Here is a 57,671-nt window from a genome sequence, read left to right on the forward strand (position 1 = left end):
TGCTGGTCATCCCGTGCCTCAAGGCCAAGTCGTTGCCCGCCGGCAATCAGTCCGGCCTGTGGGGCTCGATCCTCCCGTCGGCCTGGAGCTACATGCTCGCCGCGCGCGCCCGCGGCCTCGGTACGGCGTGGACGACGCTGCACCTGACCTACGAGCAGGAGGTGTCGGAGCTGCTCGGGCTGCCGGAGGACATCCGTCAGACGGTGCTGATCCCGACGGCGTACTCGATCGGGACCGACTTCAAGCCCGCGAAGCGGCAGCCGCTGGACGACGTCCTGCACATCGACGGCTGGTGATCCAGCACCGCCGGGATCAGGCCGCACAGTTCAGGAAGCGGCCATCTCCTCGATGGTGAGCCCGCTGAGCACCGAGCGGGGCTCGGCGACGGTCAGGTCGAGACCTGGGTCGGCGTCGTCGTCCTTCACCTTGACCAGCAGCCAGTCGCCGCCGGTGCGGGTGAAGGCCCAGGCGCCGTTGAGTTTCACGCCGTGCAATTGCACCTTCAGGTGCCCGCGCTCGATCGCCTCGGCCGGGTCGACCGGCTGCTGCCGGTCGTCGCGGGTGAGATTCGTGTAGACGCCGGCGTCCCAGACGATCACCGCACCGCTGCCGTACTGCGCGTCGCGGTGCACGCCCTCGTACGACGCGTACTCCAGATCGTGGTCGGAGGTGAACACCGCCAGCCGCTTCACGATCGGGTCCAGCGACGGGCCGCGCGGCACTGCCCAGGACTTCAAGACCCCGTCCACCTCGAGCCGTACGTCGTAATGCCGCCGCCGAGCGTCATGCAGCTGCACCACGAAGATCGGCCTGCTCACGGGGCTCCCTGAGGAATTCGAGTTACCGTTAACGATCTGTCATCTTGCGGTTGTAGGCTTTCCCCTGGTTGAGAAATCAGCCCCCACTACTTTCCCATCACATCCGCCCCTGTCCAGAAGCAGGTGCCATGCCCGTAGCCACTTCTCCGGCGCGGCCGATCGCGGTTCAGATCCTGATCGGCGGCCGCTGGATCGCCGGCCAGGAGCTGGGTCGCCGGACCGGGACGGCCGGGACCGACGAGGTTCTCGTCAGTCACCACGGCCATCTCGTCTGGGTCGACCAGAGTGCCGTCCGTGAAAGCTGAAATCCCTTACAGGTAAGGGATTTCAGCAAAGAGCTTTCGCAACCAGGTTGCCGATCTCGATCGCCGACGCCGAGCCGGACGGATCGAACAGCGTCCTGGTCAGCGCGAACGTGACGCCTGCGCGGGTGTCCGCCCAGGCGACGCTGCCGCCCATGCCCGGCCATCCGAACGACGCCGGGCTCTCCTCCGCCGTCGATCCGAGCCGACCGATCGCGTAGCCGAGCGCCAACGTTGCCTCGTTGCCGAGCAGTTCGTCCGGTGCGACCAGCGCCGGACCGGTGATTACCGGAACCGACTCCGGCCGGACCAGTCGAACCCCGTCCACCTCGCCGATCAGACCGGCGTACAGCTTGGCGATGCCGCGGGCGGTCAGGATGCCGCTGGACGGGTCCTCGATCGCCAGCCGTTCCGGGTGGTTCAGCGCGGCGGCCCGGGGCTGCATCGCCGGCGGGACGACCTTCGCGAACATGTCGGCCAGCATCGCGAACGTCTCCTCGGAGCCCTCCGGCTCCACCAGTTTCGCAAGCCGGTGACGCTGGTTCTCGGGCAGCGCGAAAAACACGTCGTCTGCGATCCCGAGCGGTTCCACAATCTCCCGCAGTACGGCGGAAATCGTCCGGCCGGTGGCCCGCTGGACGATCTCACCGAGCAGCAGGCCGACCGTCTCCGCGTGGTACGTCATCTTGGTCCCGGGCTCCCACCACGGCTCGGCCGCCGCGAGGTACGTCGTGATGCGCGGCTTGTCGGCGAGCAGCTCCGGCGTGGTGTCGGCCGGGAGCGCGGGCAGGCCGACCGAATGGGTCAGCACGTGCCGCAGGGTCGCCTTACTCTTCCCCTGAGTGCCGAACTCCGGCCAGAGCTCCACGATCGGCTGGTCGTAGTCGAGCACGCCGCGATCCACCAGGACGTTCGCGACCGTTGCGGACGCACCCTTTCCGGTGGACGCGGCCCAGTACAACGTCTCCGATGTCACCCCGTCGCACGCGACCGCGTCCACGACCAGCTCACCGTGGCGGTACACGGCCACCTGCAGACCGAGCTCGGTCTCCGCCAGTTCGTCGATCTGCCGCTGCACTACGTCCTGAAGCTCCATACCGGTACGTCGGAGCGACTCCGGGCCCTTTGACATGCCCTATGCATAGTCGAGCGCGAACCGGATCGTCCGCTCCCGCTCCGCCTCCGGCCCGACCGGGCAGAACAGGAACTCTGTCGTACCGGCGTCCGCGAATCGCTGGATCTCCTTCGCCACCGTCGCCTCGTCACCCAGGACCGCGGTCTCCTCAGGACCGGCTTTGCCGCCACGGTCCAGCACGGCCCGGTACGCCGGCATGCTCCCGGCGGCTCCGAAGTTGGACCGGATCCACTCGCGCGTCCCGTCCGGGTCGTCGGTGACCGCGACGCAGACGCCGGCCACGACCTGCGGCTCCGGCCGTCCCGCGGCGGTCGCTGCCCGGTCCATCGTGGGACGGATGAAGCTCTCGATGACCTCGGGCCCGGCCCAGCTGGTCGTCGTACCGGCGGTCAGCTCGCCGGCCGTCGTGAGCATCCGCGGGCCGAGCGCGGCCAGGATGAGTTCGGGTGCCTCGGCGCCGGTGATCTCCAGCTGGCCGCGGGCGGTGAGGCGTTCGCCCTGGTAGTCGGTGGGCTCGCCGGCGAGCAGCGGGCCGAGCGCCTCGACGTACTCGCGGATGTACGCCGCGGGGCGGTCCATCGACAGGCCGAGCATGCCTTCGACCATGTGCGGGTGACTCGCGCCGACGCCGAGCGTCAGGCGGTTGCCGGTCAGGGCCTGCACGCTCAGCGCCTGCGCTGCGAGGGCCATCGGGTGCCGCCCGTACGCCGGCACGACGCCGACGCCGTACTCGATGGTCGAGGTGTACGGCGCCACTCCGGCGATCAGCGTCAGCGCGTCCCAGCCGAGGCGCTGGCTGAACCAGACCCGGTTGACGCCGTTGTCCTCGGCGGCCTTCGCCAGCGCGCCGACCTCGTCGACGGCCAGGCCCTCTTCGTTGATCCACAGTCCGATCCTCATGTCCACCAGTCAACGGGGACGGCGGCCGCTGACCCAGACGCAGTTACGCTGTGCAGCGATAAGGAATCGTGATCGCCGGAGGTGGCCAATGGAGCTGCGGCAACTGCGGTACTTCGTCACCGTCGCCGAGGAACTGCATTTCGGCCGGGCCGCCGAGCGACTGAACATCGTCCAGCCGGCCGTCTCCCAGCAGGTCGCCCGCCTCGAACGGGAACTCGGTCTGAAACTGCTCGACCGCTCGTCCCGCCACGTCCGGCTGACCGGGGACGGCGAACGCATGCTGCGGGAGGCGCGCAGGGTGCTCGCCGCCGCGGACCGGGCCGCCGAGGTCGCCGCGGAGCTCGCGTCCGGGCGCTCCGGCGTACTGCGGATCGGGACCGCGCCCGGGTTGCGGGACCGGCTGGAGCGCGGGCTGGCGCGGCTGGTGGAGGAGACGCCGGATCTCGACATCCAGCTGACGTCCGGACCTGCCGGCGGTTACCTCGCGGCGCTGCGGGCCGGTGAGTTGGACGTGGCCTTCGTCCGGGGCGAGGTGGCGGCCGCCGACCTGCGGGTGATCGAACTCTGGCGGGACCCGCTGTCGGTCCTCGTCCCGTCGTCGTACCGGGCCGACGACGGCGTCAAGCTGATCGACCTGGCGGCTTTGCCGTTGCGGCTGCCGCCCGATCCGTGGCTGCGGGACCACCTGACGGCCGCGTGCCGGGCCGCCGGGTTCGAGCCGGTGATCGGCCGGCCGGTGGACGATCTGGAGGCCGCGGTCGTCGAGATGTCGACCGGGTCGCCGGCCTGGACCGTGGTCTACGGGACATCCTGCGAGCCCGCGGAGGGTGCGCTCTGGATGGGCCCGTTCGCGCCGCCGCTGAGCGCCCCGGGGCAGTTGGTGGTCGGTACGGCGCCGACAGTCGAGTGTGTCGACGTCCTGACCGCCGCGTTCGCCTGAGAGACCCCCGGCGGGCCCTGACAGCTCCGCCGGGGGCGATGTGTTGAGTACTCAACAAGCACCGGATCGTAGTGCGGAAATCGCGTTCCGAGGAGGGCTCGTCTCATAATTCGCAGTACGAACGTTTGACGCCGCCCGGTGAGCGGTCGCTGACGCTGCGGCATTATTGTTGGTAGTTGCAACCAAATATCGGGCTGAGTGAGGCACCAGTCGGCCGTTTCCGTCCCCAGACGCAGTGCACCCACCGCGTCTGGTTGGAGCGATCCCGCCGTACGAAACGGAAGCTGATGTCTGCCACCCAGACCTCGCCGGCCATGCCCCCTGCCGGCAATGCCACGCCGCACCGCTACCGCTCGCGGTACGCCGACGGCGAACCGGAAACCGCACCGGCCGGACCGCCGCCGTCCGGACCACCGCAGTCCACGCCGTCGCAGTCCGGGCCGACGGCCGGCGGACCGGAGCTCTCGCACCGGGAGATCCTGGAGATCCTCGCCGGCCTGCTCGCCGCGCTGTTCACCGCAGTGCTGAGCTCGACGATCGTCAGCAACGCGCTCCCGACGATCATCGCCGACCTCGAGGGCTCGCAGACGCAGTACACCTGGGTGGTCACCGCCAGCCTGCTCGCGATGACCGTGGCCACCCCGGTCTGGGGCAAGCTGTCCGACCTGCTCAGCAAGAAACTGCTCGTGCAGCTCGCGATCATCATGTTCGTGGTCGGCTCGATGCTCGCCGGCGCCTCCCAGAACGTGCCGTTCCTGATCGGCGCCCGGGTCCTGCAGGGGCTCGGGATGGGCGGGTTGATGGCGCTCGCCCAGGCGATCATCGGCGCGGCGATCCCGCCCCGCAGCCGCGGCCGGTACTCCGGCTACATGGGTGCCGTGATGGCGCTCGCTACCGTGTCCGGTCCGCTCGTCGGTGGCGTGATCGTCGACACCGACTGGCTCGGCTGGCGCTGGTGCTTCTACGTGTGCGTGCCGCTCGCCGTACTGTCGCTGATCGTCCTGCAGAAGTTCCTGCACCTGCCGGTGGTCAAGCGCAAGGTCAAGATGGACTACCTCGGCGCGGTGCTGATCGCCGGCGCCGCGAGCCTGCCGCTGATCTGGGTGTCGTTCGCCGGCGACCACTTCGCGTGGTGGTCGTGGCAGACCGGCGCCTACCTCGGCGGTACGGCGCTGCTCGCGATCCTGGCCGTGGTGGTCGAGGTACACGCCACCGAGCCGCTCGTACCGGTACGCGTCGTACGCGAGCGGACGACCGCGCTGGCGATCCTCGCGAGCCTCTCGGTGGGGATCGCGATGTTCGGCAGCGCGGTGTTCCTCGGGCAGTACTTCCAGGTCGCCCGCGGGTACAGCGCGACCGAGGCCGGGTTGCTGACCATCCCGATGATGTTCGGCTCGTTCCTCGGGTCGGTGGGGTCGGGTCAGCTGATCACGCGGTTCGGGAAGTGGAAGCGGTACCTGGTGATCGGTGGGCTGTTCCTCACCGCGGGGCTCGGCGTCCTCGGGACGATCGACCACGAGTCGCCGTACTGGTACGTCGGCCTCGGGATGCTCGGGATGGGCATCGGGATGGGCATGACGATGCAGAACCTGGTGCTCGCGGTACAGAACACCGTCGACGTCAGCGAGGTCGGGGCGGCGAGCGCGACCGTCACGTTCTTCCGCAGCCTCGGTGGCGCGGTTGGTGTGTCGGTTCTCGGTGCGGTGCTGGCGACGCGGGTGAAGGACCTGATCACCGAGCACCTGCGCGACCTCGGCCCGGGCGCGGCTGCCGCTGCGCAGGATGGGTCGGGGAGCGTCCTGGACGTGAACTCGCTGCCGGCGCCGGTCGCGGAGATCGTGCGGCACGCGTACGGCGACGCCACCGGACGGATCTTCGTGATCGCGGCCGGGGCGGCCGTGGTCAGTCTGCTGGCGGTGCTGTTGATTCGTGAGGTGCCGCTGCGCCAGACCGTCGCGATGGGCGCGGGGGGCGCTGCCGACGGTTCAGCTGGCGGTGTTGATGGTGCTGTGGCGGGGGCGCGGGAGACGGTGTCCGATGATCCGGCTGAGCGTGCGGCTGTGGTGGCGCTGGATGTGATCACGTCGGCCGAGCGGACCGCGCGCGAGCGGGAACGTGAGGCGAGCGAGCGGGTCCAGGCGGCGGCGACCACGATCCGCCAGATGCGTACCGATGTCGCGGACCTGTTCACACGCGTGGACCAGCAGATCGCGGAGCTGGAGAACACGCTCCCGGACAGCGAGATCCCGCAGCCCGCCGCGGCGATCCTCGACGCTCAGCGCCCCGCGGGTGAACTGGTCGACGAACTACGCAGGTACGAACTGAGCGTCCTCAGCGCGAGCCAGCGAACAGCCGACCACCTCCGCGAGACCGCGCGGTCCGACGCCGAGGAACTGCGAGGTACTGCCCGCACCGAGGCCGAGCAACTTCGCGACAGTGCTCGTGGTGAGGCCGACCGTCTGCGCAGCGCCGCGCAGACCGAGGCGGACAAGCTCCTCGCCGAGGCCCGCGCCGAGGAGGAGGAACTCCGCGCCCGCATCACCGAACTCCAGGCGGTGGAACGCCGCCTCCTCGGCACCGTCCGCGACGGCCTCTCCGAAACCCCGCGCCCTCCAGCCGCCCCGACGACCGCACCGACGACCGCGCAGACGCCCACCGCGGGCAACGGCTACCCCGAGGACGCCACCACCCGCCAACCCTTCGGCTGACCCACCACCCGCCGAGTCGTGCCGAAAGGTCCGCGACACGATCGCCGAGTCGTGACGGCCGGTTCGGTTCTCGCAGCCGTTTCCCACGACTCGGCGGGTGAGGCGCCCGCGGACCCGTCATTTGTCGGCTCTTCGGCTGACCCACCACACGCCGAGTCGTGCGGAAAGGTTCCCGGCATGATCGCCGAGTCGTGACGGGCGGTTCGGTTCTTCCGACCGCGTCCCACGACTCGGCGGGGGCGGGTTAGCGGGGGATGTGTCGGGGGTGGGTGGCATGCTTCGGGGTAGGGCGTGTGGTGAGGAGTGGTGTGGGGTTGTGGGACGTGGAGCAGGTGGTGGGGCTCGCGCCTGATCCTGCGTCCGCGAAGGCTGGGCAGGGGTTGGCGCGGCGTGAGAAGTGGAGCGGGACCGGCGCGACGGAGCGGGCGGTCTGGGGGCTGTGTCAGGGGAGCGGGAAGCAGCCGTACCAGACTGCGGTGGATCTGAGCGGTCCGGCGTACGAGTGTTCCTGTCCGTCGCGGAAGTTTCCGTGCAAGCACGTGCTCGGGTTGATGCTGCTGTCGGCCAAGGGTGAGGTGCTGCCGGGCGAGGAGCCCGATTGGGTGAAGACGTGGGCCGATCAGCGCGCCGAGCGGGCTGAGCGTCCCGAGCGGAAGCCGGGCGAGGTGGCCGATCCGATCGCGGCGCAGGAGCGGGCCGCGCGGAGGGCCGATCGGGTTTCGTCCGGGCTCGCGGAGCTGGCCGGCTGGCTGGACGATCAGGTCCGGCAGGGGTTCGGTGGGTTCGACCAGCGGGCGTACTCCGAGTTGAGCCGGCTCGCCGCGCGCATGGTCGACGCGCAGGCGCCCGGCGTGGCAGGAGCGGTACGACGAGCTGCGGGCGTCGTCGGCCGCGGGCACGACTGGCCCGGAGAACTGCTCGAGGAGCTCTCGCTCATTCATCTGATCGTCGCGGCGCACGCCCGGCTCGTCGACCTGCCGCCGTCCCTCGCCGACACCGTGCAGGCCCGGATCGGCTGGACCACCGACACGGCCCGCGTTCTCGCGGACGGTGAGAAGGTCGAGGACGACTGGCTGATGCTCGGCCGTGTCGTCGAGCCGGACGAGCGGCTCACGGTCCGCCGCGTGTGGTTGCGCGGGGCAACCACCGGCCGGCTCGGGCTGATCCTCACCTTCGCCGCCGCCGGCCGTCCGCTGGACCCACTCCCGGCCCGCCCGGGCGAGTACGTCCCCGGCGCGCTTTCGTTCTATCCCGGCGCCCTCCCGATGCGCGCCCTCCTCACCCAGTCCGCCCCGCGCCTGCCCGCCCCGCGCCCGTCCGGCCTCACAGTCCGCCAAGCGCTCGCGTCGTACGTCGAATCCCTCGCGGCCGACCCGTGGAACGAGCGCTGGCCGCTGGTACTGCGGGACGTCCGCCCGGCCCGTCGCGGCGAAGGGTGGGCGCTGGCGGACGCCGACGGCGACGGGCTCGAACTCCTGCCCGGATGGGATCCGATGAAGCTTCTGGCGGTGTCAGCAGGCGACCCAATCACGGTCGCCGGCGAGTGGAACCGTGCCGGCTTCCGCCCGATGACCTGCTGGCACGACGATCGTCCGGTGATCCTGTGAAGGGCTGGGACGGTCTGGTCAGCTCGGCCCTGCTCGGGACCGATCGACGACCGCCGCACTTCGACGAGCTCCCGGAGTCTGTTCAGGAGCGGCTCGGCGAAGGCGGGCTGCTCGATGCGGCCGCGCTGGCGACCGTCTTCAAACGGGCCGGCCGCAAACCGCTCCGCGAGCTCGAGCCACTGCCCGCCGCTCCAGGTGAGGATCGCCCCCTGCCGCGCCCGGTGGCGATCCGCCGGTTGGCCGCGATGCTCGGCGGGTTCCAGACGTCCGCGCTCGGCGAGTGGCTGCGCGCCGCCGATGCGCGCGGTTGGGGCGTGCCGCCCGAACACCTGCCCGCGCTCGCCGACTACGCGCGCAACCGCGCGGAGTACCGTCCGCTCGTGATCGCCGCCGCCGGTCGCCGCGCGCGCTGGCTCGCCGATCTGAATCCCGAGTGGCGGTTCCTGCACGCTGCGGTTGCCGAGAGCAACGACCCGGAACTGTGGACGCACGGCAACGCGATCCAGCGCCGTACCTGGTTGCGGGCCTGCCGTGGTCAGGATCCGGCCGCCGCTCGGGAGGCGCTCGCCGAGGTCTGGCCGGCGGAGGCCGCCGCGACCCGCGCCGACTTCCTCGGCCTGCTCGCCGACGGACTCTCCCTGGCCGACGAGGAGTTCCTCGAGGCGGCCCTCGACGACCGTTCCCGCGAGGTACGCCGGGGCGCCGCGCGGCTGCTCGCCCGGCTCCCAGGATCCCGGTACGGCGACCGCATGACCGAGCGCCTGCACGCACATCTCACGCCCACCCAAGGCGTGCTCGCGGTCGACCTGCCGCGCAGCCTCACGCAAGCGATGGAACGCGACGGCCTCGACTCACAGAACCCCGAAGGCCTCGGCAAACGGGCCTGGTGGTTCGTGCAGATCGTCGCCAACACACCCTTGCAGGCGATGGATATCGAGTGGTTGCAGACGCCCGTCGAGGGCTGCGCACCCGATATCCTCCAGGCGGCCTGGGCCGAAGCCGCCATCCGCGAGGGCTCCTCGGAGTGGGCCCGCGCGCTTCTCGACAGCGAGTCCTCGACCGGCAGCCGGAGTCCCGCGGAGTTGTTGCGGCTCTTGCCACCTGAGGAATGGGCCCGCGCGGTCGACGGGCTGCGCGCGACTGTGGACGTCGCCGAGCTGGTCGGTGGGCTCCCGGTCCCGTGGCCGGCGGAGCTGGGCGGCATGATCCTCGACCAGCTCGGCAAGGTCGGTACCAACCGCGCCTGGGCCCGGCTCGCCAGTATCGCGGCCCGCGCGGTGCCGTCCGACGTACTCGACCATCCGATCACCCGTGAACCCACCGGCGAGGAAGACACCTGGCGTCGGCGCCTGGTGGAGACCCTGACCTTCCGCCGCGAAATGTACGAGGAGCTGTCATGACGACCGAGGTACTGCGCCCGCACGCGGAAGTCGAGTACGCCGACGAACTGCGAGCCCTCGCGGCCGCCGACGACAAACCACGCCCGCCCGCGTGGCAGCTGTCACCGAGCGCCGTGGTCACGTACCTGCTCGGCGGGCAGGCCAACGGCACCGAGATCTCACCCAAGTACGTCGGTCCGCGGCGGCTGATCGAGGTCGCGGTCGCCACCCTCGCGACGGACCGGGCGCTGCTGCTGCTCGGCGTACCGGGGACGGCGAAGACCTGGGTCAGCGAGCACCTCGCGGCCGCGATCAGCGGTGACTCGACCCTGCTGGTGCAGGGGACGGCGGGCACCGCGGAGGAAGCGATCCGGTACGGGTGGAACTACGCCCAACTGATTGCCCAGGGCCCCAGTGAGGCGGCGCTGGTGCCGAGTCCGGTACAGCGCGCGATGACCGACGCGAAGATCGCCCGGATCGAGGAGCTGACCCGGATGCCGTCCGACGTCCAGGACGCGCTGATCACGATCCTGTCCGAGAAGACGCTGCCGATCGCCGAACTGGCCACGGAAGTCCAGGCCCGTAAGGGATTCAACGTCATTGCCACCGCCAACGATCGGGACAAGGGCATCAACGAGCTGTCGAGCGCGCTGCGCCGGCGGTTCAACACCGTCGTCCTGCCGTTGCCGGACTCGGCCGAGGACGAGGTGGAGATCGTGTCCCGCCGGGTCGCGCAGCTTGGTTCGGCGCTCGAGCTGCCGCAGCCGGACGACGCGCTCGACGAGATCCGCCGGGTGGTGACGATCTTCCGCGAGCTGCGGTCCGGCCGCACCGAGGACGGCCGGACGGCGGTCAAGTCCCCGTCCGGAACGCTGTCCACCGCCGAGGCGATCAGCGTCGTCACCGGTGGTCTGGCGCTCGCCGCCCACTTCGGCGACGGGGTGTTGCGGCCGACCGACGTGGCGGGCGGCATCCTCGGTGCAGTCGTCAAGGATCCGTCGGCCGATCGGGTGGTGTGGTCGGAGTACCTCGAGACCGTCGTCCGCGAGCGCGACGACTGGGCGCCGTTCTACCGGGCCTGCCGAGAGATCTCCGGATGACCGTTCACCTGTTCGGGATCCGGCACCACGGGCCGGGGTCGGCGCGCGCGGTGGCGACCGCGCTGGCCGAGCTCCAGCCCGACATCGTCCTGATAGAGGGACCGCCGGAGGCCGACAAGATCGTCGAGCTGGCAGCGTCGGAGGAGATGGAGCCGCCGGTCGCATTGCTCGCGTACGCGGTGGACGACTCGACGCGGGCCGCGTTCTGGCCGTTCGCGGTCTTCAGCCCGGAGTGGCAGGCGATCAGGTACGGACTGTCCGCCGGGGTGCCAGTGCGGTTCTGCGATCTGCCCGCGGCGCAGCAGTTCGCGTCGTCGGGCGGCGCGGGCCGGCGGGCGGCGGCGATCGACCCGCTGGCGACGCTCGCCGAGGCGGGCGGGTACGACGATCCCGAGCGCTGGTGGGACGACGTGATCGAGTCGCGGCGTGGTGGCGCCGAGCCGTTCACGGTGATCGCCGACGCGATGCGCGAGCTGCGGCACGGCGAGGAAGCCACGGGTCGCGAGGCGCAGCGCGAGGCCTACATGCGGACGGTGCTTCGGAAGGCGCAGCGTGAGGGTTTCGACCGCATCGCGGTGATCTGCGGCGCCTGGCACGTCCCGGCGCTCGAGCTTCCGTTGCCCACGGCAACACACGACCAACGGATCCTGAAAGGCCTGCCGAAGCGGAAGGTCGCATGCACCTGGGTGCCGTGGACCCACGGCCGGCTGGCCGCGACCAGCGGGTACGGCGCCGGCATCACCTCCCCGGGCTGGTACCACCACCTGTTCACCGCGCCGGACCAGATCACCACCCGCTGGCTCTCCAAGGTCGCCCAGGTGCTGCGGGACGAGGATCTCCCGGTCTCCAGCGCGCACGTCATCGAGGCGGTCCGGCTCGCGGACACCCTCGCCGCGCTGCGTGAACGACCGCTCGCCGGGTTGAGCGAGGTGACCGAGGCGACGCGGGCGGTCCTCTGCGGCGGGAACGACGTACTGCTGGATCTGGTGACGCGGGAGGCGGTGGTCGGGGAGCTGCTCGGGTCGGTCCCCGGCGAGACGCCGCAGGCGCCGGTCGCGGCGGACCTGGCGGCGCAGGCGCGGCGGTTGCGGATGCGGCGGGACGTGACCGAGCGGGTGGTCGAGCTCGACCTGCGGAAGCCGAACGACCTGGAGAAGTCCAGACTCCTGCACCGGCTGCGGATCCTCGGCGTGCATTGGGGGATTCCGGCTACCGACGAGCGGCGCGCGCAAGGAACGTTCCGGGAGATGTGGCAGCTCGCGTGGGACCCGGGCCTCGAGGTCGAGCTGGTCGCCGCCGGCGCGCACGGTACGACGGTGCTCGGGGCCGCGACGACCGTGATGCTGAAGGCGGCCGACTCGACGACGCTGGCCGATGTCACGGCCGCGCTGGAGAAGTCGCTGCTCGCCGATCTCGCGGACGCGCTGCCGCCGTTGCTGCAGGGCATCGACACTCGGGCGGCTGCCGATGCCGACGTCGGGCACCTGATGGCGGCCCTCCCGGCCCTCGCCCGAGCCTCGCGGTACGGCGATGTGCGCGGCACCGACACCGCGGGCCTCGCGGCCGTGGCGGGGCGGATGGTTTCGCGAGTGTGTGCCGGTCTCGGTCGGACCGTGCACGGGTTGGATCCGGACGCGGCGGCCGCCGTACAGGAGTTGATCGACGGGGTGCAGGACGCGACTGTGCTGTTGGCGGAGGACGTTCGATCGCAGTGGTTGGACACGCTGGAAGGGCTGAGCGATCGGTCCTCGGTGCCGCCGTTGATCCGCGGGCGGCTGACGCGGCTGATGCTCGACACGTCGCGGTTGCCGGACCACGAGGTCACGCTGCGATTGGGGCGCTCGCTGTCGCCCGGTACGCCGACCGCGGACGCGGCCGGGTACGTCGAGGGGTTCCTCGCCGGCGGCGGACTGTTGCTGGTGCACGACGAGCGGCTGCTGGCGATGGTCGACAGGTGGCTGGCAGCGATCCCGGACGACGCGTTCACCGAGGTGCTGCCGTTGTTGCGCCGGACCTTCGGGACCTTCGCGGCGCCGGAGCGGCGGTCGATCGGAGCACGGGCGCGGTTCCTCGCGGATCCCGGTTCCCTGGTTGTTGCCGAAGACAACGACCTCGACGCCGAGCTCGCGGCCACCGCGCTTCCCGTGGTCGCTCAGTTGTTGGGGGTCTCATGAGTGACGAACGCATGCGCCGCTGGCGGCTGGTGCTGGGTGGCGAGGCGGAGGAGGAGACGGGTACGACGTTGTCGGCCGAGGACCGGTCCGTCGACGCGGCACTGGCCGCGTTGTACGACGCCGCCGAGGGTGAGTCGGGTACGCAGCGGTCGGCCGGGCTCGGGTCGTCGGCGCCGCGGGTGGCGCGCTGGCTGGGGGACATCCGGCAGTACTTCCCGAGCACCGTCGTACAGGTGATGCAGCGGGACGCGGTCGAGCGGCTCGGGATCACCCGGATGCTGATGGAGCCGGAGCTGCTCGGGGCGGTCGAGCCGGACGTGCACCTGGTGTCGACGTTGCTCGCGCTCAACGAGGTGATGCCGGAAGAGACCAAGCAGACCGCGCGCGACGTGGTCGGGCGGGTCGTGGCCGAGCTCGAGGCGCGGCTGGCGGAGCGGACCCGGGCCGCCGTCACGGGCGCGCTCGACCGGGCCGGGCGGACGTCGCGGCCGCGGCACTCGGACATTGACTGGGACCGGACGATCCGGGCGAACCTGAAGCACTTCTCGCCGACGCTGGGGACGATCGTTCCGGACCGGCTGGTCGGGTACGCGCGGCGGAACCACAGCGTGCAAAGGGATATCGTGCTGGCGATCGATCAATCCGGATCGATGGCGGAGTCGGTCGTATACGCGTCGCTGTTCGGCGCGGTGCTCGGATCGATCCGGACGTTGCGGACCTCGCTCGTGGTCTTCGACACCGCGGTGGTCGACCTCACCGATCAGTTGGAGGACCCGGTCGACGTCCTCTTCGGCACGCAGCTTGGTGGCGGGACAGACATTAACCGAGCGCTCGCGTACTGCGAGGAGCTGGTGACCAAACCCGCCGAAACCGTGCTGGTGCTGATCTCGGATCTCTACGAGGGCGGCGTCCGGGAGGAGATGCTGCGCCGAGCGCGTTCCTTGGTGGAGTCCGGCGTCCAGGTGATCGCGCTGCTCGCCCTGGCGGACTCGGGGTCCCCGTCGTACGACGCCGAGAACGCGGCCGCGTTGGCAGAGCTCGGCGTACCGACGTTCGCGTGTACTCCTGATCTGTTCCCTGACCTGATGGCCGCAGCCATCCGCCGCGAGGACATCGCCGGCTGGGCCGCAACCAACATCACCTGAGGAGGTTGGCCGAATGCGGATCAGTGCGATCGAAGCGTCCGAGTTCGACCGGGCGGCCGAGCTGTGGGAGGCATCGGTCCGGGCGACCCACACCTTCGTCACCGAGGCGGACCTCGACGTCTTCCGTCCGCTCGTACGGGCGTCGTTCGGGGAGATCGCGCAGCTCGCCGGCTTACGGACCGACGACGGGCTGCTGATCGGGTTCATCGGCGTCGAGGACGGGAACATCGAGATGCTGTTCCTCGACCCGGTCTACCGGGGGCGCGGCGGCGGCAAGCTGCTGCTGGAGCACGCGTTCACGCAGTACGCCGCCACGTCGGTCGACGTCAACGAACAGAACCCGCAGGCCGTCGGTTTCTACGAGCACCACGGCTTCCGCACCGTCTCGCGCACCACCCACGACTCGACGGGCAAGCCCTACCCGATCCTGCACATGGTCCGTTAGCCGGCGACCTCCAGGATGTCGATCGGGGTGTACGGGTCGGCTTCGGCGAAGCGGAGGGCCCACTGGATGGCTTCCTCCTTGGAGTCGACGCGGATGATCGAGACGCCCGCGACCAGTTCCTTGGTCTCGGCGAACGGCCCGTCCAGCACCCGCGGCTGGCCCGGCGCGGGGAACGTCACGCGGGCCCCGCGGGAGCTCGGCATCAGCCCCTCGCCGAGCACCAGCACCCCGGCCTGACGCATCTCTTCGAGGACGGCGTCCGCCCGCTCGAGGATCTCCGGGTCCGGCGGGTTGCCGGCCTCCAGTTTGGCGTTGGTCTTGTGCAGCAGCATGTACCTCATAGCCGTGACCTTAATGCCGTCCAGAACTCCGGCGGGATCTCCAGCTCGTGCCACGCCGCGACTTCGGCGATCTCCCGCGACGTCCGCGCCCCCACCACGACAACCGGTACGGCGGGGTGCCGCAACGGGAACTGCACCGCGGCAGCCAGCAGCGGTACGTCGTACTCCCGGCAGAGCGCTCGTAGCCGGTCGATGCGCTCCAGCACCTCCCGCGGGGCCCGCGCGTATCCACGAGGTACCCCGTCTGCGGTGTCGGCGAGGACGCCGCCCTGGAACACCCCGGCGGCGAGGACCGCCACCCCGAGTTGCTCGCACAGCGGCAGGAGTTCCTCGGCGCCGGTCTGGTCGAGCAAGGTGTACCGCCCAGCGAGCAGGATGCAGTCGGGCCCATCGACTCCGGTCTCGCGCAGGAACCGGGCTGCGACGTCCGCGTGGTTCACGCCGAGCGAGATCGCCCGGATCGTGCCCCGTCCGCGCAACTCGGACAGCGCCCGGAGCGCTTCGGTCGAGGCAGTCGCGAAGTCCAGGTCCGGGTCGTGGATGTGCAGGACGTCGATGCGGTCGATCCCCATTCGCTCCAGGCTCGCCTCGAACGAGCGGATCGTGGCGGCGTACGAGTAGTCCAGGCGCGGGCCGATCCCGGTCGGCGGCTCGGCCCAGATCGGCTGCAGGTCCGGCCCGCCCGGCTCGATCAGCCGCCCCACTTTGCTGCACAGTACGAAGTCGCCGCGGGGTCGCCCGCGGAGCGCCAGCCCGGCCCGCTGCTCGGACAATCCGTACCCGTAGACCGGCGCGGTGTCGAAGAGCCGCACGCCGAGCTCCCAGGCCCGGTCGATCGTCGCCACCGCCTGCTGCTGCGGCACGGCCGCGAACATCCCGCCGATGGACGCCAGCCCCAACCCCAGTTCGCTGACCCGCAATCCTGTCCGCCCGAGCTCCACCGTCCGCATTTCCCCCACGCTAGAAGGCAGCACCGACACTCCAGGCCATCACAATCGCTGGCGCGCCGGATCGCCCCGCGTGGCGGCGTACCGGCTCGCCGATTGTGATGGCCTGGAGATCCGCTGCGGTTGGGGGCACCATGCGTTCATGGGTGAGATCGCGGAGCGGTACCGGCGGCGCGCGGATGCCTTCGAGCGGAAGGTCGCGGCGGTCCGGCCGGACCAGTGGGAGAACCCGTCACCGTGCGCGAAATGGACCGCGCGGGACGTGGTCGCGCATGTCGTCACGATGCATGCCGCGATGCTGACTCCGGTCGCGCGGAAACTGGAGCCGGCCGACGACCCGCTGCACGCGTTCCAGGAGGCGAAGGCCGCGATCGAGGACGTTCTCGACGATCCGATCGCCGCGTTGACCGAGACCGACACCCCGGGCGGGCGGATGACGACCGAGGAACACATCGACCAGGTGGTGTCCGACGACCTCGTGCTGCACGGCTGGGACCTCGCGCGGGCGACCGGGCAGGACGAGACGATGGACGCCGTCGACATCGAACGCCTGTGGGCCACCGCGGTCGCGATCCCGCCGGACCTGATGGCGAAGTACCGGACGCCGGGGGCCTTCGGCGAGGGCATCGAGGTGTACGGCGCCGAGATACCTGTACCGCCCGATGCCCCGCTGCAGGACCGGCTACTCGGTCTGCTCGGGCGTGAACCCTAAGAGCTCGGGGAGCGTGCTGGGGGCGTAGTACGTCGTCGGGTCCGGGCAGGTGGGCGCGGCGGTGAGCTGGGCCGGCTCGGTCATCAGGATCGCGTGACCCTTCGCGATCGCCGGCGCCAGGTACTCGTGGCCGGGAAGGTTTGCGACCGCGGTCCGGCAGCCGAGCGCCATCCCCTCGAAGAGCGCGGTGGTCGAGACACCGACCTGGTACGTCGCCGACGCGAGCAACTCCAGCGTGTTGCCTCCGGTGGAGAGCTGCACGCCGGCGGGAATCGTGTAGTCCTCCGGGCGTTCGCTCGGGTGCAGGCGATACAGAACCTCGAGGTCCGGATGCGCCTTCGCGACGGTCGCGGCGACCTGCACGAGCTCGGTCCCGATCGTGCCCTGCGAGAGGAAGACGACCCGGTTCGGTTCCTTCGCGCCGACGGGTGGCAGGAACGGGGCGCCCATCACCTCGGTCCGCTGGCCGGCCGGGAGGTCCGCGACGTCGATCCAGTACGAGCCGAAGCACCACAGCTCGTCCGGCTGGTCGGCGACGGCCGGGCGGCCCGGGTAGCTGTAGCCGAGGTGGAACGGGCTGATCGCGCCGTGCTGCAGCTCGACGACGCGGATCCCGAGATCGCGCGCGGCGCCGACGATGTGCTGGTGGAAGTACGCCACCACGAGGTACACGGTCGTGATCCGGTGCTTCTTCAGCAAGGCGCGGTACAGGGCACGCAGGCGCAGGTGCTTCGGTACTTCGCGGGCCAGCAGCGCACCCACCGGGACGCGGACACCTGTGAGTTTCTCCAGCGCGTCCGCGACGCCGCGGTCGTCGACCGTGCCGCGGTGCACGGCGCCGGCGGCGGAGGTGAAGAAGTCCAGGTTCTTGCTGCCGGCCAGCGGGGTGCCGTTGATCCCGGAGTCCAGGATCAGGGCGCGGTCGCCGAGGGTACGGCGGAGCTCGTCGGTGTAGATCTCGACACCGTTCGGTTTCCGGGGATGCGGTACGACGAGAGCGTCGTACCGGCCCGGGAAGGGCGTGCGGGTGACGACGCCGCTGACGTGCCGCGCGACCAGCGCTGCCTTGTCGTACGGCGTCCGCCGGACCGGATGTGGCGCGCCGTGGATACCGCTGCGGCGGGTCAGCTCATGGAAGACGCGCATCCGGATGATCGGCCAGGGATGAGTCCCCTTGATCTGCCACTGGAGCAGATCCAGATCGCTCTCCACCGTCCAGATCGCCCGGCACAGGTCCGCCACCGTCGGCGGTGTGCTCGGAGGTGTGGTCGGCGCCGTGCCGTTCCCGGTACTCGTCATGGTTGATCCCTACTATCCCGGCGAGACTCCCGACGCCCGAGAAGAACCGGCGGACTGCCTTCAGCAGGTGCGTCTTCCGGCCGAGCAGCAGCCCGGCGAGGGCGAACCCGATCGCGGAGATCACCCGGGCCGAAGCATAGGCCAGCACCAGCACGTAGCTGATCGCGCCCGGGCGGATCAGCAGGCGGCTGATCGTGTCGCCGCTGCCGGAGCGGAACGCGCGCCGGACCAGCCAGCGCAGCGTGGTACGGCCGACCGGGACCTCCTCGGCGATCCAGGCCTTCTCGCACCACACGATCCGGAACCCGGCGCGGTGCACGCGCAGGAAGAAGTGCAGGTCGCTGGAGCCCGTGTAGCGGAACGCGGGATGGAAGCCCGGGGTGACCGAGTGGTAGACCCGCCGGCTCACCAGGGTGTTGTTCGTGTACGCCTTGCGCAGTTCCTCGCCGGTCGGGTGCTTGCCGGTCGAGTCGTGGACGTCGCTGTAGAGGTTCCACGGCGGGGCGCCGTCCGGAAGGTTGCCCTTCACCGGGCCGGTGACAACGTCGGCGCCGGTCGCCTCCCAGGCGGTCAGCAGCGCCTTCAGCCAGCCCGGCGGGGCGACCTCGTCGTCGTCCACGAAGATCAGCGCGTCGTCGTTCCAGCACAACTCGACCGATCGCTCCCGGGCGAACGGGATCCCTGGCTCCGGTTCCACCACGGACTCGATCGGGTACGGCGTACCGTCCCCGAACTCTTTCAGAACCCGCGCGGCCGACCCTTCCGCATCGTTGTCCACCACCACGATCCGGATCGCATAATCCCCGTCGGAGGGCAGTTCCTGAGCCTGCAAACTCGTCAACAACCCTCGCAACAGAGCAGGTCGCCTGAAGGTAATCACCGCGATGGCGACACTCGTGCTCATGGCGCCCGAGACTATCGGTCCACGCCAACAACCGCCCATCCACCGGGTGTGACATCAATCCACCCCCACTCATGTATCACTGGGGCCGCACTCCCATCCGGTGCGCTGGGCCCACTCGTCCGCGCGGCGAATGGTCTGCCAGAACCAGGGGAGTTTCGCCTCGGTGTAGGCGGCGCCGTCGTGCGGGTGCTCGGCGGCGAGCCGGCGCTTCAACGACGCGTACGGCGCGAGCTCCGCGGAGTGGGCGCGGAGGTAGTGCGTTGTGAAGCAAGGTTGAGGTCGTTTCGGGAGCGTGCCGGTGGTGGTGTGGGGAGTTGTGTTGGTCGTTCTGGGTGGGTAGTGCTCCCCGGTCGTGCCGGGTCTGCCTCGTCGGGGCGGGGTTGGGGAGGATTGTGGCCCGATTCGGGAGGAAGATCCTCCCACGCCGCGTCGTGGGCCTGCGGGGGCAAGCCCGCGGGGTGGTTCACCACTGACGTTGTCCCTGAACAGCGCGCAGGCAGGCGGCCAAGGGGCCGTTTCAGGGGTGAGCCGCTTGACGATGACAACCTCAACGTTGCTTGACGACGCAGTAGTCCGAAACCGGCCGGTGCCGAAAGCAGGGTCAGCCGGTGACCGGGTGTCAGCGTCCTTTCCAGACGTTCCGCCAACCACGGTCGCGCGACCAGCCCGGACCGCCGAGCCGGCGGAAACAATTTGGTGGCGAGCACCGTCGTCGGCCCGGAAAGCATAAATCGCGGTCCGTTGTAACGCTTGGGATCAATCGAACGATTTAAGGCCGTGGCCGAATCTCATCGGCCCGTCCCGTCATGCCCCTGGGAGTTGTGGTGTTTCCGTCCCGTTTACCGCATCTGGTCGTGTCCGCGGCTGTGATCGCGGCCGGTCTGGTGGTCGTCACCAGCTCGTCCGGTAGTGCCGATGTGTCCGCTGCTCCCAACGTGCGCCGGGTGAAGTTCCAGCCCGGCACCGCGAGCGGACCGGCGTACGACCCCAAGTCGGTGATCGTGCAGTTCAAGCCGAAGGCCACCAGTTCGGCGCGCAAGGCCGCGCTGGCGAAGGTCAAGGGCACGCCCAAGGCGTCGGTGACCGCCGACGTCGTGACCGTGACCGGTGACGTGCCGGCGCCCGAGCTGCTGAAGAAGGTCAAGGCCGATCCGACCGTCGAGCTCGCCTCGCTGAACTACATCCGGCGGAAGTCCGCGACCCCGAACGACTGGCTGTACGCGAACTACCAGAAGTACCTGCCGACCGTGCGCGTCGACAAGGCGTGGGATCTCTCGAAGACCGCGGGCAGCCAGACGATCGGTGTCCTGGACACCGGTGTCGACGCCGGCCACCCGGATCTGGCCGGCCACCTGCTGCCGGGCTACAACACCTTCAACACGGCGCTCGCGCCGACCGACGGCGACGGGCACGGTACGGCGGTGACCGGCATCATCGCGGCCGGGACCGGCAACAGCACCGGCATCGCCGGCGTGGCCTGGAACGCGAAGGTCCGGCCGATCAAGGTGCTCGACGACACCGGCTCGGGTGACGACACGAACTTGATCAATGGCCTCAACTGGGCGGTCAAGAACAAAGTCCGGGTGATCAACATGTCGCTCGGTGGTGAAGGCGACGACCCGGTCCTGCACACCGCGATCAAGAACGCGGTCAACGCCGGTGTCGTCCTGGTCGCCGCGGCCGGCAACACCGGCGGCGACTCGTCGAACCACTTCCCGGGTGCCTACCCGGAGGTCCTGTCCGTCAGTGCCACGACCCCGGCCGGCGTGCTGACCAGCTTCAGCAGCTACGGCGACGCGGTCGACATCGCCGCCCCGGGCTACGACATCACCAGCACGGCACCGCGTGACCAGACCCCGGCCGGCTACGAGCCGTACTGGCTCGGCCTCGCGGGTACGTCGTTCTCGTCCCCGATCGTCGCCGGTGTGGCCGCACTGGTCCGTGACAAGTGGCCGTCGTACACCCCCGCCCAGGTGATGGCGCGTCTGAAGGCGACCGCTCGCGACGCCGGTCCGCGCGGCACCGACCCGTACTACGGCGCGGGCATCCTGGACGCCTACCAGGCCCTCGGCGGCAAGTGGACCACAGACTTCCCGCAAGGCGCCGCGGACAAGAACGACCAGCCGGCCCGCGCGGGCGAGCTGATCGCCGGCGTCGCGGTCTCCGGGACGATCAGTGTCGAAGGCGATGTCGACTGGTACAAGCTCCCGTCGAGCGCCGCGCACTCGGCGCGTATCGACCTCACCGGACCGGTGTTCGACTCGGGCACCTACGCGCAGAACTTCGGGCCGGTCATCTCGGCGTACGACAGCAATCTCAAGCCGTTGGCGTTCGTCCAGAAGCCGGAGCCGCCGGTGGACAGCCAGGGGTACGAGATCCCGCAGGCGCTGACCGCTTCGACGTACGTCAACGTCCCGGCCGAGACGATGTACATCGCCGTCCGGAACGCCAACGGTTCGCGGGACAGCCGCGCGTACTCGCTGAAGCTGATCAATGCGGTCGGCACCGGCGGCACCGCGCCGATCCCCGCCTACCCGGTCGTGGACGCGCAGCCCGGGGATCTGTCCTCCGGCGTCTCGATCCTTGCCAAACCCACGATCACCTTCCCCCGGAACGTCGACGAGAACAGTGTCGTCAACGGTGGCGTGAAACTGCTCAACGGCAAGACCGGTGCGGTGATCCCGACGACCGTCACGTACGACCACACCGTCCGCCGGGCGGAGATCGCGCCGGCGTCCCCGCTCGCTGAGGCAACGCCGTTCCGGATCGTCGCCGACGGTGTCGTCTCGCTCGATCCCACGGTGCCGATGGTGCCGTTCACCTCGGTGTTCAGTACGGAGGACCGCCTTCCGGGGCCGGTGCAACTCGTCGGGGTCGGCGCCTATCTGGCCGCCAACCTGACGTGGACGATCCCGCCGACCACGGACCTCGACCAGGTGATCATTCGCCGCAATGTCGGGAGCAAGGCGCCGACGACGGCCACCGGGACGCTCGTGTACGCGGGCACAGGGTACTCGGTGAAGGACACCGGGCTCGCGCAAGGTACGACGTACACGTATGCCGCCTGGATCAAGGACCGTGCCGGGCACTACAGCGCCCAGCCCGCGGTGAAGCAGTTGCTGGGGATGAAGTCGGGGATCAGCGTGACGTCGACGCTGATCAACTACGGCGGCGCGATCACGATCAAGGGCAGCACGCTGCGGATCGACAACCTGGCGTACGCCGGGTTGCCGGTGAACGTCTACGTCCGGCCGAAGAACTCGTCGAAGTTCACCTTGCTGGCGGCGCTCAAGACGTCGTCGACCGGGACGCTGTCGCTGACGCACAAGCCGCTCGTGTCGTCGGTCTACATGCTGACGTTCCCAGGGAACGGGATCCTGATGGGCACCCGCACCGCCGACGTCACCGTCCAGATCAAGCCGACGATCTCGGCCACCCTGTCGCCGGCGTCCATCCGCCTCGGCGCGACCACCGCCTTCAGTGGGTACGTCGCGCCCGCGCACGCCGGCCAGACGGTCTACCTGCAGCAGTACGGCAGCAAGGTGTGGAAGTCGATCGCTTCGGTCAAGCTGAGCACGTCGGGTAAGTACGCGTTCGGCATCAAGCCGGCCGTGCGTGGCCAGATCGCCTACCGGGTCTTCTTCCCGGGCGACGCCGACCACGCCCCGGCGTACACGGTGAACAAGATCGTCACCATCAGCTGAACACCAGCACGGGAGGGCCGCCTGGCCCTCCCGTGCTGGTCAGGCTGTGGTCAGCGTGTGACCGGGGATCGCGGCGATCAGTTGCTTGGTGTACTCCTCGCGCGGGGACCGGAAGATCGTGTCCGGGTCCCCGGACTCGACGACCTGGCCCGCGCTCATCACGTAGACATGGTGGGACACCAGCCGGACGACGGCCAGGTCGTGGCTGATGAACAGGTACGAGAGCCCGAGCTCCTGCTGCAGCGAGACCATCAGGTCGAGGATCTGTTCCTGGACCAGCACGTCCAACGCGCTGACGGCCTCGTCCATGACCACCAGTTCGGGGTTCAACGCGAGAGCACGGGCGATCGCGACTCGCTGCCGCTGACCGCCCGAGAGCTCGTGCGGGTAGCGGTCGGCGAACGAGGCCGGCAGGGCGACCTGGTCCAGCAGCTCGGTCACCGCCTTCTGGCGGGCTGCGGCGTCGCCGATCTTGTGCACCCGCAACGGCTCCGCGATGACCTGCGCGATCGTGTACCGCGGGTCCAGCGAGCCGTAGGGGTTCTGGAACACCGGCTGGACCGAGCGCCGGAACGCCATCAGCTCCTTGCCTCGCAACCCGGAGATGTCGGTCCCGCGGTACCGAACGGTGCCGCCGTCCGCATCCTCGAGCCGCAGGGCGAGACGGGCAGTCGTGGATTTGCCGGAGCCGGATTCGCCGACGATCGCGACGGTCTGTCCGCGCGGGATGACCAGGTCGACGTTGTCCACGGCCAGGAACGGTTCGGCGCGGCCACGGAGGCGGTACTTCTTGACGGCGCCGGTCATCTCCAGCAGGTTCTCCGGCTCCTTCGCACGAGCGGGCGCCACCTTCGCACTGGCCATGCCGGGCGCCGCGGCCAGCAGCCGGCGGGTGTACTCGTGCTGCGGTTCCGCGATGAGTTCGGCGGCCCGACCGGTCTCGACGATCTCGCCGCGATACATCACCGCGACCCGATCCGCCCGCTCCGCGGCGAGCGCGAGGTCATGGGTGATCAGCAGTACGGCGGCGCCGAGCTCGGACGCGAGCTGCCCCATCTGGTCCAGGACGAGACGCTGCACGGTCACGTCGAGCGCGGACGTCGGCTCGTCGGCCAGCAGTACCTCGGGCCGGCACGCGAGCGCCATCGCGATCAGCACCCGCTGCCGCATGCCGCCGGAGAACTCGTGCGGATACTGGTTGAAGCGCGCCTCGGCATCGCTGATACCCGCCTCGCCGAGCAGCCGGACCGCCTCAGTACGAGCGGCCTCCCCTTTGGCCAGACCGTGGACCTCGAGTGCCTCGACGATCTGGGCCCCGATCCTCATCACCGGGTTCAGGTTCGTCATCGGGTCCTGCGGAACCAGGCCGATGCGGTTGCCGCGGATGCCCGTCATGCGCTTCTCGCTCGCCGCGGTGACGTCCAGATCGCCGAGCATGATCGTCCCGCCGGAGATCCGGCCGTTGTCGGCCAGCAACCGGTTCACGCACGCGACCAGGGTCGACTTCCCGGAGCCGGACTCGCCGACGATCGCGAGCGTCTCACCCGCGGCGACGTCGAGGCTGACGTTGCGGACGGCTTCCACCTCGCCGCGCGAGGTGGTGAAGGCCACCGACAGGTCGCGCACCTTCAGGATGGTGGTCATCGTTCCTCGTTCGCGGTCTGATCGAGCAGGTGTACGGCGCCGTCCAGCAGCGTCGCCTGAATCTGTGCGCCGGTGACCAAGCCGTCCATCCGAGCGCCTATCTCCGACTGGGTCCGGCCGAGCGTGCCGTAGAGACGCATGGCCCCGCCGGCGATCACGATCGGCCGCTCGAGTCCGAGGGCGAAGTACGTGCCGGTGAAACCACCGTGCTGGAGCAACGTCAGCGGACCTTCACCGGTCATGATCTGCGTACGCCGGAACCCGACCGCCTGCTCCGGCTGGATCGCCGCCGGTCGGGCGAATCGCGTCAGTACCTCGCGCAGCTCGTCACTCTGGAGTGCGGCGCCGAGAAGCAAGAGATCGTCGACCGTGCTGAACAGACCGGCGTGCCCGGCAATGCCTCCCAGCGCATGGGCTGCGTTGCCGTCGTCGACCTCGCCCCGCAAGCTTCGCCATCGCCAGCCGTCGAACGCGTCCGGAGCGAACGGGACGGCGTACGGCCGGCCGGTGGCGATCATCTCGAACTCGTAGCCGTCGCCGTCCGCGCTGGTGACGGCTTGATCAGCTGAGATCGGACCGTACGACGCGGTGAGTGACAGCGGCTCGGCGATCAGCTTCTGGAAGGCCTCCGCCTGGCTGAGCGTCGTGATGCGTTCGATGATGTGTCCGGCCAGGATCAGTCCGAGGTCGGAGTACCTCCACGTCTTGCCTGGCGCGGCGGCGAGGGGAACTGTCTGCGCGCGGAGCAGGGCGTCGTCGCGGTCGCCCGGTTCGCAGTACAGCGGCCACCAGGGCTGGAGGCCGGCTGTGTGCGTCAGCAGTTGCTCGACGGTGGTATCGGCGTGGAGGCCGGGCAGATACCGCTGCGCCGGCGCCTCGAGATCGAGCGAGCCTTCGGCCACCAGGTGCATCGCGAGCGTGGTCGTCGAGGCGACTTTAGTGACCGAGGCAAGGTCCAGGAACAGTTGGCGAGTCATCGGTACGCCGACCGATTCGGCACCCGGAAGCACCGCCCAGCCCCCGGCGTCGACCTGGGTCTCGCCGCCGATCCGGACTCCGGCGATGGCGCTCGCCGGGTGCTGGTGTTCGCCGCCGAGACCGAGCAGCCGGTCGACGACATCGCCGAGCACGGCCATCACCGGCCTCCGGTCCTGGGGTCGAGCGCCGCACGCAGGCTGTCGCCGAGAAGGTTGAGGCCGATCACCGCCAGGATCAGCGCGGTCCCCGGGAACAGCAGCATCCACGGCGCGACGCTGGTCAGCGTCTGGGCGTCGTACACCATGCCGCCGAGCGACGCGGCCGGCGGCGGCGTACCGAAACCGAGGAAACTCAGCGCTGCTTCGGTCAGGATCGCCCAGGACAGCGACAGTGTGACCTGGACGACCAGGAGGCCGCGCATGTTCGGGAGGACGTGCTCGAACAGGGTCGAGAACCGGCTGCGCCCGATCGCGGTCGATGCCAGCACGTAGTCGGCGGTGCGCAGCGTGAGCACCGGCCCGCGGGCGACGCGGGCGAAGATCGGCAGGTAGACGATGGCGATCGAGATGCTGACCGTGACCCAGCTGCGCTTCAGCGTCGCGGCCAGGGCGAGCGCCAGCAGCAGCGACGGGAACGCGAAGAGCACGTTGGTGACGACGCCGACGATCCGGTCGACCAGTCCCTGGTAGTAGCCGCCGAGTACGCCGAGGACGGTCCCCGCGATCGCGGCCGCGGCCACCGAGACGATTGCTATCCGCAACGAATTGGCCAGTCCGGAGGCAACCCGCGAGAAGACGTCACGACCGAACTGGTCGGTCCCGAACCAGTGCGCCGAGCCGGGAGACTTGAGCGCGTCCGCGACGTTCTGGTGCGCGGGGTCGTACGGCGTCAGGCCGAACAGCGACACCAACGCGACGACGAGAACGAGCAGCATCAGGACCACGCCGACGATGCCGGCCGGCGTCCGGAACGCCTGCAGCCAGGCCCGGGTACGCCGGGGCGCATCGATCGGTACATCGGGGACGTCGTGCAGCTCGGCGCTCATCGGACCCGCGCTTTCGGGTCGACGAGTCGGTAGACGAGATCGGTGAGCAGGTTCACCAGCACGAACATCGTGGCGATGATCAGCACGGTGCTCTGCACGACGGCGTACTCCTTCTGTGTGAGGCCGAGCAGGACCTGCCGGCCGATCCCCGGGATCGCGAAGATCTGCTCGGCCACCAGGGCGCCGCCCAGCAGGAAGCCGAACTGCAGGCCGGTCATCGTCACCACCGGAATCAGCGCGTTGCGCAGGATGTGCCGGATCTGCAGGCGGCGCTCGGGCACACCCTTGGCCCGCGCGGTCCGGACGTAGTCCTCGGCCCGGATGGACAGGATCGCGGTCCGCGTGGTCTGCAGGACGGGCGGAGCGATGCTGATGCCGAGCACGAGGACGGGCAGGATCATCTGCTGCAGGTTGAGCCCGGGGTCCTGGGCGAACGTCTTGAACCCCTCGCCGTTCGGATACCAGCCGAAGGTGTTCGCCAGCCAGCTGGCCAGGACGGTGGCCAGCAGGAACGACGGAACGGACAACGCCAGCAGGCTGCCCAGCTGGGTGAGGTTGTCGCGTGCCTTGCCGGGGCGGCCGGCGGCGACCACGCCCAGCGGCACACCGAGGAGCAGGCCGGCCAGGATCGCCAGGACGGCCAGCTCGAGCGTGTTCGGCAACGCCTGCCCGGTCAGCTGAGCCACGCTCACGTGCGAGGTGGTGGAGACGCCCAGATTGCCGGTCAGGACTCCGCGAAGCCAGTCGAAGTACTGGACCGGCAGCGACTTGTCGAGGCCGTAGTACGCCTCGAGGGACCGGACCTGCTCGGGTGACAGCTCACCGGCGGCGGTGCCGTACGACGCCGTGATCTGGTTGCCCGGCACGACCCGGAGCAGCACGAAGGTCAGCACGGACACGCCCACCAGCGTCAGGACGGCCTCACCGATCCGTCGCGTGACTGGATGGCGCGCCAGGACACGGACGTTGTTCATCAGGACAGCGAGGCCTTCCAGAGCGTCGACAGGCTCGCGTCGCTGCGCGCCTCGAAGTTGGAGACCTTGGTGTTGACCGCGATGAACTCCTTCGGCGTGAACAGCCAGACCCAGGCCGCGTTGTTCACGAGCTGGTCGGACAGCTTCTTGTACGTCGCCTGCCGCTTGGCGGTGTCGGTGGTGGCGATGCCTTCGGCGAACAACGTGTCGAGCTCCGGGGAGCTGTAGCCGGCCACCTTGTTGTAGCTGCCGGTGGACGTGAAGTACCGGGCGTACATGGTGTTCGGGTCGGCGCTGCCGCCGTTCTGTGCGATGGCGGCCTCGAAGTCACCGGCTAGCCATTTCTGCACGTAGGTGTTCGAGTCCAGGGTCTGCACGTTGACCTTGATGCCGACCTTGCCGAGCTGGGCCTGGACGTTCTGTGCCTCGTTGACCGCGGTGGAGTACAGGCCCTGCGACGTGATCAGGTTCAGCGCGAAGCCGTCGGGCTTGCCTGCCTTGGCGAGATAGTCCTTCGCCTTCGCGAGATCCTGGTTCGCGCAAGGCTGCGCGCTCGGGTCGGACTTGAACTCAGGGGAGGTGATCGGCCCGGTGATGTCGCCCGCGCCGAGCGCGGCGGAGTCCACCACCTCCTTGCGGGCGATCGCGCACTGGATCGCCAGTCGGGCGTTGACGTTCGTCAGCGCCGGAGACGTCGCTCGGAGCTGGAGCACGTGGTACTGCAGCGAGGCGACGGTGTCGACCTTCACCTTGTCGGACGTCGCGGTCTTGGCCGTCACGGGGTTGTCGAAGACCGCCACGTGGACCGATCCGGTCTTCAGCGCCGAGACCATCGACTGGTCGTCGGGGATGATGCGGAACTCCAGGTTGGCCGCGCCCGGCTTGCCACCGGCGAAGTCCGGGTTGCGCTGCAGCGTGATCGACCCGTTCGGCGTCCGCTTCGAGAACTGGTAGGGACCGGAGCCGATCGGTTTCGTCTGCAGGCTGTCGACCGTGACGTCCGATGGGACGATCCCGGTGTTCACCCCGGTCAGCCCGACCGGGAACGACGCGTCGGGTTTCTTCAGCTTGACCACGACCGTGGTCGGGTCCGGCGCCGCGACACTGGCGACCGAGGCGAAGTACGACTTCGAGCTGGCCTTGGAGTCGGGGTCCATGATCTTGTCGAAGGTGTACTTCACATCGGTGGCGTCGAGCGCGGAGCCGTTGGTGAACTTCAGGCCCTTCTTCAGCGCGAAGGTGTACGTGATGCCGTCGGCCGAGACCTTCGGGAGCTCGGCCAGGCCGGCGATCGGGTTGTGGTCCGCGTCGGTGTCGAGCAGGGTCGAGTAGATCTGCGAGAGCACCTGGATCGACTGCTCGGAGGTGCTGGTCCACGGGACCATCTGGGTCGGATCCGCGGTGATACCGAAGACCAGCGTGGAGTCGGCGCCGGCCGACCCCGAGCCTGGAGAACTGTTGCCTGAGCACCCGGCGACCAGCAAGGCGGCGGCGGTAACGGCGGCACCAGCACTGAATGCGCGGCTGCCGGCGCGGCTGACCTTGGACACGAGAGGCCTCCTTGGCATCGGGTGTGTCGACTGAGTGTCCTGAGGACACTAGGTCAATTTCTTACCAGACTCGAACCTCGGTCGGCGACCAAATCACCACAGGTTGGTTTGCTGTACCTGTGGGTACAGTTGGCCGGATGGAGACCGTTGAGCGGCTGATTCGCAGTACGCAGGAGTTGTTGTGGGAGCGGGGGTACGTCGGGACCTCGCCGAAGGCGATTCAGCGGGCGGCGGAGGCGGGGCAGGGGAGTATGTATCACCACTTCGCGGGGAAGGCGGAGTTGGCGAAGGCGGCGATCGAGCGGTCCGGGGCTGACCTGCGGGAAGCGGCGGAGCGGCAGCTCGGCGGGGACGGGTCGGCGACCGAGCGGATCAGTGGGTACCTCGAGCGGGAGCGCGACGTGCTCAAGGGCTGCCGGGTTGGGCGGTTGACCGCAGATCCGGACGTGGTTGCGGATCCGGAATTGCGGGCACCAGTGGCCGAGACGTTCGCCTGGTTGCGGACGCGGTTGGCGGAGGTTGTTGCGGAGGGCAAGCGGGACGGTGAGTATCCGGCGACGCTGGATGCGGACCGGACGGCCGCGACGATCGCCGCCGTACTGCAGGGTGGTTACGTGCTGGCGCGGGCGGCCGGGTCGACCGAACCGTTCGAGCTCGCCGTTCAGGGCTTGATCGACTTGTTGCCGGAGGCTACGAAGTGAAAATCGGTGCGGTGTTCCCGCAGCTCGAGATCGGCGCGGACCCGAAGGTCGTGCGCGACTGGGCCACGACGGTGGAGGCGGCCGGGTACAACCACGTGCTCGCCTACGACCACGTGCTCGGCGCGGACCCGGCGAATCGCCCGGGCTGGACCGGGTACACCGACAAGTCCTTGTTCCACGAGGTTTTCGTCCTCTTCGGGTACCTCGCCGCAATCACCACCGACCTCGAACTGGTGACCGGTGTGCTCGTGCTCCCGCAGCGGCAGACCGCGCTCGTCGCGAAGCAGGCGGCAGAGGTCGACGTACTGAGTGGTGGCCGGCTTCGGCTCGGCGTCGGCATCGGGTGGAACGCGGTCGAGTACGACGCACTTGGCGTACCGTTCGAGAAGCGCGCGGCGCGGATGACCCAGCAGGTCGAACTGCTGCGCAAGCTGTGGGCCGAGCCGGTCATCTCGTACGACGGCGCCTTCGATCACGTCGAGGAGGCGGGCCTGAACCCGTTGCCGGGCCGCGAGATCCCGATCTGGTTCGGCGGCGGCGCCGACGCGGTACTGCGACGTACCGGCCGGATCGGTGACGGGTGGATGCCGCAGTCGGCGCCGGATGACAACGCGCGGCGGCAGGTCGCGATGATCCGCGAGGCGGCCGAGAAGGCGGGTCGCGATCCGGGCAGTGTCGGGATCGAGGCACGGTTGACGCTGGGCGCCGTACCCGAGCAGGACTGGCAGGCCTTCGCGGAGGGCTGGCGTGAGCTCGGCGCGACCCACCTCTGCGTCAACACGATGAACATGGGCCTGGCGAAACCCGAGGACCATGCCGGCGTACTGCGTGAGGTCCTGCCTCAGCTCACGTAATCGGCGAACGGGCCGGGGCCGACGATGCCGGGGACGGGCTGTTCCACCGAGGTGACGTCGAACGACTCCCAGGCGGGCATGTTCGGTGTTGTCGAAGCCGATCACCCGTGCGTGGCGTGGCGGCTTGGAGGAGTTCACCCCCGGCGGACCGTTCACGGTGTCGCTCAACGTGAGCGGCGCCCGGGCGCGACTCCTCGTCCAGGGCAGTGAGGTGGCGGTGCAGGAGAAGGACGGCTGGATTACGGTCGGGGTAGATCGGATCACCGATCACGAAGTCGTAGTACTGGATTAAGGAGCTCCCCGTGTCAGTCGATGTCACCGGCCCGATGAACGAGCGGTACGACGAGATCCTCACCGAGCGTGCGCTCGGCCTGATCGAGACGCTGCACCGCGCGTACGACGGGCGGCGGCGGGAGCTGCTCGAGCGCCGCAAGCAGCGGGTCGCGGAGATCGCGGCCGGAGCCGCGCTGGGGTTCCTGACCGACACGAAGGACATCCGGGACGACCCGGAGTGGCGGGTCGCGCCCGCCGCTCCGGGCCTCGTCGACCGGCGGGTGGAGATCACCGGCCCGACGGACCGGAAGATGACGATCAACGCGCTGAACTCCGGCGCGAAGGTCTGGCTGGCCGACCAGGAAGACGCGAACACGCCGACCTGGGAGAACGTCGTCGGCGGCCAGCTGAACCTGCTCGACGCGATCACCCGCCAGATCGACTTCAGCACCGACACGAAGAGCTACGCGCTGAAGCCGGACGCCGAGCTCGCGACGATCGTCGTCCGCCCGCGCGGCTGGCACCTGCCGGAGAAGCACATCCTGGTCGACGGCGAGCGGACGTCCGGCTCGCTGGTGGACTTCGCGCTGTACTTCGCGGCGTGCGCGCAGCTGCAGCTCGACCGGGGGCAGGGACCGTACTTCTATTTGCCGAAGATGGAGTCGCACCTCGAGGCGCGGTTGTGGAACGACGTGTTCGTCACCGCGCAGGAGGCGCTCGGGATCCCGCGCGGAACGATCCGGGCGACGGTGCTGATCGAGACCTACCCGGCCGCGTTCGAGATGGAGGAGATCCTCTACGAGCTGCGCGAGCACTCCGCCGGCCTGAACGCCGGCCGCTGGGACTACATGTTCAGCGTGATCAAGACGCACCGCACCCGGGGTACGGCGTTCCAGTTGCCGGACCGCAACAGCGTGACGATGACCGTGCCGTTCATGCGCGCGTACACCGAACTACTGGTGCGGACCTGCCACAAGCGCGGAGCGCACGCGATCGGCGGGATGGCGGCGTTCATCCCGAGCAAGGACCCGGCCGTCAACGAGCAGGCGTTCGCGAAGGTCCAGGCCGACAAGACCCGTGAGGCCGGCGACGGTTTCGACGGCTCGTGGGTCGCGCACCCGGGCATGGTCGAGACCTGCCGCGCCGTCTTCGACTCCGTGCTCGGCGAGCGCCCGAACCAGGTCGACAAGCTCCGCGAGGACGTCTCGGTGACTGCCGACCAGCTCCTCGACGTCGCCGCCACGCCCGGTGCGGTGACCGAGGTGGGCCTGCGCAACAACGTCAGCGTCGCCGTTCAGTACCTCGCTGCCTGGCTGGAGGGCACCGGCGCGGTCGGGATCTTCAACCTGATGGAGGATGCGGCCACCGCGGAGATCTCGCGGTCGCAGATCTGGCAGTGGCGACAGGACCACGTCGTCCTCGACACCGGCGAGACCGTCACCACCGAGTTCGTCGAACGCATCGCCGACGAGGAGATCGCCAAGCTCGGCACGCCGGAGCGTTACGACGCCGCCCGCGCACTGTTCCTCGAGGTGGCGCTGGCCGACGAGTACGTCGACTTCCTGACGCTGCCGGCGTACGAACGCTTCAGCTGACACCTGAGCCGCCCTTGACCTGACAAGGGAGTAGCCGCCGCGACCACTGGTCGAGACCAATTACGGTTATGGCCGTAAAGCGTTGACTTCGCGCCCTGACGGTCCTACGGTCCCGACCATAAGTCGAGTTCCGGACGCCAGAAAGGCGGCACTCCCTTGACCAAGCGTGCGAGGACGAGCTCGGTTCCCCCTGCCGGTCAGACCCGGCGCGACTTCCTCCGGTGGTCCGGCCTGACCGTCGCCGCGATCGGCGGCAGCTGGTCGTTGACCGGGTGCGGACTGTTCGGCGACGACAGCAAGGCCGCCGCCGATGGGAAGTCGACGCTGACGATCGACTACGTGCCGGTCGAGGTGCTCGACCCGCAGGTGATCACCAACGGCATGTGGATCCTGAGCCGCGGCATCTCCGAGGGTCTGGTCGCCCAGAACGAGAAGGGCGACGGCGTCCAGCCGGCCGTCGCGAGCGAGTGGAAGGTCTCCGACGACCACCTGACCTACACCTTCACGCTGCGCGACAACGCCCAGTGGTCGGACGGCAAACCGGTCGTTGCCCAGGACTTCGAACGCACCTACAAGCGGCTGTTCACCCCGGCCGGCGGTTCGGCCGGTGGTACGACGCTCGGCGCGAACAGCTATCAGACCGCGACCGGGATCAAGGGCGCGCAGGACTTCCTGGCCGGTGTCCTGACCGACTGGACGAAGGTCGGCGTGCACGCGAACGGCGACCACGAGCTCGTCCTCACGCTCGCCAACCCCAACCCGGACTTCCTGCTCGCGCTCACCCACCCGGCGATGCTTCCGCTGCCGATGGATCTGGTCGAGGGCAAGCCGAAGGAGTGGCAGAACCCGCCGAACTACGTGTCCAACGGCCCGTACACGGTGAGCGAGTGGGTGGCGAACTCGAAGCTGATCCTGGTGCCCAACGAGAAGTACTGGGACCGCGACAAGGTCAAGATCGGCCGGATCCAGGTCAACCTGGTCGAGCCGAGCGCGGCAGCGACCGCGACGGTGCCGTACGAGAACGGTGAGACCGACCTGGTCCAGCTCGCGGGGCCCGACGTACTGCGGTTCCAGAAGGACGGGAACCTGTCGAAGCAACTCCAGCAGACCGCGAACTACAGCATTCTGTACCTCGCGAAGCTGCGCAGTCAGCACAAGGCGATGGAGGACGTCCGCGTCCGCAAGGCGCTGTCGCTGGCGCTGGATCGCAAGACGTTGGCCGGCGTACAACCCGGGCAGGAACCGGGCGTTTCGCTGGTGACCAGCCGGACCGCGGGCTGGGACGAGAGCATCGGGATCAAGGAAGACGTCGCCGAGGCGAAGAAACTGCTCGCCGAGGCCGGTTACCCCAACGGACAGGGCCTGCCGCCGGTGCGGATCTTGGTCGGCGTACCGGACACGACGCTCGCCGACGCGATGGTCGACAGCTGGACCAAGCAGCTCGGTATCAAGGCGAGCGTCGACCACGTCGAGGCCGGTGTGTACACCGAGCGGCGCTGGCAGGTCCAGAAGGGCAACTACATCGGCTTCTACTACGGCACGTTCGCCGGGCTGCCGACGTGGCCGACGATGGTGGGCTCGCTGTGGTCGCCGAAGAACGTGCAGGAGATCAGCCTGCCGAGCGATCAATGGCAGCAGTACCAGGCGCTGCAGGACGACAAGAACCTCAAGCCGGCCGACAAGACCGCGCAGCTGAACGCCGTCCTCACCGCACACGCCTCGGCTCCCGCGCGCGAGATCGGTGCCCTGGTGGAGAAGGCGAACCTCGAGACGGACGACGCGAAGCGGCTGGAGGTGTACAAGCAGGCCGCGAAGCTGCGCGAGGAGCAGTACCTGTACCTGCCGGTGCTCTGGCTGAGTCTCTTCCACGCGGTCAAACCGAAGGTGCACGGGCTCCAGCTCCGCGCGTACCCGGACTACTTCTACCTCAAGCCGCTGAGCGTAGGGGAGTGACGTGGGCCTCGCCGTGTACCTCGGCAAGCGCGTGGTGCGGCTGGTGCTGTCCCTGGTCGCGGTCTCGATCATGACCTTCACCCTGCTGCAGCTCGCGCCCGGCAACTTCGCGGACCTGCAGCGGGTGAACAGCGGCGCCACCAACTTCGGTGGCGTCGGCACCGAGTCGATGGTCGGCGAGCTCGAGTCCAGGTACGGCGCCGACGTACCGGTCTGGAAGCAGTACCTGATCTTCATGAAGGGCGCGGTCGTCTGGGACTTCGGCCCGTCGTACAAGTACGCCAGCCGCAACGTGCAGGACATCATCGCGGAGGCGTTCCCGATCTCGGCCACGCTCGCGGTGCTGGCCGTCGTACTCGCGCTCCTGATCGCCGTACCGGTGGGGGTGTTCGCTGCGTTGCGGCAGAACTCGAAGTCGGACCACACGACGATGTTCGTCGTCACGCTCGGGCATGCGCTGCCGAGCTACTTGAGCGCGGCGTTCATGATCCTGCTGTTCTCGGCCACGTTGAAGTTGTTGCCGTCCGGCGGCTGGAACGGTCCGAAAGACCTGATCCTGCCGGTGCTCGCGTTGAGTCTCGGTCCGGCCGCGGTGCTGGCGCGGTACGTGCGGTCGAGCATGCTCGAGACGCTGCGCGAGGAGTACGTCACCGCGGCGCTGGCCAAGGGCGGCCCCCGGCGTACCGTCATCGTCCGGCACGCGCTGCGCAACTCGCTGATCCCGCTGGTGACCGTGGCCGGTCCACTGCTGGCAGCGTTGATGACGGGCACCGTGTTCGTCGAAGCACTGCTACGCATCCCCGGCCTCGGGCTGTACTTCGCCAACGCGGCGGCCAGCCGGGACATGCCGTTGCTGATGGGTACGGCGATGTTCTTCGCACTGATCCTGATGCTGACCAACCTGGTCGTGGACCTCGTCTACGGGCTCCTCGACCCCCGGATCCGCACCGTGGGAGGTGGGTCTCATGACGGCCACTGAAGGTGTCGAGGCGGCCGGCGAACTGGCCGCGGCCGGCGCCGAACCCGAACCGATCGAGCTCGGGACCACCGCGCGTGGGCCTTGGTCGCGGGCCTGGTCGCGGTTTCGCAAGCACCGGTTGGCGTTCGGCAGTCTGATCTTCTGCGGGTTGCTGATCGTCGTCGCGATCGCCGCGCCGCTGATCGCGCCGTACGGCTATGAAGAGACCGACATCCAGCACAAGCTGGCCGGTCCGGGCTCGGAAGGGCACCTGCTCGGCACCGACCTGCTCGGCCGCGACATCCTCAGCCGGCTGATCTACGGCCTGCAGACGGCGCTGACCGTCGCGTTCGGCGCCGAGCTGACCGCGCTCGTGCTGGCGTTGGCGATCGGGCTGCTCGCCGGCTACCTCGGCGGCCGCGTCGAGCAGATCCTGATGGCCTTCACCGACGTGATGTACGCGTTCCCCACCTACTTGTTCGCGGTCGTGATGGTCACGGTGCTCGGTCGCAGCATCTTCGCGCTGGTGGTCGCAATTGGCATCGCGTCCTGGGTCACCCAGGCGCGGCTGGTCCGGGCCCAGGTGATGACGCTGAAGGAACGCGAGTACGTCGAGGCGGCGCGGTCGATGGGCGCCAAGGGGAGCACGATCGCGATCCGGTACATCCTGCCGAACGCGATCGGGCCGATCCTGGTCACCACCAGCTTCGCGATCCCGGCCGCGATCGCCGCCGAGGCGGGCCTGGCGCTGCTCGGGCTCGGCGTCCAGCCGCCGACACCGTCGTGGGGCGCGATGATCAGCGAGGGCAGCCGGTACCTGCTGGCGGCGCCGCACATGCTGGTCGCGCCGGCGGTGCTGTTCGCGCTGACCCTGCTGGCGTTCACCTGGATCGGCGACGGCGTACGGGATGCATTCGACGCGAGTGGGGAGCAGCGATGAGCGAGGAGCCCTTGCTGTCCGTGCGCGGGTTGCGGACCACGTTCCGGCGCGACGGCGGTTCCTTGACCGCGGTCGATGGCGTGTCGTTCGACGTACGCCGAGGGCAGGCGCTGGCGGTCGTCGGTGAGAGTGGCAGCGGTAAGAGCGTCACCATGCGCAGCCTGATGGGCATCCTGCCGCGGACCGGCCGGGTCATCGGCGGCCAGGCGATGTTCGACGGTCGCGATCTGCTGTCGATCGGTGAGAAGGAACTGCGCCGGATCCGCGGCCGCGAGATCGCGATGGTGTTCCAGAGCGCGATGGAGGCGATGAACCCGACGCTGACGCTGGAGCGGCAGCTCACCGAACACCTGCTCTGGCACGGCCTGTGTACCAAGGCGGAAGCGCGGAAACGCGCGGTCCGGGCGCTCGGCGACGTCGGCATCCCCGACCCCGAGAAACGGATCCGCACCTACCCGTTCCAGCTGTCCGGCGGGATGCGGCAGCGGGCGATGATCGCGATGGCGATGGTGACCGAGCCGGCGCTGCTGATCGCCGACGAGCCGACCACCGCCGTGGACGTCACCGTGCAGCGGCAGATCCTGGACCTGCTCAAGGACCTGAAGGACCGCGGTACCGGCGTCATCATGGTCACCCACGACCTCGGCGTCGCGCGCTACTTCTGCGACGACGCGGTGGTGATGTACGCCGGTCGCGTGGTCGAGCGGGCACCGATGGACCGGCTGCTCGACGACCCGCGGCACCCGTACAGCGTCGGGCTGCTCGGGTCCGGCGTCGAGGTCGGCGGCCGCGACCTGCCGCTGCGGCCGATCCCCGGCAGCCCACCCGACCTGACCAGGCGCCCGGACGGCTGCCCGTTCCACCCGCGCTGCGCCCGCGCCGAACTGCCGAAGTGCGGAACCGAACAAGAGACCTTGACCATCGGTCCCGGCCGGGACGCTGCGTGCTGGAAGGTGGCCGTCGATGCCTGACGAACTGGTCCGCGCCAAGTCCGTGACCAAGATCTTCCGGACCCGCGCCGGCGAGATACGCGCCGTCGACGACGTCTCGCTGACGGTACGCCGTGGTGAGACGCTCGGCCTGGTTGGCGAAAGTGGCAGTGGTAAGTCGACGATGGCTCGGCTCGTGATGGGGCTGCAGACGCCTACGTCGGGGCGGGTCTCGTTCGACGGGAAGGATCTCGGGACGCTTCCGCCGCGCGAGTTGCGGGTGTTGCGGCCGCGGATGCAGATGGTGTTCCAGAACCCGTACGGTTCACTCCTGCCGCACTTCAGTGCCATCGGCAACGTGATGGAGCCGTTGCGGCTGCACCAACGGGGGGATCAGGAGTCCCGGCGTACCAAGGCGCTCGAGTTGCTCGATCTGGTCGGGATCAATACGCGCCACGCGGAGCTCTATCCGCGGCAGTTCTCCGGCGGTCAGCAGCAGCGCATCGCGATCGCGCGGGCGCTGGCGCTGGAACCCGACCTCCTGGTGTGCGACGAGCCGACATCCTCACTGGACGTCTCGATCCAGGCGCAGATCCTGGAACTGTTCACCGACCTACGGCATCGTCTCGGGTTGTCGTTCCTGTTCATCTCGCACAACCTTGCGGTGGTCGAACGCCTAGCCGACCGCGTCGCCGTGATGAACAAGGGCCAAGTAGTCGAAGAAGCCACCACCGAGACCCTGTTCCGTTCCCCCCAAGACAACTACACCCAACAACTCCTCTCCGCAGTCCTCCCCATCCGCCAGTCCTAATCGCCCACGCGTGCTGGGCGTGTGCTTCCTACGCCGCGATGCCCTCACCGCGCCCGCTCCGCGCGCTCCCACTCACCCCGGCCCACCGCCGTACGCGAGTCTCCGGCTGTCGCCGACGCGAGTGCGAACTCGCGGCTGCGATTGCGTCCCCCTCGCCAGCAGACGAGAACGACCCAAGCGTGCTGAGCAGGCGCTTGCCCGCCCGTCCGCCTGGCCCCGCGTTCCCGCAGTACCGCGACTGGGGAGGATTACCGGCCGTTTTGGGTGCAAGATCCTCCCCAGTCCCGCACGTTCATGATCCCGTTGCCGTGATCGCGTCGCGTCTGCCGAGTGAGCGCCGTACGCGAGTCGGCGGCTGTCGCCGACGCGGGTGCGAACTCGCGGCTGCGATTGCGTCCCCCTCGCCAGCAGACGAGAACGACCCACGCGTGCTGAGCGAGTGCTGGCCCGCTCGTCCGCCGGCATCATCCCGCGCGTCTCTCGTAGTACCGGGACTGGGGAGGATTACCGGCCGTTTTGGGTGCAAGATCCTCCCCAGGCGGGTGGCTTATGGGGTTGCTGCGGTGGTGATTGCGGTTGCTATGGCTTGGGTTTGGGGCTCGGTGCCTAACAGGTAGGGCTGAGGGAGCCAGATGGTGTCTTTGGAGACTGTGTCGGCGTTGGGGCAGGTTGGTTCGGGGTAGGGCTGGCCGAGGCGGTCCGTGATTGCTTGGGACTCGCGGAGTACGGCGGCGTTGCGATGGAGAGGGACATAGCCGGAGGAGGCTCGGGTGAGGCCGGCTTCCTTGAGAGACTCAAGGACGGCGTCGCGTTGGCCGGGGACTCGGAGCATGAACAGGTGGCGGCCGTGGGCCGTGATCGCCGGGTCCTCCGGAGGAAGCTGAATGCCGTCGACCTTCCCCAACAGCTCCGTAAGCAAGCGCGCGTTGCGTTCGCGGATCTCCTGCAGCTTCGGATGCCGGCGGAGCTGCACCCGCAGGATCGCCGCCTGGAATTCGGTCAGCCGCAAGTTGTACCCGACTGCCTCGTGCTGATACCAGCCACCACCCGGCACCCGGCCGACGTTCACCAGCGAGTACACCGCCCCGGCCAGCTCCGGCGAGTCGGTGAGTACGGCGCCCCCTTCGCCGGCCGTGATGTTCTTGCTGCTCTGGAAGCTGAACGTGCCGAGATCCCCGATCGCGCCGACCGGTCGTCCCTTGTACGCCGCTCCGTGGGCCTGCGCCGCGTCCTCGATGATCGTCAGGCCGTGCCGGGCGCCGAGTGCGGTGAAGGCGTCCAGGTCCACGGGCCGGCCGGCGAGATGGACGACGACCACGGCCTTGGTCCGCTCAGTGACAGCGGCCTCGGTCGCGACCGGATCCAGCAAGTGCGTGTCCGGATCCACGTCGGCGAACACCGGTACCGCTCCCACGAACAGCGCCGCCGAGGCCGTCGCGATGAACGTGTACGGCGGCACGATCACCTCGTCGCCGATGCCGACGCCCGCGGCACGCAACGCCACCGCGATCGCGAGAGTCCCGTTGGCCAGACAGACCGCGTGCCCGGCCTGCTGGTACTCCGCGAACTCCTGCTGGAAGGTCGCGACGACATCCCCGCTGGTGCTGCCCCACTTCCCCGAATGCAGGACGTCCAGCAGTGCCTTCGCCTCGTCGTCGCCGTACTCCGGCCACTCCGGCCAATCCGCCATCATAGTGTGATCACCCATCTGTTGTCTCCAGCAACGATGTCCGTGCTCAGTTCGACAAACGTCCGGCCGAAGCGGACCACCTTGCGCGCCGATCCCGAGCCTTCCTTGACGATCGGCTCGGTCCCCGGGTTCGGAATCGCGAGCAGAAGCGCGGCTCCTGGTACGGGCTCGGCCGCCTGCGCTCGTACCGCGAGACCATCCGGGTGCGCCTCGACCGAGAGGGCGACGCCACGTCGGCTCCGCTCCCAGTCGTTGATCCGCCCGGCCGTCCACCACGGCATCCCGCGCCGCCGGGCCTCCTCGGCGAGTGCGATACACGCTGCGCGGGTCGGTGGACGACGGTGCAGGTGTGGCCCGTGGAACAAGAAGTGCGCGACGCCGTGCACCGCCTGCGCGCCGTCCAGGATCACGTCGCGGACGGCGGCATGCCCGGCCCACGCGAGATCCTGGGTGTGCAGCGGCAGGTTCAGTACGTCGTAGAACCGGTTGCCCTCAGCAACCGGCGCCAGCGGGAACGACACGTGCGCGGCTCCGAACAGGAAGCCGACGTCACCTTGCTTACTGGGCCCGCGGGACTCGTCGATCTGCACACCGAGCCGCTCGCACCAGGTGTAGAACTCGGTCCACCCTTCCCACCGGGTGTAGTGGTTCTTGTTCGAGATGATGTGTTCGGTGCCGGTCACCGCCTGCGCCCAGGCGTACTGCGCGCGCATCTGCGGCCAGCCCCACACCGCGAGGTCGGCGTCGCCCATCGCGTTGTAATGCAGGGCATTCTCGTGCCCCGCCGCGGTGATCGCGGCGTACAGATCGGTGGAGTACCCGCCGGGGAAGACATGGCACCAGGTCACGGAGACGCCGGCCTCGGCGAATGCGTCGATGGCCGCCTGGCCCTCGTCCTCGATGTTGCCGTCCGAGTCGTGCGACATGTGCGCGACGGCGTCGACACCGGACGGCCAGTACCAGAGCCAGGGCACCGTGGCGCCGGCCTGTTCGGCGCTCCACCACAGGCTCTGCGCGAACAGCGCGCACCACCAGTCTGCCTGCGGCTGGTCGAACATCGGTACGGCGCTCGGCGGCGGATAGGTGTGCTCGTACGGCGTGACGTGGTCCGGCTCGCCCGGTGGCATCGCCCGGTCGCGCTCGAAGCTGAGCGCCATCCCGTCCTCGCACTTGAGGAGACCGTCGTCGATCGGCGCGGTTCCGTCCGCGGCCGGTACGCCGTCCGCGCTGACGGCGTACCCCTGCTGGATGCGAACGATGGTCTGCCACAGGTCGACGCCGTACGTCAGGACGACGCCGGCGCCGAGGCGGCGAAGGGTGACCGCGGCGGTGTCGTCCTGCCAGCGGGCGAGGACCTCGACGTCCTCGCTGGTCAGCCGGCTCCCGCCGTGCGCATGGAGGGGGATCGGTGGAACGGACGACCAGACCGAGCTGTGAGCGACCGTGACGTGGTCCTCCAGCACGGTCTCGTACGCCGTGACGCCGGCGAGCGTGGACGTCGGGCCGGGATCGCCGACGATGATCAGCGCACCGCCGTCACGCACCCACTGCTCGAGTGCGCTCGACGGCTCGGACTGTGGGGTGGTCGCGAAGACGAGCACGGAGACGTCGTCGGGCGGCGTGGCCGCCGCGTCCGGGGAGATCGAGCGGTAGGGCAGCCGGAGATGTCCGAGCACCTCGGTCAGGTAGACCCACCAGGCGTCCTGACCCGCCTGGTGGGCCCGCTCGATCGCCACCTGGTCGTCCACCACTGCGACTGCAGGAAGAGGTTCTGGCACGCGAACTACCCTGCCCCAGGCATTCACCTTCGGCAAGACCTAAATAGCTGTTATGGACGACCGTAATAACTAACGGGGGAGCTTCTCGACCAGTAATTGGTACGGCCGCGGCGGTCGGCCGAGCTTGTTCGAGCGGGGTGGCGGCATCGGCCAGGCCAGTCCTTCGTCGACCAGCGTGCTCAGGGTCCGGCGCGCGGTTCGGAGCGTGACGCCGAGCAGTTCGGCGACCCGCTCCGCGTCGACGATCCGCTCGGTGTCGTTCGCCTTCTCCAGTTGCTCGGCCAGCGAGGCCAGGATCTGTAGGGCCCGCGAGTCCTCGTGCACGGGTCGCTCGGCGGCGCGGGCGCGTTCGCCGGGGACCTGCAGGACGAAGCCGTGCGGACCGACCACGAACGCGGTGCCGCCGCCCGCTGCCTTGTCGACCGCGGACTGGGCGTTCACCTCCGCCTCGCGGGTCGACGTACCGAGCCCGATGCCGACCTCCAGCCGGATCCCGAGCTCCTCGGAGATCCGGTCCAGGAACGGGGCCATCGACAAGTTGTCGGTGGCCAGCCGCAGCGAGCCCATTGTCGTGACGATCAGGAAGCTGTGCTCGTCGCGCGGCACCACCGCAGCGTCCATCGGCCGGGCGTCGCGCAGCAGTTCGCGGTGCAGCGACAGCTTCAACTCCTGGTACCAGTACGCGCTCGCGCTGGCGTGCGCCGGCAACGAGGCCGCGGGCACCCGGACGATCATCGTGACGATCCGCGACTCCTCGAGCTTGGCGCCACCGCCCATCAGGATCGCGGTCGTCAGAGCCTGCCGGATCGTCATCGACGACGGCGTCATCCGAAGGGTCGGTACGCCGGCCTCGCGCAGCGCGACGTCGACGGTCGGCACCGTCGTCACCGCACCGGTAGTCCGGCCGCGCTGGTACAGGGAGCGATGGAAGTCGAGGAACTCCGCGGCCGACTCCGGTCCGGTGTACTCCTTCAGCCGTACGCCGGACGCACTCAGGCCGACCTCTTCGTAGACAAGCGTCAGATCACGCCGCGACATCGTGTCGACGCTGATCCGGGCCGGATCGAAGACCTTCTCCAGCACGCCGCGGAGCAAAGTAGAGAACAATGCGGGCCCGCCGCTCGGCACGTACGTCGCCGGGACCGGCAGCCCGCCCGCGACCGCCATGTCGTACGGCAGCGGGCCGGCGAACAGGAAGACGTCGACCCGCGACGCGATCCGCATCGCCTGCTCGTGCGCGTCGAGTTCGTCGGCGTACACGGCAGTGACCAGGCGCAGTGCCGGGTTGTCCAGCTCGCGGCCCAGGTCGATGGTCCGGTGCACGATCTGGTCGGCGCCGACGAGGCCGACCGTGACCTGTTCGTGGGGCGCCATGTCAGCGACTCCGGCCGGCCGCGCGAACGAGTAGCACCCAGCCAGGTTAACCGGCTGGGTGCTACGGAGGCCGGACCTCCGGGGTCAGCGCTTCGGGTACGCCGCGTCGACCTCCACCTCGACGAGCCAGCCGGCGACCGGGAGATTCTCGATCTCCAGGGCGAACCGGGACGGGCGGGACTTGTTGACGACGAACGGTTTCGCGGGCGCCGCCGTACCAAGCGGGACTGCGACGTACGCGCCGGTGGTGAGGTCGGTGTTGGCGAAGTACTGGCGGTACGCGCGGTTCCAGCCGGCGAAGTCGGCGGTCGCGGCGCCGGCGGGGTTCTGCAGGAACACGCGCATCGTGTACACGTCGGCGTACGACAGGCCTGCCGCCTGCAGGTTCTCCCCGATCCGGCGCAGCACGTTGATGCCCTGCGCCTCGGTGATCGTCACGCCCGCCGGCAGCGTGCCGCCGGGGAACACGACGGTGTCGACGTACGCCGCCTCGGATCCGGCCGGTGCCCCGGTGTTGAGGGCCGACGGGCCGATCCCGCTGGTCTTGTAGACCGCTGTGTTCGCACCGATCCCGACGCCACTCGCGATCATCGGGTTGGCCTGCCCGGCGGGCAGTGCCGGGACGACCGTGCCAGGCTTCGGCGGCTGTGGCTTGTCCCACCAGCCGGCCGCTGTCCCGGCGCCGGCCGTGAACGACACGACCACGGCGACGGCCCCGGCGATCAGGCGTGCCTTCTTCATCGGCCGTTCACCACCCGGCTGTGCAGGGCGGTCACGGTGGCCCGGGCCGATGTGATCGCGCCGTGCTGCCAGGCGATCACATGCGACAGGTGGTCGCCGGCGAAGTAGATGTTGCCGGTGGCATCGAGCAGCCGGGCGTAGATCCCGTCGGTCTGGGACGGCCAGCTAACCCAGGACGCCTCCGAGTACTTGGTGCCCATCCAGTTCACCGAGAACGACGCCTTGACATCCTTGCCGTAGGTGTCGCCGTGGATCTTGGTGCCCTGGGTGAGGGCCCGTTCGAGGCGGGCGGCCGGCGTCAGGGCGCCGTACGTGTTCGCGTTCGTGCCGGTGTTGTAGTAGCCGATCAGCGTTCCGCGCTCGCCGTGGAAACCGTACGAGGGATACCAGGTGTTGACCGTGTCCAGGGTGCTGTTGGTGATCCCGCCGTAGATCCGGTGGTCCTCCTCCCACCAGCGCCGGCCGTACTCGATGCCGATCTTGCCCGCGTTCGTCGGCCGCGCGTACCGGAGCGACTCGAGGATCGGCGCGGGCAGGTTGGACGGGACCTTCGCGGCCAGGTGCGGCGGCAGTGTGCAGATCGCGTAGTCCGCGCTGAGCACCCGCGTCCGCGTACCGCTCGTGTAGGTGACCTCGACGCCGGACGTGGTGTTCCGCAGACCGGTCACCTCGGCGCCGTAGTGGATCTTGTCCTTGCCGATCGCGCGCTCGAACGCGTACGGGATCCGGTCCATGCCGCCGACCGGCTGGAACATCATCATCGCCTGGTCCCAGCCGAACTCGAACGAGAAGTAGTTGCCGACGCCACTCGCGAAGACGTCGCTCAGGGCGTACGGCGCCGCCGTCGTACCGCCTTCGAGTCCGGCACCCGGCTCGACGGTGTAACCGCGACGGCCGTCGGCACCGGTGTAGGCGAACCCGGACGCCTTGTTGCCGATCGAGCCGAAGCTGCCGAGGAACCCGATCAGCGCCTGCTTGTCGGTCGCCGTCAGCACGGCGTCAAGGGCGCCCTGATCCGTAGCGGTAGCGAGCAGTTCGGCGACGTACCCGTAGACGTCCGCCTTCGCGGTGCGGTGCCGGATCGGCTTGTTGGACAGGGCGCTCGTGCCTTCGCGGTACAGGTACGCGTCGGCGTTCTGGTTGACGAAGGGCTCGATCGCGACGCCGAGTTCACGGCAGTAGTCGAGCGTCACGTGGTGCTGCGGCAGCCGGCCCGGACCGGCGTTCATGTACTGACCGGGCGAGAACGTCGCGCGCTGGGTGTTGCCGGCCAGGTCGGTCTCCACGGTGCCGCCGCGGACCGTCCAGTTGCGGCCGCCCGGACGGGTCCGCGCCTCCAGCAGCGTGACCTGGTAGCCGGCCTTGAGCAGTTCGTACGCCGACGTGAGACCGGCGATCCCGGCGCCGAGCACCACGATGTGCTTGCGGCGGCCGTTCATCTCGACCCGCGACGGGGCGGCGTACGCGGGGGTCTCGGCGACACTCGTGAGGCCGAGTGCGGACATCGTGGAGTACAGGACTCCTGCGCCACCGGTGATACCGACCTGCTGCAGGAACTGACGTCTGGTCTGCGCCATGCCTTCTCCTCACTGGGCAACTCGCTGAGCGGTGGAGTTGCTGACCAGAAAGCTAAGGAGACGGTGTTTTCACGGCGTGACAGCACCGTAACGAGCAGACGCTCGTACCGACAGGTATGTTGCGAGTTGACGAACCTGACCTAACCGCGTGGCGGAGCGTCCACGTTTACGGTAGGGATCCCACCGCCGGCGCGGGCGATGATCGCCAGGGACGGGTCGTCGGTGGGGTTGCTCTCGCGGTGGATGGTGAACGCGGGCACGTGCACGAAGTCGCCCGCCACCGCGTCCAGGTACTCGTCGGTGCCTTCGAACTCCAGACGCAGTACGCCGGAGACGATGTAGAGGCTGCTCTCGTTCTTGTCGTGGTGGTGCCAGCCGGAGATGGCGCCGGGCTGGGTGACCACCTGCCCGGCCCACAGGATCGGGAGCTCGAAGGCGCGCATCCGGAGCATGCCGGAGGTCGGATCGGCGGCGACCAGGTCGCCGGCCTTGATGATGCGGACTGGTTCGGGCATACCCCTCAGTGTTGCAGCAGCGCCTTGGCCATGGTGGCGACCTCCGCGTACACGCCGGGCTTATCGGGTTGGGCACAGCCCTGACCCCAGGAGACGACACCGAGCAGACGGCCGTTCAGGACCAGCGGGCCACCGGAGTCGCCCTGGCAGGCGTCGGTTCCGCCCTTGCGGTAGCCGGCGCAGATGTTGGTCGCCGCCGCGTAGCCGCCGGCGACGTAGCTCTTGTTCGCCAGGCAGGCGTTGTCCCCGAGGTCCGGCACCGAGGCCTTCTGCAGCGTCGTGTCCGGCCCGGTGCCCTGCGTGTCACCCCACCCGTAGACGACCGGTACGGCGCCGGCGCGGTCCGCCCGCGCGTGCGTCTCGAGCGGCAGCACCGGTACGCCGCGGAACGGCCTGCTCAGCGTCAGTACGGCGACGTCGTACCGGTGGTCCTTCGTGTTGTAACCGGGGTGGATCCACACCTTGCGGATCCGCGACGTCTGACCGACCGAGTTGTCCGCGAGATCGGCCCGCCCCTGCACCGCGTAGTACGTCGACATGTCCTCGTCCATGCAGTGCGCGGCGGTGACGATCTTGTCCGGCGCGATCAGGGTCGCCCCGCAGTACAGCCCGTTCGGCGACGCGGACTGGCTGTTGTTCAACGCAATCGCCCACGGCGCCTCGGTCGTACTCGCCACCGTCCCCCCGACGATCACCGGTCTTGCCCCGGCGGTGACGACCAGCAGGAGTCCGGCAAGTAGTACGACCCGCTTCAACATCTATTTCACTCCACGTGAGACAACAATCGCTCCACGTAAAGTTTCACACCGAGCCCAGTCGCCCGCAGGCCCCACGCCGTACTGCTAGGAGCCGACTGGGGCTTGGAGGCTTCCGTAGCGTTCCATGCGTTGCCAGCGGAGGCGGGTGCCGGCCAGTGCGGTGAAGACGGACTGGATGACTACGAGGTACATCAGCTGGCGGTAGACGAGCTGCTGCAGCGGCAGGGTCCACAGTGGTCCGGGGCGCTCCCCGTCGAGGCGGAAGGCGTAGAAACCCATAAGGAGCTGCAGAAGGACGAAGCCGGCCCAGACCGACAGGACGCGGACCGGATTGAGGAAGACGAGTCCGTAGATCGCGAACACGTCCACAACCGGCGCCAGCAAGGGCAGCAGCACCTGGAAGAGCATGAGGTACGTCAGACCGCGCCGACCGAACTTCCCGGCCCGACCGCCCTGCACTGCCGCGCCGCGGTGTTTCCACATCGCCTGGAGCGTGCCGTAGCACCAGCGATACCGCTGCCGCCACAGTGCGCCCAGCGAGGCCGGCGCCTCGGTCCACGCGACCGCGCTTTCCTCGTACACCACCCGCCACCCGTCGCGGCACAGCGCCATGGTCAGGTCGGTGTCCTCCGCCAGCGTCACGTCACTCAGCCCACCGATCCGCTCCAACGCCGTACGTCGGAACGCGCCGACCGCACCGGGCACGGTGGGCATGCACTCGGCCAGGTCGAACAACCTGCGGTCCAGGTTGAAGCCGATCACGTACTCGATGTGCTGCCAGCGCCCGATCAGACCGCCGCGGTTGCCCACCTTGGCGTTCCCCGACACCGCGCCAACGGCAGGGTGCCCGAACGGCTGGATCAGCTTCCGTACGGCGTCCGGCTCGAACACGGTGTCGCCGTCGACCATCACGATCAGCTCGAACCGCGCCGCCTGCAGTCCGGTGTTGAGTGCGACCGGCTTACCCGCGTTGGCCTGCCGGATCACCCGGACCCCGGGAATCCGCAGTGCCTCGACGAGGTCCGCCGTACCGTCGGTCGATCCGTCGTCGACGACGATCACCTCGAGCGGGTGGTCCGACGCCACCAGCGAGCGGATGGCCGCCTCGATCCCCGCGCTTTCGTTGTAGGCCGGAACGATGACGCTGACCGGTTCGGTCACGGGTGGTCCGTACGACCAGTCGCGCATCTTCGCGTGGCGCCGTGCGGCGACGACGGTGGTGATGGCCCGGAGCACGCTCAGCGCGCCGGCGGCGTACAGGAGCCAGGTGATGATGCTGAGGATCCAGTCGCTGATCCGCATCGCCCAGATGGCTGCCATGCCACGGCCGCGTTCCAGCAGACCTGCGGAGTGCGTGGGGTCGGGCAGACCGACCGCGTCGCTGACCGTCGCGAACCGGAAGCCGCGAGCCTTCAGCCGCGGGAGCAGCTTGCTCAGCGCCTCGACGGTCTCGCTGCGGTCGCCACCGGCGTCGTGCATCAGCAGCACCTGGCCGGCAGTGCTGCTCGGCATCGAGTTGGCGATCACCTGGTCGGTGCCGGGCTTGCGCCAGTCCTCACTGTCCTGAGTGGTGAGCACCGACAGGTATCCGGCGTCCCGGATCTGCTGGAGAGCGGCCCAGTCGCGGTCCGTCAGCGCGCGCGGTTCCGAGGAGTACGGCGGCCTGAGCAGCGTCGTACTGAGACCAGTGGCACCCGCGAGGATCAGCTGGATCTGCCGGAGTTCCAGTGCGCGCCGCCAGGGTGCCGCGGTCGAGAGATTGGCGTGGGTGAAGCTGTGTACTGCGATCTGGTGGCCTTCGGACACGATCCGGCGGGCGATGTCGGGATGCGCGGCGACCGCCGTACCGACGACGAAGAAGGTCGCGTGCACCTGCTGATCCCGGAGCAAGTCCAGGATCCTCGGTGTCCAGACGGGATCCGGTCCGTCGTCGAAGGTGAGTGCGATGGTGCGCGCGTGCGGTGACACCGAGCGCGGTGCGCCGGCTCTGGCGTCGATCACCGGTCCGCCGGTGATGATCGACCGCGGGACTGTTCCGGACCCACCGACCGGCTGGACCGCGCCGTCCGGCGCCGCACCGAACATGTGGTGCGTGTAGCCGTTCAGCAACAACATGCTGGACAGGCAGACCAGCAGCATCGTCAGGACGATCCAGTGCGTCCGCAGCGGGACCGGTTTGGCGCGTCGCGCGACCGGTCTGCTCACGATTCGTTCACGGCTTACCCGGCGTCTTGGTCTGACCCGTCGGCGGCGCGGTCGGCTTCTTGCCGTGCGTCGTGGTCGTCGTGGTCGTCGTGGTCGTCGGCGCGGTGGTCGTGGCCGTTGTAGTGGGAACGGTCGTCGTAGTGCTCGTCGGTACGACGGTGAGCGTCGGGGGCACCGGTGTGACCGGCGGGACGATCGTCGGGGAGACGCCGGGCGTCACGGGAGCTGTGGGGGGAGCGCTCGTGGGAGCCGTCGTCGCCGACGTGGTGGTCGAGCTCGTCGTACCGGTGGTCGTCGACCCTGAGCCGGTCGAGGAGGTGCTGCTCGGCCCGTCGCCCGGCTTCGTGGTGCCGGCGACGGAGGTCGGGAGGGGAGTCTGGATCGCGGCTTCGACCGGCTCGGTCGGCCGGTTCTTCGGCTTGGCGGCTTCGGGGAGGGGGATCAGCGGCGTGTCCATGTGCGGTCCGCCGAGAAGGCTACTGGCCATGAGCACCAGGTAACCGACGGTAGGCACGGCAAGGAAGGCGCCGGTTCTGCGGATCGTGCGACGGCGGCGCCCGGTCGAGTCCAGAAAGACAGGCCGCCGGGAAGGCGGTTTCACAAGCGCAAGACCTTAGTCCAGTTGAGCCGAAATTGGGACGTTAAAGCCCTTGCAGCTTCCTGCAACCCCTTACCCAGTGAATTCTTGGAACCGAAACACCCCGCGTGCGGCCTCCGACGGTCCGGGTGGCTACTGTCATCAAGTGCAGAAATGGCCTGGTCGTCCCTACCCTCTCGGTGCCACGTACGACGGCGCCGGGACGAACTTCGCGGTGTTCTCGGAGGTCGCCGAACGCGTCGATCTGGCGCTGCTCGGCGAGGACGGCACCGAGCAGCTGGTGCAGCTGACCGAGGTGGACGGGTTCGTCCACCACGCGTACCTGCCCGGCGTGCAGCCCGGCCAGCGGTACGGCTTCCGCGTGCACGGCCCGTACAACCCGGCCGAAGGCCACCGGTGCAACCCGTCGAAGCTGCTGCTGGACCCGTACGCGAAGGCGATCGACGGCCAGCTGGACGGTGACGAGTCGCTGTTCAGCTACCGGTTCGGCAACCCGGACGAGCTGAACACGATGGACAACCGGGAGCACACGATGCTGTCGGTGGTCACCAACCCGTTCTTCGACTGGGGCACCGACCGCCCGCCGGGCCACGCGTACCACGAGACGGTCATCTACGAGGCGCACGTCAAGGGCCTCACCAAGACCCACCCGGGCCTGCCCGACGAGATCCGCGGTACGTACGCCGGGATCGGGCACCCGGCGATCATCGAGCACCTCAAGGAGCTCGGGGTGTCCGCGATCGAACTGATGCCGGTGCACCAGTTCGCCCAGGACGGGCACCTGCAGGAGATCGGCCTGTCCAACTACTGGGGCTACAACACGATCGGCTTCTTCGCGCCGCACAACGCCTACGCGTCGACCGGCACCCGCGGCCAGCAGGTGACCGAGTTCAAGGCGATGGTGAAGGCGCTGCACGAGGCGGACATCGAGGTCATCCTCGACGTGGTCTACAACCACACCGCCGAGGGGAACGAGTTCGGCCCGACACTGTCCTTCAAGGGCATCGACAACGCGGCGTACTACCGGCTGGTGGACGAGGACAAGCAGCACTACTACGACACCACCGGCACCGGCAACAGCCTCCTGATGCGGCACCCACACGTCCTGCAGCTGATCATGGACTCGCTGCGGTACTGGGTCACCGAGATGCACGTCGACGGCTTCCGCTTCGACCTCGCGGCCACACTGGCCCGCCAGTTCCACGAGGTGGACCGGCTGTCGGCGTTCTTCGACCTGGTCCAGCAGGACCCGGTGGTCAGCCAGGTGAAGCTGATCGCCGAGCCGTGGGACGTCGGCGACGGCGGCTACCAGGTCGGCAACTTCCCGCCGCTGTGGACGGAGTGGAACGGCAAGTACCGCGACACCGTCCGGGACTACTGGCGGGGCGAGAAGTTCACGGTGGCCGAGTTCGCCTCCCGGCTGACCGGTTCGTCGGACCTCTACCAGGACGACAGCCGCCGGCCGTTGGCGAGTATCAACTTCGTCACCGCCCACGACGGCTTCACCCTGCGCGACCTGGTCTCGTACAACGAGAAGCACAACGAGGCGAACGGCGAGGGCGGCAACGACGGCGAGAGTCACAACCGCTCCTGGAACTGCGGCGTCGAGGGCCCGACCGACGACCCCGAGGTACTGCGGCTGCGGGCCAAGCAGGAACGCAACTTCCTGACCACGCTGATGATCTCGCAGGGTGTGCCGATGATCGCCCACGGCGACGAGCTCGGCCGCACCCAGGGCGGCAACAACAACGTCTACTGCCAGGACAACGAGATCGCCTGGATCGACTGGGAGCTCACCGAGCCGCAGAAGCACCTGCTCGAGTTCACCCGGTCGCTGGTCCGGCTGCGCAACAACCACCCGGTGCTGCGCCGCCGCCGGTTCTTCCACGGCGACACCGGCATCGACGGACTCGGTGATCTGGTCTGGTTCACGCCGAAGGGCACCGAGATGCAGGGTGGCGACTGGCAGCGCGACGACGCCCAGGCGATCGCGGTGTTCCTGAACGGCGACGCGATCTCCGAGCCGGACCTGCGTGGCGAGCCGGTGGTCGACGACTCGTTCCTGGTGTTGCTGAACGGCAACTACGAGCCGGTCGACTTCCTCCTCCCACCCGAGGAGTACGGCGAGAGCTGGACGGTCGCGGTCGACACGACCAGCGTTGCCGGTGAGCCGGCCGCCGAGCCGCATCCGGCCGGCACCACCGTCCAGCTGGAGGCCCGCGCAACGATGGTCCTGACCCGCCCGCGGCAGGCCGCCGGATGATGGGGGTCCCGCAGGCCACCTACCGGTTCCAGCTCCGCGCCGAGTTCGGCTTCGACGACGCCGCCGCGGTAGTCCCGTACCTGTCGAGCCTCGGGATCTCCCACGCTTACCTCTCCCCGGTCCTCCAGGCCGCCCCGGGTTCCACCCACGGGTACGACGTGGTGGACCACAGCCGGCTGTCCGAGCAGATGGGTGGGCGCGCCGCGTTCAACCGGCTCTCGCTCCAGCTGGCGCAACACCGCCTCGGCGCGATCGCGGACGTCGTACCGAACCATGTCGCCGTGCCGACGCCGGAGAGCCTGAACAAGGCGCTGTGGTCGGTGCTGCGGCTCGGGCCCGGTTCGCAGTACGCCGAGTGGTTCGACGTCGACTGGGGCTCGGGGAACCAGCCGTTGCTGATGGCGGTGCTCGGCCAGCGCATCGGCAAGGTGCTGGCCGACGACGAGCTGTCGATCGACGGCGACGTCCTGCGGTACTACGACCACGAGTACCCGCTGCGGCCCGGGACCGAGGAGCTGCCGCTCGAGGAGCTCGTCACCGAGCAGTGGTACCGCTTGGCCCATTGGCGGGTCGCTGACGAGGAGCTGAACTACCGGCGCTTCTTCGACGTCGACACCCTCGCCGCGGTGCGTCAGGAGACCCAGGAGGTCTTCGACGCGACTCACGAGCTACTGCTCGCGCTGCTGCACGAGGGCAAGCTCCACGGCTACCGGATCGACCATCCGGACGGGCTGGCGGACCCGCGTGGTTACCTGCGCCGTCTGGCCGAGCGGACCGGTGGCGCGTGGGTCGTGGTCGAGAAGATTCTCGAGGGCGACGAGGAGCTCCCCAGCGACTGGCCCTGCGCCGGCACCACGGGGTACGACGCTCTGCTGCGCGTCGGCGGCCTGTTCGTCGACCCCGCCGGCGCGGCGCCGCTCGCAGCGCTGCACTCCGAGCTGACCGGTGCACCGGCCGACTTCGGGCCGGTGGTGGAGGAGGCGAAGCGCGAGATCGTCCAGCACGGGCAGTACGCGGAGGTGCATCGGCTGGTCGAGTTGCTGGCGCGCATCTGTCAGGACGACGTCCGGCTGCGGGATCACACCAGGCGGGCGTTCCACGAGGTCGTGGCCGAGCTGCTGGTCCAGTTCGATGTCTACCGCGCGTACGTCGTGCCTGGGGAGGAGCCGTCGCCTACGGCAGTCGCTGCGTTGGAGCGGGCGGCGGACAAGGCGCGGGCGAATCTCGCCGAGGACCGGCACGCGACGCTGGACGTCGTACTGCATCTGCTGCTCGGGCGGGAGACGAGCACGATCGACGAGCAGGCGCGAGCCGAGCTGATTGTGCGCTTCCAGCAGACCTGTGGACCGGTGATGGCGAAGGGGGTCGAGGACACCGCGTTCTACCGGTGGCTGCGGCTCACGTCGCTGAACGAGGTCGGTGGCGACCCGGAGCACTTCGGTGTCACGCCGGAGGAGTTCCACGCGTACTCGACCCAGCTGAACAAGCACTGGCCGAAGACGATGACCACGCTGTCAACGCACGACACCAAGCGGTCGGAGGACGTCCGGGCCCGGCTCGGAGTGCTGTCCGAGCAGCCCGCGGCGTGGTCCGAGGCGGTCCGGGAGTGGCGTCGGCTGTCGGAGGACCACCGGACTCCCGCGCTGGACGGCAGCACGGAGTACCTGTTCTGGCAGACGCTCTTCGGCAGCTGGGACGACGGACCGCTCGCCGAGGACCGTCTGCAGGCCTATCTGCTGAAGGCGATCCGTGAAGCGAAGCGGCACACGTCCTGGACCTCGCCGGACGACGAGTACGAGCAGACCGTCGCCGCCTTCGCCACTGCAGTGCTGAACGATGACAACGTGCTCACCGCGGTACGCCGCTTTGCGGACGAGCAGACCGAGTACGTCCGGGCGGCGACGCTCGGTCAGAAGCTGGTGCAGCTGACGATGCCCGGCGTACCGGATGTCTATCAAGGCACCGAGTTGGTGGACCTGTCCCTCGTCGACCCGGACAACCGGCGACCAGTGGACTACAAGGACCGCGTGGCGCGGCTGCAACGTCTGGACTCAGGGGGCAAGCCGGAGGACCTGTCCGACGAGAAGCTGCTCGTCACGTCGCGGGCGATCCGCCTCCGCCGGCAGTACCCGGACGCGTTCGGGGGCAGCTACGCGCCGCTTCCGACGTCCAACGGACACGCGGTCGCGTTTGCTCGTGGCGACGCTGTCATCACCGTGGCGACCAGACTGCCGGCCGCACTGCGGCGTCTGGGCGGCTGGGGTGAGAGCACCGTCGTACTGCCGACCGGCCACTGGAAGAACGTGCTGACCGGCCGTGAGGTCGGCAGCGGCGCGGCGCGGATCGACGAGCTGCTGAGCGACCTGCCCGTCGCCTTGCTGGTCAGGAGCTGAGACTCGTGCACACCTTCCGCGTCTGGGTGCCCAAGGCAACCAACGTCGACCTGGTCCTGCGCGACGGCGTGCTGCCGATGCGCTGGGCCGACGACGGCTGGTGGGAGCGCGAGGTGGTCGAGGCGCACCACGGCACCGACTACGCGTACTCAGTCGACGGCGGCGACCCGCTGCCCGACCCACGCAGCCCGTGGCAGCCCGACGGTGTACACGGGTTCAGCCGGGTCTTCGAGGCGGACCGCTTCGAATGGAGTGACGACAGCTGGACCGGTCGCGACGTCCACGGCTCGGTGTTCTACGAGCTGCATCTGGGCACGTTCACGCTCGAAGGAACGCTGGACGCCGCCGCGGAGCACTTGGACTACTTGGCGGTGCTGGGCGTGGAGGTGGTCTCCCTCCTCCCGGTCGCCGCGTTTCCCGGCGTACACGGCTGGGGGTACGACGGTGTGGACCTCTACGCCGTCCATCACCCGTACGGCGGTCCGGAAGCACTGCAGCGGTTCGTCGACCGGTGTCACGATGCCGGACTGGCCGTTTGTCTCGACGTGGTCTACAACCACCTCGGTCCGAGCGGCAACTACCTCGCGAGCTTCGGTCCGTACTTCACCGACCGGCACTCGACCCCGTGGGGTCCGGCGGTCAACCTCGACGACACGGGCAGCACCGAGGTACGTCGGTGGATCTGCGACAACGCACTGCGCTGGTTCCGCGACTTCCACATCGACGTACTGCGACTGGACGCCGTGCACGCACTGGTCGACGACAGCCCGACGCATCTCCTCCAGCAGCTCTCGACCGAGACCGCGGCGCTGTCGCGAGAGCTCGGCCGGCCGCTGGGGCTGGTCGCCGAGTCCGACCTGAACGACCCGCGCACCGTGGAGCCGGTGTCCGCGGGCGGGATGGGGATGACGGCGCAGTGGAGCGACGACTTCCACCACGCGCTGCACTCACTCCTGACCGGCGAACGGTTCGGGTACTACGTGGACTTCGGCGACCCGGCCGTCTTCGCGAAGACGCTGACCCGGGTGTTCCTGCACGACGGGACGTACTCGACCTTCCGCGGCAAGGACTGGGGACGACCGGTCGACCCGCGCAAGCACCGGGGTGGTGAGTTCCTCGCCTACACGTCGAACCACGACCAGATCGGCAACCGCGCGCTTGGCGACCGGCCGGCGCTGACACCCGGCCAGCTCGCGATCGGCGCGGCGCTGGTGCTCACCTCGCCGTACACGCCGATGTTGTTCATGGGTGAGGAATGGGGCGCCTCGACACCGTGGCGGTTCTTCACCGACTTCGACGAGCCGGCGCTGGCGGACGCGGTGCGGACCGGGCGGCGGCGGGAGTTCGCGGAGTTCGGGTGGGACGCTGACGAGATTCCGGACCCGCAGGACCCGGAGACCTGGCGCAGCTCGGTGCTGGACTGGTCCGAGCTGGACGACGCGCCGCACCACGAGCTGCTGGGTTGGTACCGGCACCTGCTCACCTTCCGCGCCCGGATGCCGGAGCTGCGCGACGACCGGCTGGAATCCGTCGGGATCTCCTACGATCCGGCCGGGCGCTGGCTGGTGGTGGCGCGCGGCAGCCTGCGCGTGGTCGCGAATCTGGCGGCCGAGCCCGCCGTGGTGCCGGTCGCCGAGGACCCGGAGTACCTGGTGATGGCGTTCGGCACCGCCGAGGTGACGGTCGACGGTGTGCGGTTGCCCGGTCACGGTGTCGCGATCGTTTCCGTCTGAGAATTTCCAAGACGGCACATTTGTGGACCAAACCAACAGAACTTGGCGTTGAACCCTGTTGATCCGTGGTGATTTCCGGAATTGCTTGTCTGCGGGGGTTGTCGTGGACGACCGTTGTTGAGCCAGCAGGGGACCGGGGGGATCGACGGGAGGGTCGAATGACAGTCGGAGGCGTCGACACTTACTACGACTACGAAGAAAAGCAGTGGAAGAGTCGGAGGCTGGGTGGCGGGCCGATCCGCCGCGGCCCGGTCTGCCCGGCCCCACGCGCCGCGGACCACGCGGTGCACGACACGAACCATGAGCGCCGCCCGTCCGCGGCCGCGACCACGCCACACCGGACCACGCGCTGACCTGACGACACACCGGTGGCAGGGCCCGCCAGACCAGGCCACCGCCGGCGCGCGCACAAGCCGCCAGCTCAGGGGGCATCCCCTGAGCTGGCGGCTTTGCGCTGTGGATTCCCCACCGGATGGACCACGACTGAGTACTCTCGCTCAGTGCAGTCCGGCGTAGACCTGGGGAGAACTGAGTGAGCGCGACGATTCCGCCCGGCGAGGCGTACCGGCTGGTGGCGGACAACCTGGCGACGGTGATCCACGGCAAGCCCGAGGTGATCCGGCTGGCGCTGACCGCGCTGTTCGCCGAGGGCCACCTGCTGATCGAGGACGTCCCGGGGCTCGGCAAGACCACGCTCGCGCGGTGCATCGCGCGCAGCATCGACGCCGGCTGGAACCGGATCCAGTTCACCCCGGACCTGCTGCCCGGTGACATCACCGGCGTGACGGTCTATCACCAGGGCACCGAGTCGTTCGAGTTCCACCCGGGCGGGATCTTCGCCAACGTGGTGGTCGCCGACGAGATCAACCGCGGTACGCCGAAGACGCAGTCGGCGCTGCTCGAGGTGATGGCCGAGCGCCGCGTCACGGTCGACTCGAACACCCGCGCCGTACCGGACCCGTTCCTGGTCATCGGCACCCAGAACCCGATCGAGATGGAGGGCACCTACCGGTTGCCCGAGGCCCAGCTCGACCGGTTCCTGATGCGGATCGAGATCGGGTATCCGGACCACGACGCCGAGGTCCGGATCGTGCTTGGTGACACCGGCCGCGTCGGCCCGGACTCGCTGAGCCCGGTGATCGACGTGCCGGCGCTGCGGAACGCGATCGCCGCCGTCCGGTCGGTACACGTGGACCCGGCGATCAGCTCGTACGCCGTGAAGCTCGCCGCCGCGACGCGGGAGCACACCGCGGTCCGGTACGGCGCCAGCCCGCGGGGCAGCATCGCCCTGGTCCGGGCGGCCCGCGCGTTCGCGGCGACCGACGGCCGGGCTTTCACCACCCCGGACGACGTCAAGCAGGTCGCCCACCCGGTCCTCGCCCACCGGCTGGTGCTGACACCGGACGCGGAGCTGAGTCAGCGGCCGCCGTCCTCTGTCGTCGACGAGGTGCTGGCCGCGGTGGCGGCGCCGACGGCCGGTTCGACCGCGAGCTGATCATCGGGACAGGACGGGCCGGGGCCGGGAGCGAGGTAGTCTCCGGCTCGCATAGAGTGACGCTTGTCTCGACAGGAAGGATCCGCTCGATGGCCGACGCAGACAAGCAGGAGACGTCGAACACGCCGTACTTCGACACCAGCAAGCCGAGTATCGCGCGGACGTACGACTACCTGCTCGGAGGCAAGGACAACTTCGCCGTCGACCGCACCTTCGGTGACCGGTTCATCAACGAGCTTCCTGGCTCGCCGGTGATCGCCCACGACAACCGCGGTGCGCTGATCCGCGCGGTCCGCGAGATCGTCACGAACACACCGGTCCGGCAGTTCATCGACCTCGGCAGCGGCCTGCCGACGGCCGACAACGTGCACCAGGTCACCCAGCGATACGCGCCGGACGCGAAGGTCGTGTACGTCGACAACGACCCGATCGTGCTCGCCCACGGCCGCGCGCTGCTCGCCGAGAACGACAACACCACGGTGATCCAGGCCGACCTGCGGGAGCCGAAGGCGATCGTCGAGCACGCGGACACCATCCGGCTGATCGACTTCTCGCAGCCGGTCGGCGTGATCTTCAGCGCCGTGCTGCACCACGTCAACGACGATGAGGACCCGGCCTCGATCGTGCGCTTCTGGTACGACCGGATCGCGCCCGGCAGCCACGTCTTCATCAGCCACTTCCGCAGCGAGAACGACCCCCGCAGCCAGGACCTCGAGCAGGTCCTGCAGGGTTCCCTGGGCCGCGGCCGCTGGCGCACCGACGAGCAGATCCTGGCGCTGTTCGGCG

The 57,671-nt window shown here is 69.1% G+C and carries 49 protein-coding genes (2 of these 49 only partly in view); 27 read left to right on the forward strand and 22 right to left on the reverse strand.

Translation table 11 applies throughout. The features are described from left to right. Positions 1–296 carry the end of a nitroreductase family protein gene (locus ACWGID_RS15575; RefSeq protein ID WP_452197144.1) on the forward strand. 352 nt of this gene lie to the left of the window's left edge, so 296 of the gene's 648 nt are visible here — the last part of the coding sequence; its start codon lies beyond the left edge, outside the window; its stop codon occupies positions 294–296. 30 nt (positions 297–326) lie between these two features. Here ACWGID_RS15575 and ACWGID_RS15580 read toward each other — a convergent pair whose 3' ends face one another. Next, positions 327–818, reverse strand: coding sequence for a DNA polymerase ligase N-terminal domain-containing protein (locus ACWGID_RS15580; RefSeq protein WP_452197145.1), 492 nt, complete (start codon positions 816–818; stop codon positions 327–329). Positions 819–946: 128 nt separating this feature from the next. Here ACWGID_RS15580 and ACWGID_RS15585 point away from each other — a divergent pair, with 128 nt between their 5' ends. Further along, positions 947–1,123, forward strand: coding sequence for a hypothetical protein (locus ACWGID_RS15585; RefSeq protein WP_452197146.1), 177 nt, complete (start codon positions 947–949; stop codon positions 1,121–1,123). 22 nt (positions 1,124–1,145) lie between these two features. On the opposite strand, the gene ACWGID_RS15590 is transcribed toward ACWGID_RS15585, so the two are convergent. Together ACWGID_RS15590 and ACWGID_RS15595 are read right to left on the reverse strand one after the other, a co-directional pair. Beyond that, positions 1,146–2,252 (reverse strand): serine hydrolase domain-containing protein, encoded by a 1,107-nt coding sequence (locus ACWGID_RS15590; RefSeq protein ID WP_452197147.1) that lies wholly within the window; start codon positions 2,250–2,252, stop codon positions 1,146–1,148. Positions 2,253–2,255: 3 nt separating this feature from the next. Next, positions 2,256–3,155, reverse strand: coding sequence for a TIGR03564 family F420-dependent LLM class oxidoreductase (locus ACWGID_RS15595; protein WP_452197148.1), 900 nt, complete (start codon positions 3,153–3,155; stop codon positions 2,256–2,258). 88 nt (positions 3,156–3,243) lie between these two features. Between ACWGID_RS15595 and ACWGID_RS15600 the strand changes: the two genes are divergently transcribed. From ACWGID_RS15600 to ACWGID_RS15635, 8 genes are all read left to right on the forward strand, one after another. Beyond that, a complete protein-coding gene (locus ACWGID_RS15600; RefSeq protein WP_452197149.1) occupies positions 3,244–4,095 on the forward strand; it encodes a LysR family transcriptional regulator in 852 nt (283 codons plus the stop codon). A 287-nt stretch (positions 4,096–4,382) separates the two neighbouring features. Then, positions 4,383–6,803 (forward strand): MFS transporter, encoded by a 2,421-nt coding sequence (locus ACWGID_RS15605; protein ID WP_452197150.1) that lies wholly within the window; start codon positions 4,383–4,385, stop codon positions 6,801–6,803. A gap of 323 nt (positions 6,804–7,126) precedes the next feature. After that, positions 7,127–8,410 carry an SWIM zinc finger family protein gene (locus ACWGID_RS15610; protein WP_452197151.1) on the forward strand — a complete coding sequence of 428 codons (1,284 nt, stop codon included), beginning with the start codon at positions 7,127–7,129 and terminating at the stop codon, positions 8,408–8,410. Continuing rightward, the gene (locus tag ACWGID_RS15615) at positions 8,407–9,810 is read left to right on the forward strand and encodes a DUF5691 domain-containing protein (protein WP_452197152.1); all 1,404 of its coding nucleotides are present in this window, start codon (positions 8,407–8,409) and stop codon (positions 9,808–9,810) included. The genes ACWGID_RS15610 and ACWGID_RS15615 overlap by 4 nt, the downstream gene beginning before the upstream one ends. Beyond that, complete coding sequence (locus ACWGID_RS15620; RefSeq protein ID WP_452197153.1) at positions 9,807–10,889, forward strand: ATP-binding protein; 1,083 nt, start codon at positions 9,807–9,809, stop codon at positions 10,887–10,889. The genes ACWGID_RS15615 and ACWGID_RS15620 overlap by 4 nt, the downstream gene beginning before the upstream one ends. Continuing rightward, a complete protein-coding gene (locus ACWGID_RS15625) occupies positions 10,886–13,063 on the forward strand; it encodes a DUF5682 family protein (protein ID WP_452197154.1) in 2,178 nt (725 codons plus the stop codon). The genes ACWGID_RS15620 and ACWGID_RS15625 overlap by 4 nt, the downstream gene beginning before the upstream one ends. Further along, positions 13,060–14,208: a VWA domain-containing protein gene (locus ACWGID_RS15630; RefSeq protein WP_452197155.1), complete on the forward strand. Its 1,149-nt coding sequence runs from the start codon at positions 13,060–13,062 to the stop codon at positions 14,206–14,208. The genes ACWGID_RS15625 and ACWGID_RS15630 overlap by 4 nt, the downstream gene beginning before the upstream one ends. Positions 14,209–14,221: 13 nt before the next feature. Next, positions 14,222–14,653 carry a GNAT family N-acetyltransferase gene (locus ACWGID_RS15635; RefSeq protein WP_452197156.1) on the forward strand — a complete coding sequence of 144 codons (432 nt, stop codon included), beginning with the start codon at positions 14,222–14,224 and terminating at the stop codon, positions 14,651–14,653. Here ACWGID_RS15635 and ACWGID_RS15640 read toward each other — a convergent pair. After that, a complete protein-coding gene (locus ACWGID_RS15640) occupies positions 14,650–14,994 on the reverse strand; it encodes a YciI family protein (protein WP_452197157.1) in 345 nt (114 codons plus the stop codon). The two genes, ACWGID_RS15635 and ACWGID_RS15640, sit on opposite strands and share 4 nt — an antisense overlap. After that, a complete protein-coding gene (locus ACWGID_RS15645) occupies positions 14,991–15,944 on the reverse strand; it encodes an aldo/keto reductase (protein ID WP_452197158.1) in 954 nt (317 codons plus the stop codon). Before ACWGID_RS15645 ends, ACWGID_RS15640 begins: the two co-directional genes overlap by 4 nt. A gap of 139 nt (positions 15,945–16,083) precedes the next feature. On the opposite strand from ACWGID_RS15645, the gene ACWGID_RS15650 reads away from it, so the two are divergent. Then, positions 16,084–16,653, forward strand: a complete 570-nt coding sequence (locus ACWGID_RS15650; RefSeq protein ID WP_452197159.1) for a TIGR03086 family metal-binding protein — start codon at positions 16,084–16,086, stop codon at positions 16,651–16,653. Here the strand turns inward: ACWGID_RS15650 and ACWGID_RS15655 are convergent. From ACWGID_RS15655 to ACWGID_RS15665, 3 genes are all read right to left on the reverse strand, one after another. Further along, complete coding sequence (locus ACWGID_RS15655; protein ID WP_452197365.1) at positions 16,624–17,799, reverse strand: hypothetical protein; 1,176 nt, start codon at positions 17,797–17,799, stop codon at positions 16,624–16,626. The genes ACWGID_RS15650 and ACWGID_RS15655 overlap by 30 nt on opposite strands. After that, the gene (locus ACWGID_RS15660; RefSeq protein ID WP_452197160.1) at positions 17,783–18,856 is read right to left on the reverse strand and encodes a glycosyltransferase; all 1,074 of its coding nucleotides are present in this window, start codon (positions 18,854–18,856) and stop codon (positions 17,783–17,785) included. The genes ACWGID_RS15655 and ACWGID_RS15660 overlap by 17 nt, the downstream gene beginning before the upstream one ends. Positions 18,857–18,925: 69 nt before the next feature. Then, the gene (locus tag ACWGID_RS15665; RefSeq protein ID WP_452197161.1) at positions 18,926–19,507 is read right to left on the reverse strand and encodes a GrpB family protein; all 582 of its coding nucleotides are present in this window, start codon (positions 19,505–19,507) and stop codon (positions 18,926–18,928) included. Positions 19,508–19,710: 203 nt separating this feature from the next. Between ACWGID_RS15665 and ACWGID_RS15670 the strand changes: the two genes are divergently transcribed. Next, positions 19,711–22,560 (forward strand): S8 family serine peptidase, encoded by a 2,850-nt coding sequence (locus ACWGID_RS15670; RefSeq protein WP_452197162.1) that lies wholly within the window; start codon positions 19,711–19,713, stop codon positions 22,558–22,560. A 39-nt stretch (positions 22,561–22,599) separates the two neighbouring features. Here the strand turns inward: ACWGID_RS15670 and ACWGID_RS15675 are convergent, their stop codons facing one another. Genes ACWGID_RS15675 through ACWGID_RS15695 form a run of 5 tightly spaced genes read right to left on the reverse strand, consistent with a single transcriptional unit; the run spans position 22,600 to position 28,751 of the window. After that, positions 22,600–24,204: an ABC transporter ATP-binding protein gene (locus ACWGID_RS15675; protein ID WP_452197163.1), complete on the reverse strand. Its 1,605-nt coding sequence runs from the start codon at positions 24,202–24,204 to the stop codon at positions 22,600–22,602. Then, the gene (locus ACWGID_RS15680) at positions 24,201–25,340 is read right to left on the reverse strand and encodes a serine hydrolase domain-containing protein (protein WP_452197164.1); all 1,140 of its coding nucleotides are present in this window, start codon (positions 25,338–25,340) and stop codon (positions 24,201–24,203) included. Before ACWGID_RS15680 ends, ACWGID_RS15675 begins: the two co-directional genes overlap by 4 nt. After that, entirely contained in the window at positions 25,340–26,227 is an 888-nt protein-coding gene (locus ACWGID_RS15685) for an ABC transporter permease (protein ID WP_452197165.1), read from the reverse strand. The genes ACWGID_RS15680 and ACWGID_RS15685 overlap by 1 nt, the downstream gene beginning before the upstream one ends. Continuing rightward, positions 26,224–27,201, reverse strand: coding sequence for an ABC transporter permease (locus ACWGID_RS15690; protein ID WP_452197166.1), 978 nt, complete (start codon positions 27,199–27,201; stop codon positions 26,224–26,226). The genes ACWGID_RS15685 and ACWGID_RS15690 overlap by 4 nt, the downstream gene beginning before the upstream one ends. Then, positions 27,201–28,751 (reverse strand): ABC transporter substrate-binding protein, encoded by a 1,551-nt coding sequence (locus ACWGID_RS15695; protein WP_452197167.1) that lies wholly within the window; start codon positions 28,749–28,751, stop codon positions 27,201–27,203. Before ACWGID_RS15695 ends, ACWGID_RS15690 begins: the two co-directional genes overlap by 1 nt. 137 nt (positions 28,752–28,888) lie before the next feature. Between ACWGID_RS15695 and ACWGID_RS15700 the strand changes: the two genes are divergently transcribed. The 9 genes from ACWGID_RS15700 to ACWGID_RS15740 all read left to right on the forward strand — a co-directional run bounded on the left by ACWGID_RS15700 (position 28,889) and on the right by ACWGID_RS15740 (position 37,765). After that, positions 28,889–29,452 carry a TetR/AcrR family transcriptional regulator gene (locus ACWGID_RS15700; protein WP_452197168.1) on the forward strand — a complete coding sequence of 188 codons (564 nt, stop codon included), beginning with the start codon at positions 28,889–28,891 and terminating at the stop codon, positions 29,450–29,452. Next, positions 29,449–30,306, forward strand: a complete 858-nt coding sequence (locus ACWGID_RS15705; protein WP_452197169.1) for an LLM class F420-dependent oxidoreductase — start codon at positions 29,449–29,451, stop codon at positions 30,304–30,306. Before ACWGID_RS15700 ends, ACWGID_RS15705 begins: the two co-directional genes overlap by 4 nt. 85 nt (positions 30,307–30,391) lie before the next feature. Next, a complete protein-coding gene (locus ACWGID_RS15710; RefSeq protein WP_452197170.1) occupies positions 30,392–30,598 on the forward strand; it encodes a hypothetical protein in 207 nt (68 codons plus the stop codon). 10 nt (positions 30,599–30,608) lie between these two features. Beyond that, positions 30,609–32,174 (forward strand): malate synthase A, encoded by a 1,566-nt coding sequence (gene aceB, locus ACWGID_RS15715; protein ID WP_452197171.1) that lies wholly within the window; start codon positions 30,609–30,611, stop codon positions 32,172–32,174. A gap of 156 nt (positions 32,175–32,330) precedes the next feature. Beyond that, entirely contained in the window at positions 32,331–34,127 is a 1,797-nt protein-coding gene (locus ACWGID_RS15720) for a peptide ABC transporter substrate-binding protein (protein WP_452197172.1), read from the forward strand. 1 nt (position 34,128) lies between these two features. Next, positions 34,129–35,106, forward strand: a complete 978-nt coding sequence (locus ACWGID_RS15725) for an ABC transporter permease (RefSeq protein WP_452197173.1) — start codon at positions 34,129–34,131, stop codon at positions 35,104–35,106. After that, positions 35,093–36,025, forward strand: coding sequence for an ABC transporter permease (locus tag ACWGID_RS15730; protein WP_452197174.1), 933 nt, complete (start codon positions 35,093–35,095; stop codon positions 36,023–36,025). The genes ACWGID_RS15725 and ACWGID_RS15730 overlap by 14 nt, the downstream gene beginning before the upstream one ends. Then, entirely contained in the window at positions 36,022–36,996 is a 975-nt protein-coding gene (locus ACWGID_RS15735) for an ABC transporter ATP-binding protein (RefSeq protein ID WP_452197175.1), read from the forward strand. The genes ACWGID_RS15730 and ACWGID_RS15735 overlap by 4 nt, the downstream gene beginning before the upstream one ends. Then, the gene (locus tag ACWGID_RS15740) at positions 36,989–37,765 is read left to right on the forward strand and encodes an ATP-binding cassette domain-containing protein (protein WP_452197176.1); all 777 of its coding nucleotides are present in this window, start codon (positions 36,989–36,991) and stop codon (positions 37,763–37,765) included. The genes ACWGID_RS15735 and ACWGID_RS15740 overlap by 8 nt, the downstream gene beginning before the upstream one ends. A gap of 547 nt (positions 37,766–38,312) precedes the next feature. Here the strand turns inward: ACWGID_RS15740 and ACWGID_RS15745 are convergent. From ACWGID_RS15745 to ACWGID_RS15785, 9 genes are all read right to left on the reverse strand, one after another. After that, complete coding sequence (locus ACWGID_RS15745) at positions 38,313–39,473, reverse strand: DegT/DnrJ/EryC1/StrS family aminotransferase (RefSeq protein ID WP_452197177.1); 1,161 nt, start codon at positions 39,471–39,473, stop codon at positions 38,313–38,315. Continuing rightward, positions 39,455–41,233, reverse strand: coding sequence for a hypothetical protein (locus ACWGID_RS15750; RefSeq protein ID WP_452197178.1), 1,779 nt, complete (start codon positions 41,231–41,233; stop codon positions 39,455–39,457). Before ACWGID_RS15750 ends, ACWGID_RS15745 begins: the two co-directional genes overlap by 19 nt. A 69-nt stretch (positions 41,234–41,302) precedes the next feature. Continuing rightward, positions 41,303–42,607 carry a hypothetical protein gene (locus ACWGID_RS15755; RefSeq protein WP_452197179.1) on the reverse strand — a complete coding sequence of 435 codons (1,305 nt, stop codon included), beginning with the start codon at positions 42,605–42,607 and terminating at the stop codon, positions 41,303–41,305. Between the two features lie 84 nt (positions 42,608–42,691). Further along, positions 42,692–43,348 (reverse strand): Rid family hydrolase, encoded by a 657-nt coding sequence (locus tag ACWGID_RS15760; RefSeq protein ID WP_452197180.1) that lies wholly within the window; start codon positions 43,346–43,348, stop codon positions 42,692–42,694. Next, positions 43,345–44,925, reverse strand: coding sequence for a flavin monoamine oxidase family protein (locus ACWGID_RS15765; RefSeq protein ID WP_452197181.1), 1,581 nt, complete (start codon positions 44,923–44,925; stop codon positions 43,345–43,347). The genes ACWGID_RS15760 and ACWGID_RS15765 overlap by 4 nt, the downstream gene beginning before the upstream one ends. Positions 44,926–45,065: 140 nt before the next feature. Continuing rightward, positions 45,066–45,440 carry a cupin domain-containing protein gene (locus tag ACWGID_RS15770; RefSeq protein ID WP_452197182.1) on the reverse strand — a complete coding sequence of 125 codons (375 nt, stop codon included), beginning with the start codon at positions 45,438–45,440 and terminating at the stop codon, positions 45,066–45,068. A gap of 5 nt (positions 45,441–45,445) precedes the next feature. Continuing rightward, on the reverse strand, positions 45,446–46,198 hold the full coding sequence (locus ACWGID_RS15775) for a S1 family peptidase (RefSeq protein ID WP_452197183.1): 753 nt from the start codon (positions 46,196–46,198) through the stop codon (positions 45,446–45,448). A gap of 84 nt (positions 46,199–46,282) precedes the next feature. After that, complete coding sequence (locus ACWGID_RS15780) at positions 46,283–48,403, reverse strand: bifunctional polysaccharide deacetylase/glycosyltransferase family 2 protein (RefSeq protein WP_452197184.1); 2,121 nt, start codon at positions 48,401–48,403, stop codon at positions 46,283–46,285. Between the two features lie 7 nt (positions 48,404–48,410). Next, positions 48,411–48,890 (reverse strand): hypothetical protein, encoded by a 480-nt coding sequence (locus ACWGID_RS15785; protein ID WP_452197185.1) that lies wholly within the window; start codon positions 48,888–48,890, stop codon positions 48,411–48,413. A 256-nt stretch (positions 48,891–49,146) separates the two neighbouring features. Here ACWGID_RS15785 and glgX point away from each other — a divergent pair, with 256 nt between their 5' ends. The 6 genes from glgX to ACWGID_RS15815 form a co-directional block, all read left to right on the forward strand. Further along, complete coding sequence (gene glgX / locus ACWGID_RS15790; protein WP_452197186.1) at positions 49,147–51,264, forward strand: glycogen debranching protein GlgX; 2,118 nt, start codon at positions 49,147–49,149, stop codon at positions 51,262–51,264. Next, entirely contained in the window at positions 51,261–53,657 is a 2,397-nt protein-coding gene (treY, locus tag ACWGID_RS15795) for a malto-oligosyltrehalose synthase (RefSeq protein ID WP_452197187.1), read from the forward strand. Before glgX ends, treY begins: the two co-directional genes overlap by 4 nt. Before the next feature lie 5 nt (positions 53,658–53,662). Next, positions 53,663–55,390, forward strand: coding sequence for a malto-oligosyltrehalose trehalohydrolase (gene treZ, locus ACWGID_RS15800; RefSeq protein ID WP_452197188.1), 1,728 nt, complete (start codon positions 53,663–53,665; stop codon positions 55,388–55,390). A gap of 158 nt (positions 55,391–55,548) precedes the next feature. Beyond that, complete coding sequence (locus tag ACWGID_RS15805; protein WP_452197189.1) at positions 55,549–55,743, forward strand: hypothetical protein; 195 nt, start codon at positions 55,549–55,551, stop codon at positions 55,741–55,743. A gap of 179 nt (positions 55,744–55,922) precedes the next feature. Beyond that, on the forward strand, positions 55,923–56,885 hold the full coding sequence (locus tag ACWGID_RS15810) for an AAA family ATPase (RefSeq protein WP_452197190.1): 963 nt from the start codon (positions 55,923–55,925) through the stop codon (positions 56,883–56,885). Positions 56,886–56,974: 89 nt separating this feature from the next. Beyond that, positions 56,975–57,671: the 5' portion of an SAM-dependent methyltransferase gene (locus tag ACWGID_RS15815; protein ID WP_452197191.1), read on the forward strand. It continues 122 nt past the right edge of the window; the window shows 697 of its 819 coding nt (coding positions 1–697); its start codon is at positions 56,975–56,977; its stop codon lies beyond the right edge, outside the window.

The organism is Kribbella sp. NPDC054772 (genome assembly GCF_053611945.1).

Coding starts and splice junctions, on each gene's coding strand:
- ACWGID_RS15585 (WP_452197146.1), top strand. CDS start 947: ATGCCCGTAGCCACTTCTCCGGCGCGGCCGATCGCGGTTCAGATCCTG.
- ACWGID_RS15590 (WP_452197147.1), bottom strand. CDS start 2,252: ATGTCAAAGGGCCCGGAGTCGCTCCGACGTACCGGTATGGAGCTTCAG.
- ACWGID_RS15595 (WP_452197148.1), bottom strand. CDS start 3,155: ATGAGGATCGGACTGTGGATCAACGAAGAGGGCCTGGCCGTCGACGAG.
- ACWGID_RS15600 (WP_452197149.1), top strand. CDS start 3,244: ATGGAGCTGCGGCAACTGCGGTACTTCGTCACCGTCGCCGAGGAACTG.
- ACWGID_RS15605 (WP_452197150.1), top strand. CDS start 4,383: ATGTCTGCCACCCAGACCTCGCCGGCCATGCCCCCTGCCGGCAATGCC.
- ACWGID_RS15620 (WP_452197153.1), top strand. CDS start 9,807: ATGACGACCGAGGTACTGCGCCCGCACGCGGAAGTCGAGTACGCCGAC.
- ACWGID_RS15625 (WP_452197154.1), top strand. CDS start 10,886: ATGACCGTTCACCTGTTCGGGATCCGGCACCACGGGCCGGGGTCGGCG.
- ACWGID_RS15630 (WP_452197155.1), top strand. CDS start 13,060: ATGAGTGACGAACGCATGCGCCGCTGGCGGCTGGTGCTGGGTGGCGAG.
- ACWGID_RS15635 (WP_452197156.1), top strand. CDS start 14,222: ATGCGGATCAGTGCGATCGAAGCGTCCGAGTTCGACCGGGCGGCCGAG.
- ACWGID_RS15640 (WP_452197157.1), bottom strand. CDS start 14,994: ATGAGGTACATGCTGCTGCACAAGACCAACGCCAAACTGGAGGCCGGC.
- ACWGID_RS15645 (WP_452197158.1), bottom strand. CDS start 15,944: ATGCGGACGGTGGAGCTCGGGCGGACAGGATTGCGGGTCAGCGAACTG.
- ACWGID_RS15650 (WP_452197159.1), top strand. CDS start 16,084: ATGGGTGAGATCGCGGAGCGGTACCGGCGGCGCGCGGATGCCTTCGAG.
- ACWGID_RS15655 (WP_452197365.1), bottom strand. CDS start 17,799: ATGCGCGTCTTCCATGAGCTGACCCGCCGCAGCGGTATCCACGGCGCG.
- ACWGID_RS15660 (WP_452197160.1), bottom strand. CDS start 18,856: ATGAGCACGAGTGTCGCCATCGCGGTGATTACCTTCAGGCGACCTGCT.
- ACWGID_RS15675 (WP_452197163.1), bottom strand. CDS start 24,204: ATGACCACCATCCTGAAGGTGCGCGACCTGTCGGTGGCCTTCACCACC.
- ACWGID_RS15680 (WP_452197164.1), bottom strand. CDS start 25,340: ATGGCCGTGCTCGGCGATGTCGTCGACCGGCTGCTCGGTCTCGGCGGC.
- ACWGID_RS15685 (WP_452197165.1), bottom strand. CDS start 26,227: ATGAGCGCCGAGCTGCACGACGTCCCCGATGTACCGATCGATGCGCCC.
- ACWGID_RS15690 (WP_452197166.1), bottom strand. CDS start 27,201: ATGAACAACGTCCGTGTCCTGGCGCGCCATCCAGTCACGCGACGGATC.
- ACWGID_RS15700 (WP_452197168.1), top strand. CDS start 28,889: ATGGAGACCGTTGAGCGGCTGATTCGCAGTACGCAGGAGTTGTTGTGG.
- ACWGID_RS15730 (WP_452197174.1), top strand. CDS start 35,093: ATGACGGCCACTGAAGGTGTCGAGGCGGCCGGCGAACTGGCCGCGGCC.
- ACWGID_RS15735 (WP_452197175.1), top strand. CDS start 36,022: ATGAGCGAGGAGCCCTTGCTGTCCGTGCGCGGGTTGCGGACCACGTTC.
- ACWGID_RS15740 (WP_452197176.1), top strand. CDS start 36,989: ATGCCTGACGAACTGGTCCGCGCCAAGTCCGTGACCAAGATCTTCCGG.
- ACWGID_RS15745 (WP_452197177.1), bottom strand. CDS start 39,473: ATGGGTGATCACACTATGATGGCGGATTGGCCGGAGTGGCCGGAGTAC.
- ACWGID_RS15755 (WP_452197179.1), bottom strand. CDS start 42,607: ATGGCGCCCCACGAACAGGTCACGGTCGGCCTCGTCGGCGCCGACCAG.
- ACWGID_RS15760 (WP_452197180.1), bottom strand. CDS start 43,348: ATGAAGAAGGCACGCCTGATCGCCGGGGCCGTCGCCGTGGTCGTGTCG.
- ACWGID_RS15765 (WP_452197181.1), bottom strand. CDS start 44,925: ATGGCGCAGACCAGACGTCAGTTCCTGCAGCAGGTCGGTATCACCGGT.
- ACWGID_RS15770 (WP_452197182.1), bottom strand. CDS start 45,440: ATGCCCGAACCAGTCCGCATCATCAAGGCCGGCGACCTGGTCGCCGCC.
- ACWGID_RS15775 (WP_452197183.1), bottom strand. CDS start 46,198: ATGTTGAAGCGGGTCGTACTACTTGCCGGACTCCTGCTGGTCGTCACC.
- ACWGID_RS15785 (WP_452197185.1), bottom strand. CDS start 48,890: ATGGCCAGTAGCCTTCTCGGCGGACCGCACATGGACACGCCGCTGATC.
- treY (WP_452197187.1), top strand. CDS start 51,261: ATGATGGGGGTCCCGCAGGCCACCTACCGGTTCCAGCTCCGCGCCGAG.
- ACWGID_RS15805 (WP_452197189.1), top strand. CDS start 55,549: ATGACAGTCGGAGGCGTCGACACTTACTACGACTACGAAGAAAAGCAG.